51 protein-coding genes (1 of these 51 cut by a window edge) are annotated in these 57,547 nt (G+C 58.9%); 24 read left to right on the forward strand and 27 right to left on the reverse strand.

Features of this window, described 5'->3' with window-relative positions:
- Window positions 1–580: 580 nt before the first annotated feature.
- Complete coding sequence (locus RYA97_RS16645; protein ID WP_162882939.1) at window positions 581–1,948, reverse strand: inorganic triphosphatase; 1,368 nt, start codon at window positions 1,946–1,948, stop codon at window positions 581–583.
- Window positions 1,949–2,111: 163 nt separating this feature from the next.
- Between RYA97_RS16645 and argE the strand changes: the two genes are divergently transcribed.
- Window positions 2,112–3,260, forward strand: a complete 1,149-nt coding sequence (gene argE / locus RYA97_RS16650; RefSeq protein WP_117140199.1) for an acetylornithine deacetylase — start codon at window positions 2,112–2,114, stop codon at window positions 3,258–3,260.
- A 126-nt stretch (window positions 3,261–3,386) separates the two neighbouring features.
- Entirely contained in the window at window positions 3,387–4,685 is a 1,299-nt protein-coding gene (gene argA, locus RYA97_RS16655) for an amino-acid N-acetyltransferase (RefSeq protein ID WP_002555672.1), read from the forward strand.
- Window positions 4,686–4,791: 106 nt separating this feature from the next.
- Here the strand turns inward: argA and gshA are convergent, their stop codons facing one another.
- The 3 genes from gshA to RYA97_RS16670 all read right to left on the reverse strand — a co-directional run bounded on the left by gshA (window position 4,792) and on the right by RYA97_RS16670 (window position 9,331).
- Complete coding sequence (gene gshA / locus RYA97_RS16660; RefSeq protein ID WP_005744822.1) at window positions 4,792–6,384, reverse strand: glutamate--cysteine ligase; 1,593 nt, start codon at window positions 6,382–6,384, stop codon at window positions 4,792–4,794.
- A 242-nt stretch (window positions 6,385–6,626) separates the two neighbouring features.
- Window positions 6,627–7,010 (reverse strand): PaaI family thioesterase, encoded by a 384-nt coding sequence (locus RYA97_RS16665; protein WP_005731649.1) that lies wholly within the window; start codon window positions 7,008–7,010, stop codon window positions 6,627–6,629.
- Window positions 7,010–9,331: a Tex family protein gene (locus tag RYA97_RS16670; protein WP_004655263.1), complete on the reverse strand. Its 2,322-nt coding sequence runs from the start codon at window positions 9,329–9,331 to the stop codon at window positions 7,010–7,012. Before RYA97_RS16670 ends, RYA97_RS16665 begins: the two co-directional genes overlap by 1 nt.
- A gap of 299 nt (window positions 9,332–9,630) precedes the next feature.
- On the opposite strand from RYA97_RS16670, the gene ompR reads away from it, so the two are divergent.
- On the forward strand, window positions 9,631–10,371 hold the full coding sequence (gene ompR / locus RYA97_RS16675; protein ID WP_002555676.1) for a two-component system response regulator OmpR: 741 nt from the start codon (window positions 9,631–9,633) through the stop codon (window positions 10,369–10,371).
- A 163-nt stretch (window positions 10,372–10,534) separates the two neighbouring features.
- The gene (locus RYA97_RS16680) at window positions 10,535–11,845 is read left to right on the forward strand and encodes an ATP-binding protein (protein WP_004655259.1); all 1,311 of its coding nucleotides are present in this window, start codon (window positions 10,535–10,537) and stop codon (window positions 11,843–11,845) included.
- A 244-nt stretch (window positions 11,846–12,089) separates the two neighbouring features.
- On the opposite strand, the gene RYA97_RS16685 is transcribed toward RYA97_RS16680, so the two are convergent.
- The 4 genes from RYA97_RS16685 to RYA97_RS16700 form a co-directional block, all read right to left on the reverse strand.
- Complete coding sequence (locus RYA97_RS16685; protein WP_005744818.1) at window positions 12,090–12,557, reverse strand: inhibitor of vertebrate lysozyme family protein; 468 nt, start codon at window positions 12,555–12,557, stop codon at window positions 12,090–12,092.
- 2 nt (window positions 12,558–12,559) lie between these two features.
- Window positions 12,560–12,724: a DUF1328 domain-containing protein gene (locus tag RYA97_RS16690; protein ID WP_002555679.1), complete on the reverse strand. Its 165-nt coding sequence runs from the start codon at window positions 12,722–12,724 to the stop codon at window positions 12,560–12,562.
- Between the two features lie 57 nt (window positions 12,725–12,781).
- Window positions 12,782–13,069, reverse strand: coding sequence for a hypothetical protein (locus tag RYA97_RS16695; RefSeq protein WP_002555680.1), 288 nt, complete (start codon window positions 13,067–13,069; stop codon window positions 12,782–12,784).
- Between the two features lie 228 nt (window positions 13,070–13,297).
- The gene (locus RYA97_RS16700) at window positions 13,298–14,137 is read right to left on the reverse strand and encodes a BON domain-containing protein (RefSeq protein WP_005731654.1); all 840 of its coding nucleotides are present in this window, start codon (window positions 14,135–14,137) and stop codon (window positions 13,298–13,300) included.
- A gap of 197 nt (window positions 14,138–14,334) precedes the next feature.
- On the opposite strand from RYA97_RS16700, the gene algB reads away from it, so the two are divergent.
- Entirely contained in the window at window positions 14,335–15,681 is a 1,347-nt protein-coding gene (gene algB, locus RYA97_RS16705) for a sigma-54-dependent response regulator transcription factor AlgB (RefSeq protein WP_005744816.1), read from the forward strand.
- A gap of 10 nt (window positions 15,682–15,691) precedes the next feature.
- Window positions 15,692–17,479 (forward strand): KinB sensor domain-containing domain, encoded by a 1,788-nt coding sequence (locus RYA97_RS16710; protein WP_005744815.1) that lies wholly within the window; start codon window positions 15,692–15,694, stop codon window positions 17,477–17,479.
- A gap of 68 nt (window positions 17,480–17,547) precedes the next feature.
- On the opposite strand, the gene RYA97_RS16715 is transcribed toward RYA97_RS16710, so the two are convergent.
- The 4 genes from RYA97_RS16715 to RYA97_RS16730 all read right to left on the reverse strand — a co-directional run bounded on the left by RYA97_RS16715 (window position 17,548) and on the right by RYA97_RS16730 (window position 22,009).
- The gene (locus RYA97_RS16715; RefSeq protein WP_057404328.1) at window positions 17,548–18,327 is read right to left on the reverse strand and encodes an N-acetylmuramoyl-L-alanine amidase; all 780 of its coding nucleotides are present in this window, start codon (window positions 18,325–18,327) and stop codon (window positions 17,548–17,550) included.
- A 95-nt stretch (window positions 18,328–18,422) separates the two neighbouring features.
- Window positions 18,423–20,483, reverse strand: a complete 2,061-nt coding sequence (locus tag RYA97_RS16720; protein WP_117140200.1) for a GGDEF domain-containing protein — start codon at window positions 20,481–20,483, stop codon at window positions 18,423–18,425.
- Window positions 20,480–21,355: an endonuclease/exonuclease/phosphatase family protein gene (locus RYA97_RS16725; protein WP_002555686.1), complete on the reverse strand. Its 876-nt coding sequence runs from the start codon at window positions 21,353–21,355 to the stop codon at window positions 20,480–20,482. The genes RYA97_RS16720 and RYA97_RS16725 overlap by 4 nt, the downstream gene beginning before the upstream one ends.
- 9 nt (window positions 21,356–21,364) lie before the next feature.
- Window positions 21,365–22,009, reverse strand: coding sequence for a thiol:disulfide interchange protein DsbA/DsbL (locus tag RYA97_RS16730; RefSeq protein WP_002555687.1), 645 nt, complete (start codon window positions 22,007–22,009; stop codon window positions 21,365–21,367).
- A 294-nt stretch (window positions 22,010–22,303) separates the two neighbouring features.
- Here RYA97_RS16730 and yihA point away from each other — a divergent pair, with 294 nt between their 5' ends.
- Complete coding sequence (yihA, locus tag RYA97_RS16735; protein ID WP_057404330.1) at window positions 22,304–22,939, forward strand: ribosome biogenesis GTP-binding protein YihA/YsxC; 636 nt, start codon at window positions 22,304–22,306, stop codon at window positions 22,937–22,939.
- 241 nt (window positions 22,940–23,180) lie between these two features.
- Here the strand turns inward: yihA and polA are convergent, their stop codons facing one another.
- The gene (polA, locus tag RYA97_RS16740; protein ID WP_010192394.1) at window positions 23,181–25,946 is read right to left on the reverse strand and encodes a DNA polymerase I; all 2,766 of its coding nucleotides are present in this window, start codon (window positions 25,944–25,946) and stop codon (window positions 23,181–23,183) included.
- 74 nt (window positions 25,947–26,020) lie between these two features.
- Here polA and RYA97_RS16745 point away from each other — a divergent pair, with 74 nt between their 5' ends.
- Entirely contained in the window at window positions 26,021–26,308 is a 288-nt protein-coding gene (locus RYA97_RS16745; RefSeq protein WP_004655238.1) for a DUF2782 domain-containing protein, read from the forward strand.
- Between the two features lie 36 nt (window positions 26,309–26,344).
- Window positions 26,345–27,295 (forward strand): homoserine kinase, encoded by a 951-nt coding sequence (locus tag RYA97_RS16750; RefSeq protein WP_057404331.1) that lies wholly within the window; start codon window positions 26,345–26,347, stop codon window positions 27,293–27,295.
- Window positions 27,296–27,544: 249 nt separating this feature from the next.
- On the opposite strand, the gene znuA is transcribed toward RYA97_RS16750, so the two are convergent.
- A complete protein-coding gene (gene znuA / locus RYA97_RS16755) occupies window positions 27,545–28,486 on the reverse strand; it encodes a zinc ABC transporter substrate-binding protein ZnuA (RefSeq protein WP_005778537.1) in 942 nt (313 codons plus the stop codon).
- A gap of 67 nt (window positions 28,487–28,553) precedes the next feature.
- Between znuA and RYA97_RS16760 the strand changes: the two genes are divergently transcribed.
- The 4 genes from RYA97_RS16760 to RYA97_RS16775 are packed head-to-tail and all read left to right on the forward strand — an operon-like array spanning window position 28,554 to window position 31,369.
- Window positions 28,554–29,036 carry a Fur family transcriptional regulator gene (locus RYA97_RS16760; protein WP_002551451.1) on the forward strand — a complete coding sequence of 161 codons (483 nt, stop codon included), beginning with the start codon at window positions 28,554–28,556 and terminating at the stop codon, window positions 29,034–29,036.
- Entirely contained in the window at window positions 29,036–29,833 is a 798-nt protein-coding gene (gene znuC, locus RYA97_RS16765; protein ID WP_005757620.1) for a zinc ABC transporter ATP-binding protein ZnuC, read from the forward strand. Before RYA97_RS16760 ends, znuC begins: the two co-directional genes overlap by 1 nt.
- The gene (znuB, locus tag RYA97_RS16770) at window positions 29,826–30,614 is read left to right on the forward strand and encodes a zinc ABC transporter permease subunit ZnuB (RefSeq protein ID WP_005731662.1); all 789 of its coding nucleotides are present in this window, start codon (window positions 29,826–29,828) and stop codon (window positions 30,612–30,614) included. The genes znuC and znuB overlap by 8 nt, the downstream gene beginning before the upstream one ends.
- A gap of 38 nt (window positions 30,615–30,652) precedes the next feature.
- On the forward strand, window positions 30,653–31,369 hold the full coding sequence (locus RYA97_RS16775; protein ID WP_005778540.1) for a PA5502 family lipoprotein: 717 nt from the start codon (window positions 30,653–30,655) through the stop codon (window positions 31,367–31,369).
- A 152-nt stretch (window positions 31,370–31,521) separates the two neighbouring features.
- On the opposite strand, the gene katE is transcribed toward RYA97_RS16775, so the two are convergent.
- Entirely contained in the window at window positions 31,522–33,672 is a 2,151-nt protein-coding gene (gene katE / locus RYA97_RS16780; RefSeq protein ID WP_005744805.1) for a catalase HPII, read from the reverse strand.
- A gap of 306 nt (window positions 33,673–33,978) precedes the next feature.
- Here katE and RYA97_RS16785 point away from each other — a divergent pair, with 306 nt between their 5' ends.
- From RYA97_RS16785 to RYA97_RS16795, 3 genes are read left to right on the forward strand one after another with little or no spacing between them, the layout of a single operon-like run.
- Window positions 33,979–34,986 (forward strand): methionine ABC transporter ATP-binding protein, encoded by a 1,008-nt coding sequence (locus tag RYA97_RS16785; protein WP_002551540.1) that lies wholly within the window; start codon window positions 33,979–33,981, stop codon window positions 34,984–34,986.
- On the forward strand, window positions 34,986–35,660 hold the full coding sequence (locus RYA97_RS16790) for a methionine ABC transporter permease (protein ID WP_004666537.1): 675 nt from the start codon (window positions 34,986–34,988) through the stop codon (window positions 35,658–35,660). Before RYA97_RS16785 ends, RYA97_RS16790 begins: the two co-directional genes overlap by 1 nt.
- 49 nt (window positions 35,661–35,709) lie before the next feature.
- Complete coding sequence (locus tag RYA97_RS16795; protein WP_005744804.1) at window positions 35,710–36,483, forward strand: MetQ/NlpA family ABC transporter substrate-binding protein; 774 nt, start codon at window positions 35,710–35,712, stop codon at window positions 36,481–36,483.
- 154 nt (window positions 36,484–36,637) lie between these two features.
- On the opposite strand, the gene RYA97_RS16800 is transcribed toward RYA97_RS16795, so the two are convergent.
- The gene (locus RYA97_RS16800; RefSeq protein ID WP_080164849.1) at window positions 36,638–37,273 is read right to left on the reverse strand and encodes an SCO family protein; all 636 of its coding nucleotides are present in this window, start codon (window positions 37,271–37,273) and stop codon (window positions 36,638–36,640) included.
- A gap of 63 nt (window positions 37,274–37,336) precedes the next feature.
- Entirely contained in the window at window positions 37,337–37,825 is a 489-nt protein-coding gene (locus RYA97_RS16805; protein ID WP_005778543.1) for a cytochrome c oxidase assembly protein, read from the reverse strand.
- A 269-nt stretch (window positions 37,826–38,094) separates the two neighbouring features.
- Between RYA97_RS16805 and RYA97_RS16810 the strand changes: the two genes are divergently transcribed.
- On the forward strand, window positions 38,095–38,745 hold the full coding sequence (locus RYA97_RS16810) for a hypothetical protein (protein ID WP_002551545.1): 651 nt from the start codon (window positions 38,095–38,097) through the stop codon (window positions 38,743–38,745).
- 122 nt (window positions 38,746–38,867) lie between these two features.
- Here RYA97_RS16810 and RYA97_RS16815 read toward each other — a convergent pair whose 3' ends face one another.
- From RYA97_RS16815 to RYA97_RS16835, 5 genes are all read right to left on the reverse strand, one after another.
- Complete coding sequence (locus tag RYA97_RS16815) at window positions 38,868–40,400, reverse strand: SulP family inorganic anion transporter (protein ID WP_004655212.1); 1,533 nt, start codon at window positions 40,398–40,400, stop codon at window positions 38,868–38,870.
- Window positions 40,401–40,504: 104 nt separating this feature from the next.
- A complete protein-coding gene (locus RYA97_RS16820; protein WP_004655211.1) occupies window positions 40,505–41,245 on the reverse strand; it encodes a carbonic anhydrase in 741 nt (246 codons plus the stop codon).
- 205 nt (window positions 41,246–41,450) lie between these two features.
- Window positions 41,451–42,509, reverse strand: a complete 1,059-nt coding sequence (locus tag RYA97_RS16825) for a PA0069 family radical SAM protein (RefSeq protein ID WP_117140201.1) — start codon at window positions 42,507–42,509, stop codon at window positions 41,451–41,453.
- A gap of 123 nt (window positions 42,510–42,632) precedes the next feature.
- Window positions 42,633–43,301 (reverse strand): isoprenoid biosynthesis glyoxalase ElbB, encoded by a 669-nt coding sequence (gene elbB / locus RYA97_RS16830; protein ID WP_230017312.1) that lies wholly within the window; start codon window positions 43,299–43,301, stop codon window positions 42,633–42,635.
- Window positions 43,302–43,508: 207 nt separating this feature from the next.
- A complete protein-coding gene (locus tag RYA97_RS16835) occupies window positions 43,509–44,171 on the reverse strand; it encodes a DedA family protein (protein ID WP_004655204.1) in 663 nt (220 codons plus the stop codon).
- Between the two features lie 231 nt (window positions 44,172–44,402).
- Here RYA97_RS16835 and hemB point away from each other — a divergent pair, with 231 nt between their 5' ends.
- On the forward strand, window positions 44,403–45,413 hold the full coding sequence (hemB, locus tag RYA97_RS16840; protein ID WP_004655202.1) for a porphobilinogen synthase: 1,011 nt from the start codon (window positions 44,403–44,405) through the stop codon (window positions 45,411–45,413).
- Between the two features lie 16 nt (window positions 45,414–45,429).
- A complete protein-coding gene (gene ppk1, locus RYA97_RS16845) occupies window positions 45,430–47,640 on the forward strand; it encodes a polyphosphate kinase 1 (RefSeq protein ID WP_004655199.1) in 2,211 nt (736 codons plus the stop codon).
- On the opposite strand, the gene ppx is transcribed toward ppk1, so the two are convergent.
- The 5 genes from ppx to RYA97_RS16870 form a co-directional block, all read right to left on the reverse strand.
- Window positions 47,627–49,129, reverse strand: coding sequence for an exopolyphosphatase (ppx, locus tag RYA97_RS16850; RefSeq protein ID WP_005731673.1), 1,503 nt, complete (start codon window positions 49,127–49,129; stop codon window positions 47,627–47,629). The two genes, ppk1 and ppx, sit on opposite strands and share 14 nt — an antisense overlap.
- 405 nt (window positions 49,130–49,534) lie before the next feature.
- Complete coding sequence (locus RYA97_RS16855; RefSeq protein WP_003317352.1) at window positions 49,535–50,269, reverse strand: amino acid ABC transporter ATP-binding protein; 735 nt, start codon at window positions 50,267–50,269, stop codon at window positions 49,535–49,537.
- On the reverse strand, window positions 50,256–50,906 hold the full coding sequence (locus RYA97_RS16860) for an amino acid ABC transporter permease (protein WP_032074436.1): 651 nt from the start codon (window positions 50,904–50,906) through the stop codon (window positions 50,256–50,258). The genes RYA97_RS16855 and RYA97_RS16860 overlap by 14 nt, the downstream gene beginning before the upstream one ends.
- A complete protein-coding gene (locus tag RYA97_RS16865; protein WP_004666535.1) occupies window positions 50,903–51,568 on the reverse strand; it encodes an amino acid ABC transporter permease in 666 nt (221 codons plus the stop codon). The genes RYA97_RS16860 and RYA97_RS16865 overlap by 4 nt, the downstream gene beginning before the upstream one ends.
- A gap of 29 nt (window positions 51,569–51,597) precedes the next feature.
- Window positions 51,598–52,383, reverse strand: a complete 786-nt coding sequence (locus RYA97_RS16870) for a transporter substrate-binding domain-containing protein (protein ID WP_002551557.1) — start codon at window positions 52,381–52,383, stop codon at window positions 51,598–51,600.
- Window positions 52,384–52,632: 249 nt separating this feature from the next.
- On the opposite strand from RYA97_RS16870, the gene RYA97_RS16875 reads away from it, so the two are divergent.
- The 5 genes from RYA97_RS16875 to RYA97_RS16895 all read left to right on the forward strand — a co-directional run.
- Complete coding sequence (locus RYA97_RS16875; RefSeq protein ID WP_002551558.1) at window positions 52,633–53,337, forward strand: FadR/GntR family transcriptional regulator; 705 nt, start codon at window positions 52,633–52,635, stop codon at window positions 53,335–53,337.
- 121 nt (window positions 53,338–53,458) lie between these two features.
- On the forward strand, window positions 53,459–53,788 hold the full coding sequence (gene trxA / locus RYA97_RS16880; RefSeq protein WP_005744794.1) for a thioredoxin TrxA: 330 nt from the start codon (window positions 53,459–53,461) through the stop codon (window positions 53,786–53,788).
- A 231-nt stretch (window positions 53,789–54,019) separates the two neighbouring features.
- Window positions 54,020–55,279: a transcription termination factor Rho gene (gene rho, locus RYA97_RS16885; RefSeq protein WP_002551560.1), complete on the forward strand. Its 1,260-nt coding sequence runs from the start codon at window positions 54,020–54,022 to the stop codon at window positions 55,277–55,279.
- A gap of 128 nt (window positions 55,280–55,407) precedes the next feature.
- On the forward strand, window positions 55,408–56,874 hold the full coding sequence (gene ubiD, locus RYA97_RS16890; RefSeq protein ID WP_002551561.1) for a 4-hydroxy-3-polyprenylbenzoate decarboxylase: 1,467 nt from the start codon (window positions 55,408–55,410) through the stop codon (window positions 56,872–56,874).
- Window positions 56,874–57,547, forward strand: partial view of a CDP-6-deoxy-delta-3,4-glucoseen reductase gene (locus tag RYA97_RS16895; protein WP_005744793.1) — the 5' portion only. The gene runs 295 nt beyond the window's last position; 674 of the gene's 969 nt are visible here — the first part of the coding sequence; the start codon lies at window positions 56,874–56,876; its stop codon lies beyond the right edge, outside the window. The genes ubiD and RYA97_RS16895 overlap by 1 nt, the downstream gene beginning before the upstream one ends.

Below are 57,547 nucleotides of genomic sequence, written 5' to 3' on the forward strand. Positions count from 1 at the left end.
AATGCTCCGCGTTGGCATGCAGTTCGTGACGCTCTGCGTCACAAATTTGCGCCGCACCGAATACTCAAGATCGGACGCAGAGCGTCCAGAACGGCGTCCCCACGCGGAGCGTGGGAACGATAGTTAACCTACGCATCAAGATGACTATCGTGCCAATGCTCCGCGTTGGCATGCAGTTCGTGACGCTCTGCGTCACAAATTTGCGCCGCACCGAATACTCAAGATCGGACGCAGAGCGTCCAGAACGGCGTCCCCACGCGGAGCGTGGGAACGATAGTTAACCTACGCATCAAGATGACTATCGTGCCAATGCTCCGCGTTGGCATGCAGTTCGTGACGCTCTGCGTCACAAGTTTGCGCCGCACCGAATACTCAAGATCGGACGCGGAGCGTCCAGAACGGCATTCCCACGCTGGAGCGTGGAACGATAGTTAACTGACGTATCAAGATGACTATCGTGCCAATGCTCCGCGTTGGCATGCAGTTCGTGACGCTCTGCGTCACAAGTTTGCGCCGCACCACATGTTCAAGATCGGACGCGGAGCGTGGGGACGATAATCAACGCCACGAAATCCAGCCGTTACAAACGCAATAGGGTTTTCCACGCGCGGCTCTGGAATACGGTGATTGCCTGTTGCACGCGTGCATCAAGGACTTCATCGCTGATATCCAGATTGGCCAGCTCTTCCAGCTTGCGTAGTTCGCCGTACAGGCGGTCCAGCTCCGGCAGGTCCAGTGCGCCGCGTGCCCAGTGCAGCCAGGCCTGAATGCGCTCGATGCGCGGTAGTTGTTCGGCCAGGTCTTCTGGCTGCTGCTGATAGCGGCTCAGTTGCAGCGACGTCGCTTCTTCACCCAGCAGGCGTGGCAGCCAGCTGCTCAACAGCGCAGCGCCCTGACGATTGCCACGGGTGTTGCGCTCTGTGGTCCAGCTGCGCGCCAGCAACCAACGGGAAGTGTTCAACGAGAACTCGCCCCAGCGGGTGTCCTGCAACTCTTCCAGAAACTGCTCGTGGGCGGCACCGCGTACATCCGCATCTTCCTGCCCGGCCTGAACCAGCGGGCGCCAGTCTTCCAGCAAGGCGTCCAGCGAGGTACGCAGTTGCGCGGTCGAGGCCCGTGGGGCGGCCTGGCCAAGGCTGCTGGTCAGGGCACGCAACTCGGCGAGCATCTCGACCCAGTCCTGCAGCAGACGCCAGTGGCCGTTGAAACGGTATTGCTCGGCCAGACGCTGGCTGCTGCCCAGCAGGTGCCAGGCCAGCGCGGAGTAGGCTTCGTCGAGCGGCGTTTCTGCATTCAGTGCGGGTGCTGGCAGGCTCAGCGAGTAGCTGCTGGCATCAAGCAGGCGATAACCGCGCTCTGCCTTGCTGATATCGCACGGCATCAACGGCAGCGTTGCAGCCAGCTCGGCGGCCAGTTCCAGCAGCGCGGCAGGTTCGCCTTCGCGCAGTTCAAGCTCCAGCTCGCAGATTTCTTCCTTTTGCTTGCCTGCAACCACCTGGCCCAGGTCCAGCGCGGCTTCGATCACCACTTTGGTCTTGCCACGACCCCAGGCAATTTCGGCCTTTTCACGGATGAAATCGGTGGTGAACAACGGCTTGATGGTTTTCTTGTCCAGCCCGGCCAGTTGCTCGGGCCAGCAATCGCCTTCGAGCTTTTTCAGGTCGAGCTTGGCTTTGCTCAGGTCCCAGTTGTATTCATTGCGCTCGGACAGGCCGGCAACACTTTGCCCGCGCGTCTTCATGGTCTGGATGATCTGATCGCCATCGCGACGGATGCGCAGGGCGACTTTGGCCTGTGCCAGCTCGCCCTCTGGGGTATCGAAATACTGGTTCGACAGTTCTAGGCGCTCCCAGCCACTCTTGTTGCGCTTCTTGAGCAACGGGTGTTCGCGCAGTGCAGCGAGGGTCTCGCGGCTGACGCGGAGTTTGATTTCTGTTTCTTTTTGCATGGCCGGGGGAATCCAAACGCTGATACTGATAAACGGGAGCGCAGCCCATGACTGAACGGCTGCTAAGGCCGTCAGTGTACAGGACATGGCCCGAAACGGTTTATTCCTGGGTTGCTATGGCCCTATGATGGGCCGTGTTTCGTCTTGATTACAGGAAGCGCCCATGCCGTTGCCGTCCATGAAAGACCAGTTCGCCGCCTTGATCGCTGCGCCATCGGTGAGCTGCACGCAGCCTTCTCTGGACCAGACCAACCGGCCTGTCATTGATCTGCTCGCCGGATGGCTCGGGGAGCTGGGTTTTGCCTGCGACATCCAGCAGGTTTCCCCCGGCAAGTTCAATCTGTTGGCAACTTATGGCACAGGCCCGGGCGGCCTGGTGCTGGCGGGCCACAGCGACACCGTACCTTTCGACGAGGCGCTGTGGAAAACCGACCCGTTGAAGCTCACCGAAGTCGATGGCCGCTGGGTCGGGCTGGGCAGCTGCGACATGAAGGGCTTCTTTGCGCTGATCATCGAGGCGGTGCGTGGGCTTATTGATCAACCGTTCAAACAGCCGCTGCTGATCCTCGCCACCTGCGATGAAGAAAGCTCGATGGCCGGGGCTCGCGCACTGGCAGAGGCCGGACGTCCGCTGGGCCGCGCAGCAGTTATCGGAGAGCCGACCGGGCTCAAGCCGATTCGCCTGCACAAAGGCGTAATGATGGAACGCATCCACATCCTCGGGCGCAGCGGCCATTCGTCCGACCCGAGCCTGGGCCACAGCGCGCTGGAGGCCATGCACGACGCGATCAGCGAACTCAAGGGCCTGCGTACGCAATGGCAGGCGCAATACCGCAACCCGCAGTTCACTGTGCCGCAACCGACCCTGAATCTGGGCTGCATTCATGGTGGCGATAACCCGAACCGGATTTGTGGCCAGTGCTCGCTGGAATTTGACCTGCGCCCATTGCCGGGTATGGACCCTGAGGTGCTGCGGGCAGCCATTCGCCACAAGCTTGAGCCGCTGGCCGAGCTGCACCAGGTAAAGATCGACTATGCTCCGCTGTTCCCCGAGTGTGCACCCTTCGAACAGGCTGCTGACGCTGAACTTGTGCGTGTTGCTGAACGACTGACCGGTCATACGGCTGCAGCAGTAGCATTCGGCACCGAAGCGCCTTATCTTCAGCGCCTTGGCTGTGAAACGCTGGTGCTCGGCCCGGGCGATATCGCCTGCGCGCATCAGCCGGGGGAATACCTCGAAATGTCACGTCTGGACCCTGCAGTGCGTCTGTTACGTCAATTGATCGAACATTACTGCCTGACTCCCCAGTGAGCCCGGTACTACCAACGTTGAATAAAAGGAGATTGCGCGTGTTGCCAAGCCTGTTCCGACGATAACCACCACACCGTTGTGCGTGCTTTTTCTCTTCGTCCATTTTCTCTACAGGCTCTTGTTGTCATGCCCGAATACGTCAACTGGCTTCGCCACGCGTCTCCGTACATCAATGCTCACCGTGATTGCACCTTCGTCGTCATGCTGCCCGGCGACGGCGTTGCGCACCCTAACTTCGGCAATATCGTCCACGACCTGGTGCTGCTGCACAGCCTGGGCGTGCGTCTGGTGCTGGTGCACGGCTCGCGTCCACAGATCGAAAGCCGCCTGGCCCAGCGCGGCATTACGCCGCGTTACCATCGCGACATGCGCATCACCGATACCGAGACGCTGGAGTGCGTGATCGATGCTGTGGGTCAGCTACGCATCTCGATCGAGGCGCGCCTGTCGATGGACATGGCTGCTTCACCGATGCAGGGCTCGCGGCTGCGGGTGACCAGTGGCAACGTGGTAACTGCGCGGCCTATCGGCGTGCTGGAAGGTGTCGATTATCAGCACACCGGCGAAGTGCGTCGGGTTGACCGCAAGGGCATCAATCGCCTGCTGGATGAGCGTCATATCGTGCTGCTGTCGCCGCTGGGTTATTCACCGACCGGCGAGATTTTCAATCTGGCCTGTGAAGACGTTGCCACGCGTGCGGCCATTGATCTGGCTGCCGACAAACTGCTGCTGTTCGGTGCCGAAACCGGGTTGCTGGACGAGCAGGGCCGACTGGTGCGCGAGCTGCGTCCGCAACAGGTACCTGCGCACTTGCAGCGTCTGGGTGCCAACTATCAGGCTGAATTGCTCGATGCAGCGGCCGAGGCCTGCCGCGGTGGTGTGGCGCGCAGCCATATCGTCAGCTATGCCGAGAATGGCGCACTGCTGACCGAGCTGTTCACCCGCGACGGTGGCGGTACGCTGGTTGCGCAGGAGCAGTTCGAGCTGGTGCGCGAAGCGGCCATTGAGGATGTCGGCGGCTTGATGGACCTGATCACGCCGCTGGAAGAGCAGGGTATTCTGGTACGTCGTTCCCGCGAAGTGCTGGAGCGCGAGATCACTCAGTTCAGCGTGGTCGAGCGGGAAGGGCTGATCATTGCCTGCGCGGCGCTGTACCCGATTGCGGACTCGGAGTCAGGCGAATTGGCATGTCTGGCCGTCAATCCGGAATATCGCCACGGTGGGCGCGGGGACGAGTTGCTGGAGCGCATTGAAAACCGCGCCAGAGCGCTGGGTATCAAGACCCTGTTCGTCCTTACCACCCGTACCGCGCACTGGTTCCGTGAGCGTGGCTTCGAGCCCAGCAGCGTCGACCGCCTGCCAAGCGCCCGCGCGTCGCTGTACAACTACCAGCGTAATTCGAAGATCTTCGAAAAGGCGATTTAAGCCTGAGGGTGGACGCAGAGCATCCAGAACGGCATGCGGCGCGGAGCGTCGCACGATAAGTATTTTGTGGGAGTGAGCGTGCTCACTCCCACAGTAATTGCGCGTATCAATTGCTGATCGACAGAATGCTCGCCTGATACGACCCCACGAATGTGTCGAAATCTACCACTTCCTCGGTCGCTTCCAGCTCGGCCTGTTCTTCGATCGAGGTTTTGGCCTGGGCTTCGAAGTCTGCCTGTTCCCGAGCGCTCAGCGGGTGAGTGCGGAAGTATTCGGCGTGTGCCTGACTCTGGCGCAAAGAGAAAGCGGTAAAGCCCTCGTTATGCGCTTTCATGCTGGCCAGCACCTGGGCGGAAGGTGTAAGCGACGCATCGTCGATCTTTGCCTGTTGCACGGCAATCGACTTGATGTGCTCATCGATGCCCTGGGCCTGATCCAGCAGTCGGGCAATTGGTGTGATTTTTTCCAGCAGCTCGGTTGCCCAGGTCTTGAGATCAACAGGGCTGTTGTTGCGCTGCAGGCTCAGGCCCGGACGGCGACCTTCCTTGACCACTGCCAGGAAGTTCGAGCTTGCATTGGAACACTCATGGCTTGCCAGTTGCTGGCTTTCCTCAAGCGCGCAGTACAGCACGAACGCATCGATGAAGCGTGATTGCTCCAGGCTGATGCCGGTAGGCAGGAACGGGTTGATGTCCAGGCAGCGCACTTCAACGTACTGCACACCACGGGCCACAAGCGCCTGAATAGGGCGCTCGCCGCTATAGGTCACACGCTTGGGGCGAATGTTGGAGTAGTACTCGTTCTCGATCTGCAACACGTTGGTGTTCAGCTGAACCCACTCGCCGTTCTGGTCATGAGTGCCGACATCGACGTAAGGCTTATAAGGCGTGGCCACGGCCTTGCGCAGGCTGTCGGTGTAGCTGACCAAGTCGTTGTAGCAAGGGGTCAGGTCGGCCTGGGCGTCGCTTTGATAGCCCAGATCGCTCATGCGCAGGCTGGTGGCGTACGGCAGGTACAGTGTGTCGGCGTCGAAATGTTGTTCCAACTGATGTTTGCGGCCGCGCAGGAAGCCCGCATCCAGCGCTGGTGAAGCACCGAACAGGTACATCAGCAGCCAGCTGTAGCGGCGGAAGTTGCGGATCAGCGCGATGTAGGAATGCGATTGGTAGTCGCGCGCGTCGCCAGCAAAGTCTTCGGTCTGCTTGAGCAGCGCCCAGGCGTCTTCCGGCAACGAGAAATTGTAATGAATGCCAGCGATGCACTGCATGGTCTTGCCGTAACGCAGCGCCAGGCCCTTGCGGTACACGTATTTGAGCTTGCCGATGTTCGACGTGCCGTAATAGGCAATCGGTATGTGCTCTTCATCGGGCAGCGGACATGGCATCGACGGGCTCCAGAGCAACTCGTCGCCCAGCTTGCTGTAGGCGAAGCGATGGATCTTGTCCAGGCTATCGATGGTCTCGGCCGGGTTCTTCAGCGCAGGCGTGATGAACTCCAGCAGCGATTCGGAATAGTCGGTCGTGACCTGACCGTTGGTCAGTGCAGCACCCAGAGCTTGCGGGTGAGGCGTCTGTGCCAGTTCTGCGGTTGCGGTAACGCGCAGGCACTCGCGCTCGATACCGTGCAGGCACTGCTCCAGCAGAGAGAGGTTGTTGCGCTCGCCGAGCAATGCAAGACGACGGTTTAAAAGTTCGCTCAAGGTGTAATCCTTCACGCATCGGTCGCCCCGATATGGGGGTGGACTTGACGGTCTACAAGGGTGAAGAAAGGAACTGGCGTAGTCGCCTGGTTGGTCTGTAGCGCCTGTTCACAATCACTGCTCTATGTCGTACCACCCAAATGGACTCGGCACCACGCTAATGGTGCCGAAATTAACCTAAATGATGTCGATACGGCTAGGTTCTGTTCACAGTGATTGCTTTCATCAGCCTTTATTGCAGTCTAGATGACTGCGAATGTGCCCTGGGCTTTGGCGACGAGTTTGTCGCCCTGAACGACTTCAGCCTCGACCACCAGCGTGCGGCGACCCGCGTGCAGCACCTTGGCGATGCACAGGACTTCTCCCTCGGAGACGCCGCGCACATAGTTGATCTTGCACTCGATGGTGACACTGCGCTGGTCGAAACCGTGGGAGCTGGAGCAGGCCAGCCCCATGGCGATATCGACCAGACTGAAGATTGCCCCGCCGTGCATCACGTTGCCGCGATTGCGCAGATGCGCCTCCAGCGGCAACGCAACCTCCGCCACGCCCTCGTCCAGACGCCGCAGTTCGCAGCCGAGCATCTTGAAGTAGGCACTTTGGGTCAGATCTTCAGGAATATCCATCAGCGCTTCTTCAACTGCTTGGCATTGGCAAACAGCGAAGCCATTGCGTTGTTGATGGGCGCGGGTGCCGTGGTTTCCTTGCGTGGAGCGCTGTTCTGCTGGCGAGGCGAGGAACCTGGGCGTGCACCGCGTGCACCGTCGACCTTCTCGCCGGGCGTGTCGCTCATGCGCATCGACAGGCCGACGCGTTTGCGCGGAATGTCGACTTCCATGACCTTCACTTTCACCACATCACCGGCCTTGACCGCCTCACGCGGGTCCTTGATGAACTTCTCGGACAATGCCGAGATGTGTACCAGACCGTCCTGATGCACGCCGATATCGACGAACGCACCGAAATTGGTGACGTTGGTGACCACGCCTTCGAGAATCATGCCCGGTTGCAGGTCCTTGAGTTCTTCGACACCGTCCTGAAACTCTGCCGTCTTGAACTCCGGACGCGGGTCGCGACCCGGTTTTTCGAGTTCCTGCAGAATGTCGGTCACGGTCGGCAGACCAAAGGTCTCGTCGGTGAATTTCTTCGGGTCCAGGCGTTTGAGAAAGCTCGCATCGCCAATCAACGAGCGAATATCGCGGTCGGTTTCTGCCGCAATACGCTGCACCAGTGGATAGGCTTCCGGGTGAACGGCAGAAGAGTCCAGTGGGTTGTCACCGGTCATCACGCGCAGGAAGCCTGCGGCCTGTTCAAAGGTCTTTTCGCCCAGACGGCTGACTTTCTTCAGCGCTGCACGCGTCTTGAACGCGCCGTTTTCATCGCGATGCGCAACGATGTTCTGCGCCAGTGTGGTGTTAAGGCCGGAAATCCGCGCCAGCAACGCCACCGAAGCGGTGTTCACGTCCACGCCCACAGCGTTCACGCAGTCTTCAACCACCGCGTCCAGGCCGCGCGCCAGTTTGAGCTGCGAGACGTCATGCTGATACTGACCGACACCAATGGACTTGGGATCGATTTTCACCAGCTCGGCGAGCGGGTCCTGCAAGCGACGGGCAATCGAGACCGCGCCACGGATCGATACGTCGAGGTCCGGGAATTCCTTGGCGGCCAGTTCCGACGCGGAATAAACCGATGCGCCTGCTTCGGAAACCATGACCTTGGTCATTTTCAGACCTGGGTATTTTTTGATCAGGTCGGCGGCCAGCTTGTCGGTTTCGCGGCTGGCGGTGCCGTTGCCGATAGCGATCAGGTCGACCGAGTGCTTGGCACACAGGGCAGCCAGCACAGCAATGGTCTGATCCCACTGGTTCTTCGGCACATGCGGGTAAACAGTCGCGTAGTCGAGCAGCTTGCCGGTTGCGTCCACCACAGCGACCTTGCAGCCGGTGCGCAGGCCCGGGTCCAGACCCAGTGTGGCGCGCTGGCCAGCCGGGGCGGCGAGCAGCAGGTCGTGCAGGTTATGGGCGAAAACGTTGATGGCTTCGGTCTCCGCGCCGTCGCGCAGCTCGCCCAGCAGGTCGGTTTCCAGGTGGCTGTACAACTTGACCTTCCAGGTCCAGCGCACCACCTCTGCCAGCCATTTGTCTGCGGGGCGGTTCTGGTTCTGGATGCCGAAGCGTTCACCGATCATCAGTTCGCAAGGGTGCATGGCACCCGGCAGTTCTTCACCGACTTTCAGTGCGGAGCTGAGAAACCCTTCGTTGCGGCCGCGGAAAATCGCCAGTGCACGGTGCGAAGGCATGCTCTTGAGCGGCTCGTCGTGTTCGAAATAATCGCGGAACTTGGCACCTTCCTCTTCCTTGCCCGGCACCACGCGTGCGCTGATTACTGCTTCCTGTTTGAGGAAGCTGCGCAACTTGTCGAGCAACGATGCGTCTTCGGCGAAGCGCTCCATCAGGATGTACTTGGCGCCTTCCAGCGCAGCCTTGACATCGGCCACGCCTTTCTCGGCGTCGACAAAACGGGCTGCTTCGGTTTCAGGAGCGAGGCTCGGGTCGTTGAACAGGCCGTCAGCCAGCTCGCCCAGACCGGCTTCAAGGGCGATCTGGCCCTTGGTGCGACGTTTCTGCTTATAAGGCAGGTACAAATCTTCAAGGCGGGTCTTGGTGTCGGCCAGCTTGATGTCGCGAGCCAGCTCCGGGGTCAGCTTGCCTTGCTCTTCAATGCTGGCAAGAATGCTGACGCGCCGGTCATCCAGCTCACGCAGATAGCGCAGGCGTTCTTCCAGATGGCGCAATTGCGTGTCATCAAGACTGCCGGTCACTTCCTTGCGGTAGCGGGAAATGAAGGGCACGGTCGAGCCTTCATCCAGTAGTGCTACGGCCGCTGCGACCTGTTGTGGGCGTACGCCGAGTTCTTCGGCGATGCGGCTGTTGATGCTGTCCATAAAACCACCTGGAGTTGTGAGCAAAAAACTGGGCTATGTACGAATTGCCTTGCCTGAATATCGTCCGCCAGCATTTACTTTCAGCGCTGGCGAACCGCCACAAGGCCAGCGTTGCCTGACTTTGAGGGCGGCGCATTATACCCGGCGAAGGCGGATTAGGGGATCGGCCGACAAATGTGGTCTTTTTTCGGCGAAAAAGCCTGCACAAGTGCCGCCTTCAGTAAAATCTGCTAACAATGCACAAGGTGCGCATCACCGCAGCTACGCCATAATGCGCCCCGAGATCAGAGGAGCATCCGATGAGCAGCACCGCACAAAATGCTGAAGGCGAAAAAATCCTTATTGTCGATGACGATCCGGGGCTGAGCAGTCTCCTGGAACGTTTTTTCACCAGCAAGGGCTACCGGGCCCGCGCCGTGGCAAACGTGGAGCAAATGGACCGACTATTGGCCCGCGAGGTGTTCAACCTTGTGGTGCTGGACTTGATGCTGCCTGGAGAAGACGGCCTTTCAGCCTGCCGTCGTCTGCGAGCCGCGAACAATCAGGTGCCGATCATCATGCTGACCGCCAAGGGCGATGAGCTGAGCCGCATCAAGGGGCTCGAACTGGGTGCTGACGATTACCTGGCCAAGCCGTTCAACCCGGACGAGTTGATGGCGCGGGTCAAGGCTGTTCTTCGTCGTCAGGCTGCGCCTGTACCCGGCGCGCCCGGCAGTGAAGACGAGTCGGTCAGTTTCGGCGACTACGAGCTGTCCCTGGCAACCCGCGAACTCAAGCGTGGCGACGTGGTGCACATGCTGACCACGGGTGAATTCGCGGTACTCAAGGCTCTGGTCATGCACGCTCGCGAGCCGCTGACCCGTGACAAACTGATGAACCTGGCCCGCGGCCGGGAGTGGGATGCGCTGGAGCGATCCATCGACGTACAGATCTCCCGTCTGCGTCGCCTGATCGAGCCGGATCCTTCCAAGCCCCGCTATATCCAGACCGTCTGGGGCGTAGGCTATGTATTCGTTCCGGATGGTGCCGGTAATCGCTGATAAGCCGGTTGTCAGCACAGAAGTCCGTCGTTCCCGCCAGTTACGTCGATAATCTCTTTCAAGGTTATCGGCGTACTGGTTTTTTGCGTTCGTCCATCGGGTCCGGCCCGCGTTCGGCAAACCTGCGAGCCTCGCTCGCCTTGCAAAGTGTATGGCTGCAGTTATGAAGACTCCGCTCTGGTTTCCGCAAAGCTTTTTCTCTCGCACGCTCTGGCTGGTGCTCATCGTCGTGCTGTTTTCCAAGGCCCTGACGCTGGTTTATCTGCTGATGAACGAAGACGTGCTGGTCGACAGGCAGTACAGCCACGGCGTTGCGCTGACGCTGCGCGCGTATTGGGCTGCCGATGAAAACGATCGTGAAGCAATTGCCGAAGCGGCCGGTCTGATTCGGGTCGTAGGCGGTGGCGTGCCGGAAGGTGAGCAGCACTGGCCGTACAGTGAGATCTACCAGCGGCAGATGCAGGCCGAGCTGGGTGCCGATACGGAAGTGCGTCTGCGTGTGCACGCACCGCCGGCGCTCTGGGTCAGGGCACCGAGCCTTGGGGATGGCTGGCTGAAAGTACCGCTTTATCCGCACCCGTTACGCGGCCAGAAAATCTGGAGTGTGCTGGGCTGGTTCCTGGCCATCGGGTTGCTCTCCACAGCGTCGGCTTGGATTTTTGTGCGTCAATTGAATCAGCCGCTCAAGCGTCTGGTCTTTGCGGCTCGACAGCTGGGGCAGGGGCGCAGCGTACGCTTGCCGGTCAGTGACACACCCAGTGAGATGACCGAAGTCTATCGGGCCTTCAATCAGATGGCCGAAGACGTCGAGCAGGCAGGGCAGGAGCGCGAACTGATGCTGGCTGGCGTCTCCCATGACTTGCGTACACCACTGACGCGTCTGCGCCTGTCTCTGGAGCTCATGAACGACAATGAGTTCTCCGAAGGCATGGTGCGGGATATCGAGGACATGGATGCCATTCTTGACCAGTTCCTGGCGTTCATTCGCGATGGGCGTGACGAAGAGATTGAAGAAGTCGATCTGGGGCATCTGGTGCGCGACGTGGTTGCACCCTTCAATAACGATGAAGATAGCATCCGTCTGTGTCTGGAACCGATCCCGCCCTTCCCGCTGAGGCGCGTATCGATGAAGCGCCTGCTGACCAACCTTATCGGCAACGCCAGGCATCATGCCGGTAACGGTATCGAAGTGGCCGCTTATGTATCCGGTGACAGAAATGCGCCGTACGTAGTGTTGAGCGTACTGGACAGAGGCGCAGGTATCGATCCATCCGAGCTTGATACCATCTTCAACCCTTTCATTCGCGGTGATCGCGCACGCAGTGGCAAGGGGACCGGCCTGGGGTTGGCTATCGTCAAGCGCATCGCTGCCATGCACGGCGGCAACGTCGAGTTGAGAAATCGTTCGGGAGGTGGCCTGGAGGCGCGAGTGCGTCTGCCTTTAGGGCTGATGCTGCCGAGGGATGCTATCTAGAAAGAATCGTAAAGGTAATAAAGCGCCGTGCGGGTCATGGAGGATGTTCGACAGGTCGACGCATTCTTGAGGACTTGCACGGCAGCTTGCCTGACCCGGCCCTTGGCGGAGGTACTCCCTGTACCCCTAGGTCACGCCGATCCATTCGATCAACGCATCCCGGCCCCTTGGTCATGCGCGCACCTTCCTCAGGCCGCACAAACAAGAGAAGTATCGGCTTCTGAAGCCGATACCTTCTTCTGAATCAATACCAGTTCGGGTCTTTGCGCAGCTCTTCATTCAAGAGCTTTTGCATGCCCTCGTCAGGCTTACCCAGGTAGCGGTAAGTCGCGTGACGAGTTGGTGATTTATCTGCAGGCAAGCCCGCAGGTACTTCAACCAACATGGCGTAAGCATCTTCCATGTCGAGGCTGAAAGCCACGATCAGGCGTTTGCTTTTGCACGTATCGGCAGTTTCGCAAAGCGGCCCGACGAGATACTTGTCACCGTCTTCGGTGGCCGCTGTCATCTGCTGCTCGGAAGCCCCGGACAGGTTAATCACCCAATCCGGCAACCGCTCTTCCTTCTTGACGACCTTCGCCCAGGTTGTGCGGTACTCGGGAGCGGAGCTTAAAAGTTCGTTGACCCGAGACTGTCCATCATTGGCTGCCATGACCATGGCGCTGCCGCCCATCAACAGGGCGGCGGCCAGTGTGCGAAATGACGTGTGCATTATCAGCCTCGACCGCGACGACCGAAGAAGAACGACACAACGAACATCACCAGGAAGACGACGAACAGGATCTTGGCGATACCGGTAGCCGTGCCCGCGATACCACCGAAGCCCAGTACTGCAGCGACAATGGCGATGATCAGAAACGTGATTGCCCAACTCAACATAGTGATACTCCTTTTTGGTGCCGTTTTAATGTGAATACTGCGATTTTTCAGGTCGGGTCAGAAAACCCATTTTTGCTGCGGTGCGACTTCATCTACAGACACCAGGCCATCGACAGGGCGAAGGCTCGAGGAGGCATCCTTGACCGCTGGGGCGCTTACGCCGCGATAAGAAATGCTGCTGGTCTGGATGAATTGCTGTCTGGCTTGAGTTGCTTCGTTGGCTTGATTCCAACGCTGGAACTGCTGAATGGCGATCAGAGTGACAAGCAGTGCAAGGAGTAGAAAAAGACCTTGCTGAATGTGCAGGGGGGAGATACGCAATTGTGCAATACGCTGGCTGTTCATCTGCAAACTCCCCTGGCCTGAGTGGGCATTCAATCTGATGGGTCGTTGTATATCGACCTTGTTGAATGGGTTATTGCAGACTGCATGCCAGTTTGTTGGTGTAATTTAAGTCCTTTAAAATCAATGTCTTGCGTAGTTTTGCAAAGACGTCCTACCAGCAAGCTGCACGATTACACCTTTGTAATCGTGCGTTCTGCACGAAGCGTTCAGCGTTGTGCGCCTGTGCGATCAGCCTGCGCTACGCGCCATGACCTTCAGAGCGTCGCCATTCACTCCCTTGACGCCACGAATGTTGCGCGCGATTTCCACAGCCAGTTCCTTCTCTGCAAAGTTGGCAACCACGCCGTTCAGGCTTACCACACCGGCTTTGGTATCCACTTTGATGTTGAGTCCGTCCAGCGTCCGGCTGTAAATCAGGCTCGCCTTCACCTTGCTGGTAATCCAGGCGTCGCTCATTTCCTCGGTTGGGGTCAATGTCTGGGGCTGGGTCTTGGCAGCGATCGAGTCGGCTGCGCTCAGGCTGATCAGGTTGTTGACGCTGATCACCCCGTCAGTATTGCTTGCCAGGCTGCCCGCCAGCTCTTTGGCCTCGGGGCTTTGCGCGCGGCCTTTGAGGGTGACCACGCCATCTTTGCTATCAACATCGATGGTCAGCGCTTCAGTCACGCTGCTCCACAACAATTTGGATTTCACCGTCGCGACCAGCGTGGCATCTTCGAAACGCTGGGCCATGTTGGTTCGCGTACCAGGCTCGCTGGCAACGGCAGGGTCTACCTCCAGCTGGTTGTCGACCTTTTCGATGCCTTTGGTATCCAGCGCAATGCGTTCGGCCAGCTCACGATCAACCTCGTTTTCAACCTTGCCCTTCAGAGTCGCAGTGCCCTGGTCGACGTTTACATCGATCTTGAACGGGCTCAGATGTTTGTTCAGCGCGAAAGCTGTCCAGATCGAACCTTCCTGACGCGCCTCGGCGAGTTGGGTGGGCAAATCAGGTTGGGCGAGTACCGGGCCGCTGCCAAGCAGCGCAGCGGCGGCGGTGATCAGAGCAATCTTTTTCAGTGAAAACATATGAGCGTTCCTTTTGAGATGGGATTTCGTCTCCGAGTGGACGGCTTTAACGACATAAACGCGGATTAATCAGGCTGTTCGCCATTGGGCGTTCAGAAAGCTACCATGCATGCCGAAGAATCAATCAGAATTGACCATGCAACTTGCCCGATGATTCCGAGACTAACTGAGACAATTCATTAAGGAGCGTAGGAAAAATGGAAGCAGCCACTGAGAATCAGGGCCGTATTCTGCTTGTGGACGATGAGTCCGCCATCCTCCGCACTTTCCGGTACTGTCTGGAAGACGAAGGTTACAGTGTCGCCACTGCCAACAGCGCAGCCCAGGCTGACACGCTCATGCAGCGCCAGGTTTTCGACCTGTGCTTTCTCGATTTGCGTCTGGGTGAAGATAACGGCCTGGATGTACTGGCGCAGATGCGTATTCAGGCACCGTGGATGCGTGTGGTCATCGTGACTGCACACTCTGCGGTCGATACGGCTGTTGATGCCATTCAGGCGGGCGCAGCCGACTATCTGGTAAAGCCGTGCAGCCCCGATCAGCTGCGTCTTGCTACCGCCAAACAGCTTGAAGTGCGCCAACTGTCTGCTCGCCTTGAGGCACTGGAAGGCGAGGTTCGCAAGCCCAAAGACGGACTGGATTCCCACAGTCCTTCGATGATGGCCATTCTGGAAACTGCCCGCCAGGTTGCTGTGACCGATGCCAACATCCTGATTCTGGGTGAATCGGGGACCGGTAAAGGCGAGCTGGCACGGGCGATTCACGGCTGGAGCAAGCGGGCAAAGAAGTCCTGCGTCACGATCAACTGCCCATCGCTCACCGCAGAACTGATGGAAAGCGAACTGTTCGGCCACAGTCGCGGGGCCTTCACGGGTGCCAGTGAGAGCACGCTGGGCCGTGTGAATCAAGCGGACGGCGGCACACTGTTCCTCGACGAGATCGGCGATTTCCCGCTGACGCTGCAACCCAAGCTGCTGCGCTTCATTCAGGACAAGGAATACGAGCGTGTGGGTGACCCGGTTACCCGACGTGCCGATGTACGTATCCTGGCCGCCACCAACCTGAATCTGGAAGACATGGTGCGCAGCGGGCGCTTCCGTGAGGATTTGCTGTACCGCCTGAACGTGATCACTCTGCATCTGCCAGCCCTGCGTGAGCGCAGCGAAGACATTCTGACCCTGGCGGACCGGTTTCTGGCGCGCTTCGTCAAAGAATACGCTCGCCCGGCTCGAGGATTCAGTGAAGAGGCCCGTGCAGCGCTGCTCAACTACCGCTGGCCTGGCAACATTCGTGAACTGCGCAACGTCATCGAGCGTGCCAGCATCATTTGTCCGCAGGAGCGTGTGGAGATCAGCCACTTGGGTATGGCCGAGCAACCGGCGAACAATGCGCCGCGTGTCGGCGCCGCCTTGAGCCTGGACGAGCTTGAAAAAGCACACATCGGAGCCGTGCTGGCGACCAGCGAAACACTTGACCAGGCCGCCAAGACGCTGGGTATCGATGCGTCGACGCTTTACCGCAAACGTAAACAGTACAACCTGTGAAAGGCCTCAAATGAAGCTGGCCATGAAACTGCGCACCCGCCTCTTTCTGAGTATCTCGGCACTGATCACCGTTGCTTTGCTCGGACTGCTGCTGGGGCTCGTCAGCGTCATGCAAATGGCCCGGACCCAGGAATCACTGATCCAGCATAACTTCGCCATTCTGGATCTGGGCTTGAAGCTGCGCCAGAACCTGGGTGATCAACTGGTGTTGATGACAGGTGCCAAGCGCGATCAGGCTGAGCTGGAAAGAATCCAGAGTCAGTTTGAAGAGCTGCTGGAGGAGGGCTCGGTACAGGATACCCAGCAAAACGTACGCAATGGTTTCGAAAAGACCAAGGGCGATTACCGGCAATTCATCGATACCTGGAAGCAATACGGCAACGATGCGCGAGGCATACGCGGCGTACCGCAGCTGAGTGACAGCTTCGACAACCTGCGTAACGGCTTGCTGGCTGTACATCGCAAGGCGCTGGAGAACATCAGCAGCGCCGAAATCAACTCCCGTGATCGTGCACTATGGATCGCGGGCTTGCTGGGGCTGGTCGGGCTGGCGGTGCTGTGTATCGGCTTTGTGACTGCGCACGGTATCGCCCGGCGTTTCGGTGCGCCGATCGAGGCGCTGGCCAAGGCTGCCGATCGCATCGGAGAAGGGGACTACGAAGTCACGCTGCCCATTTCGTCGGCCGCCGAGATGAACCTGTTGACCCGGCGATTCGGCATCATGGCCGAAGCCCTGCGTCAGCATCAGGCGACCAATATTGATGAGTTACTGGCTGGCCAGCAGCGTCTGCAAGCGGTTCTCGACAGTATCGACGATGGCCTGCTGATGATTGACCGCCAAGGGCATCTGGAGCACTTGAACCCTGTGGCTCAGCGTCAGCTCGGCTGGGACGAGAGTCGCCTCGGGCAGAGCCTTGGAGATGCGTTGGGCCGACCTGAGCTGGATGAGCAATTGCATCTGGTACTGCGTGGCGGGACGCTGGAGCGTGCTCCGGAAGACCTGGCCATCGAAATCGACGGTGAATCGCGCCTGCTGACCTACAGCATGACGCCGGTCAGTCATACCAAAGGCCATATCCTCGGCGCGGTGATGGTGCTGCATGACGTCACCGAACAGCGTGCTTTCGAGAGGGTGCGCAGTGAGTTCGTCCTGCGCGCGTCGCATGAGCTGCGTACGCCTGTCACGGGTATGCATATGGCATTCGGTCTTCTCCAGGAGCGCCTGCATTTCGCCCCCGAAACCCGTGAGGCCGATCTGCTCAATACGGTCACCGAAGAAATGCAGCGCCTTATGCAGCTCATCAATGACCTGCTGAATTTCTCGCGTTACCAGAACGGTCTGCAGAAACTCAAACTGGCACCGTGCTCCATCGAAACCTTGCTCGAAGAAGCCAGAGCGCGATTCGAGGACAAGGCCCTTGAACAGGACATCGTACTGATGCTGGATATGCAGGAACCCATGCCGCGCCTGCATGCTGATCAGTCCCAGCTGGAGCGGGTGCTGGACAACCTGCTGGACAATGCGCTGCGGCACACGCCACAGAACGGTCTGATTCGCCTGCAGGCCAGGCGCCATGGCGAGCGGGCGATCATCAGCGTTGAAGACAACGGTGAGGGCATTGCCTACGGGCAGCAGGGACGAATCTTCGAACCCTTCGTGCAGGTCGGTCGCAAAAAAGGCGGTGCCGGACTCGGGCTGGCGCTGTGCAAGGAGATCGTCCAGCTGCACGGCGGGCGCATGGGGGTCTATTCAAGGCCGGGGCAGGGCACGCAGTTCTATATGGCGTTGCCGCTTTGACGGCACGGCCTTGAAAGTGCTGCCTGTATACCCTTCATAAGAGCATCAAATATCAGGTTGTGCCCTGATTAATTGACGCGGTTAAGCACCTGCAGGATGGCTGCGCTTTGTGCATCGGGTTCGCCGTCGAAGCGCGCGGGGCGGTAGTGCATCTGGAATGCCGCCAGCACCTGACGCGTTGCGGTGTCGAGCTCTCCGGTCTGCGGGGTGCTGTAACCCAGGCGTGCCAGTTGTTGCTGGAACCAGCTAATACTTGGCAGGTTGGTTGCCAGCAATGCCTGATGCTGGGCAACGAGACGTTCGTCAGGCCAGATTCCGAGCCCTTCGGCAGCAAGGCGCTTCCAGGGGAACAGCGGGCCAGGGTCCTGTTTGCGCGTCGGCGCTATGTCGCTGTGGCCGATGATGTGTTTTGGATCGATTTTGTTGCGTTTGACAATGTCTTTGAGCAGTACTGTGATCGACTGGATCTGTGCTTCGGTGTAGGGGTACCACAACCGGCCTGCCGGTGTGTCCTTGAAGCCGGGGTTGACGATCTCGATGCCGATCGAGCTGGAATTAAGCCAGGTACGGCCTTCCCATTCGCTTTCGCCAGCATGCCAGGCGCGGGCGCTTTCATCGACCAGCTTGTAGATAGTGGCGTTGCTGTCATCGCCAATCAGATAGTGGCTGCTGACCTCTCCATGGGTCAGAAGCTGGAGGGATTTTTCCATCGAGGTCGAGGTGTAATGCATGACCACGTACTGAACCCGGCCATCGAAATTCACCGATGGATGGCTGGTGTCCAGCCTGGGACCACTGGCGCAGGCAGTGAGGATGAGCAGCAGAAAGGCAGAGAAATACAGTTTCATGGGATCGGCAGCGTCAGCGGGAAATGCAATATCATAACAACATGCGTGCAAATAGCTTCGGCATTGACGTGCTCGTTCAGGTCAAAATGTTTCAGTCAGCCTTGTTCGACCCTGTTTCGGCCATTTTCCTTGGCCTTGTACAGCGCCTGATCGGCGCGCTTGATCGCAGTGTCACTGCGTTCAGCCGTTCGAAAAGCCGTCACTCCAATGGACACGGTAATCGTCACGCGTTCGCCCTTGAAGTGAAACGGACATGACTCCACCGCCGCGCGCAGTTCGTCGAGCAGTGTCAGACCGGTGCCGGGAGGTGTAGCAGGCAACAGCATGACAAATTCCTCGCCGCCAAACCGGGCGAGGAAATCGTCGCTGCGCAGGCGTTTCCTGAAAACGTTGGCGACGATCTTCAGCACTTTATCGCCTGCCAGGTGGCCATATCCGTCATTGATGCGCTTGAAGTGGTCCAGGTCCAGAATGCACACCAGCAGGCTGTTTTTCTCGTGTTGCCACTTGCTCATCTCCTGTTCGAGGCGCTCGCCCCAGGCTGCGCGATTGGGCAGGCCGGTGAGCGGGTCGATCAAGGCCTTTTGGCGCTGTTCTTCCAGGTGAGTCCTGAAACCCAGCGCTTCCTGCTCCATGCTCGCAACGCGGGCCGAAAGGCCTTGCAGCCGCGAGGCAACTTCCCGCTCGCGTGCGTCACGCTTGAGCTGGTAGTGGTCCATGGTGCTGAGCAAGCCTTCAAAGCGGTTGTCGAGCACCTGCTTGAGACTGGTCAGGTCGGAAGCGTCCTGAACGCTGATTTGCAGGCCGCCCACCTGTTCGCGTAACTGTTCGTTCAGGTCACGGGCTGTGGACTGATCCTCGGCATGATCTTCACTGGCAGCCTGCAAGTGGCTCTGAAACGATTCGAGCCGCTCATTGAGTTGTTTGAGGTAGGTGCTGAATTCCTGTTGGCCGCCGTTGTTGATTGCCAGCATCAGAACTGCCAGATCGTCGAGGATCGGTAGCAGTTCGTACCAGTTGAGCCCATGTTTCAAGCGTAACTGCATGTCCTCGACCTGCGGGCGGAAGTGCTCCGACAAGGTCAGGTCATCGAGCAGGCCCAGCAGGGTTTCCTCGATGTGTGCCGCCACCGAGCTGTAGCTGGGTTCTGGCGAGGAGGGCAGCGAATAACCCTCTTCGCCTTCCACCGTTTCGGTTTCTGATTCGGCATCCTCTTGCGGCTGTTCCAGTGCCTGGATTATTGGCACAGGCCGTTGCTGGTAGGGCACTGAAGGAACGGGGCCCAGCAGGTCGGTGTAATCGATCGGCTCGACAGGGACAACCGCAGGTTCTGTGACTGTTTCGGCCAGGGCTGGAGCAAGGGCTGCTGCGGCTGGCGATGGCACAGGTGTTTCAGGTGCCGTAACGATAGCGGTTTCGGCTTCTGAAACCTGTGGCGGCAGTGTGTGTGCGTCCTTTGTCTTCTGGTTGACGATGTCGGGGGCAATGGCAGCTTCTACTTCCGCTGCGGCAACGTCTATCGGCGCTTGAGCGTTCGCGGCCTCAGGTTGCACGTGCGTCTCATGCGTTTCCTGAGCAGAAGGGGCGTTTTCGGGGTGGGCAGCCTCGGGAGGGCGCTCATTGCCATGTTCGTCCCGCGAACCGAACAAACGCTGCAGAAGCCCTTGGCGTGGGCCCTCTTCGTGCTTTTCGAGCAGGGTCAGGGCCTGGCCCTGCAAACCACTCAACTCGCTGAGCAGCAAAGGCAGCTCGCGCGCCTGCGATGCACGTTCTTCAAGGTCCTTGGCAAAGCGCTTGAGTGGCTTGCGTACCTCTCGTGGCAACGGTAGCGCTTGCAGTTGTGCAACCAGTGCGGTCAGTGCCGAGCCAATTTGCCCGACCCGTACTTCACGGCGATGCTCGGAGTCCAGTACGGCTTTTTCGAGGCGCGGAATCAAGGCTGCCAGACCGGCGTCCATATCGTCCTTGCGGACAATTTCGCGCATTTCCTTCATGCATTCATCGACGGCGCGGTCAGAGCCTTCTGCTGCCAGGCTGCTGCGCACCAGACCGCGGCGCAGCAAGTCGAGCCGCGCATCCCAGCGCTTTTCGAGCTTGTCCTGTTGCTCGATTCCCTTGAGGTACTTCTCTTTCCAACGCTCCGCGTCGTCGCTCATGCAAGGCTTCCACCGGAGGGCACAGGCAGTGAGTCCCCACGCAGTGAGTCTGGCAGGCGAATCTCGACAGCAACCGGCAGGTGATCGGAAATGGGCTGCGCCAGTACCTGTACGCGTTCAAGCGTGAGGGTCGGGCTGAGCAGAATGTGGTCAAGGCAGCGTTGTGGTCGCCAGCTTGGAAAGGTCGCTTCGATTTGCGGTGCCAAAAGGCCCAGATCGCGTAGCGGCGAGTGCTCCAGCAGGTCATTGGCGTGCGTATTCATGTCGCCCATCAGCACCTGATGGCGATAACCGCCAATCAGGTCGCGAATGTAAGCCAGTTGCCGGGTTCTGGTACGAGTGCCCAGAGCCAGGTGCATCATGACCACCACCAGCGCATCCTCGCCTTCGCCGAAGCGGACAAGAATTGCCCCGCGCCCGGCCGGACCCGGCAGCGGATGATCCTCGATCTTGGTCGGGCGCAAGCGACTCAGCACACCATTGCTGTGCTGGGCGAGGCGACCGAGATTACGATTGAGCTGTTGATACCAGTACGGAAAGCCACCCAGTTGAGCAAGGTGCTCGACCTGATTGACGAAGCCGGAGCGCATGCTGCCGCCATCGACTTCCTGCAACGCCACCAGATCGAAATCGTTGATCAGATCGCCGATTTTCTGCAGGTTGCCTGCCCTGCCGCCATGTGGCAGCAGATGCTGCCAGCTGCGCGTCAGGTAGTGGTGGTAGCGTTGGGTACTGATACCCACCTGGATATTGAAACTGAGCAAACGCAGCCTGCCGTCTTCCGGCAGGCCGTTTTGCGTCAGATGATGTTCGTTGACCTGCGGATCATGCAGGCCAACGATACGGGTGCTGCCCTTGCCCCAGCGGCGCATGGCGGGCGCTTACTTGGCGGCTGTAGCAGCCGCTCGCTCTTTGGCAATCAATTGATCGGCAACTTCCAGAGTCTTTTCCGGACCGCCGGCAGAACCCAGGTCAAAGCGGTACTTGCCATTGACGATCATGGTCGGAACGCCAGTCACCTCATACTTCTTGGCCAGTTCCTTGTACTGGGCGATCTTGCCCTTGACTGCGAAAGAGTCGAACGTTTTCAGGAAGTCTTCCTTGTTCACGCCCTGTGTGGCGACGAAGTCAGCCATGTCATTCTTGTCGGTCAGACGCTTGCCGCCTTTCTGGATGGCTTCGAATACGGCCGCGTGAACCTTGTGCTCGACGCCCATGGTGTCGAGGGTGATGAACAGCTGGCCGTGTGCATCCCACGGGCCGCCGAACATGGCAGGGATGCGTACGAACTTGACGTCGGACGGCAGTTTTTCAATCCACGGATTGATCGTTGGCTCGAACGCGTAGCAGTGCGGGCAGCCATACCAGAACAGCTCGACGACTTCGATCTTGCCTGGCTCGGCAACAGGCACAGCGCTCGCCAGCTCGACGTATTGCTTGCCTGCCTCGATGGGCGTGGCAGCCTGGGCGGACATACCGAACAGACTGGCGGCAACCAGAGCGGCGCTGATGATCAGATTACGCATGCTTTACTCCTGAGCAGATTGAATCGCCTTCAAGCGACGGTGGTTTCGACCGAACGCGAAAGCCTGAGTTCGTTAGTGTAACGCTGAGGTTGTAAAAATGGGCGACCACGGACGGCCTTTTTGCATAAGGAGTGAAGCAGGTCATGTCTGAATGTTCCAGCCGCCAGCCAGAGCGGCCCGATACAGTGCCAGTGTGGGCCGGGGGGCAGGTGTGTCATTATATGCCTACGCATCCAAACGAAACCGACACCTCTTGCCGCTCCCTTGGCAGGCAGGGCCTTCACCGGAAATCACATGCAACTCAAAAACCCCATCCTCGGTCTGTGCCAACAGGCCACGTTCATGCTCAGCGCCGCCAAGGTCGACCAATGCCCCGACGACGAAGGGTTTGAAGTCGCTTTTGCCGGTCGTTCCAATGCAGGCAAATCGAGCGCGCTGAACACGCTGACCCATGCCAGCCTGGCGCGCACCTCCAAGACGCCGGGGCGCACTCAACTGCTGAACTTCTTCGGGCTGGATGAAGATCGACGTCTGGTCGACTTGCCGGGCTACGGCTACGCCAAAGTGCCTATCCCGCTCAAACTGCACTGGCAGCGCCACCTTGAAGCCTATCTGGGCAGCCGCGAAAGCCTGAAGGGTCTGATCCTGATGATGGATATCCGTCATCCAATGACCGATTTCGACCTGTTGATGCTGGACTGGGCCATCGCCAGCAACATGCCGATGCACATTCTGCTGACCAAGACCGACAAGCTGACCTATGGCGCTGCGAAGAACACGCTGCTCAAGGTTCAGGCCGAAATTCGCAAAGGCTGGGGCGATGCAGTGAGCATCCAGTTGTTCTCGGCTCCCAAGCGCATGGGGCTAGAGGAGGCTTACACCGTGCTGGCCGACTGGATGGAACTGGAAGACAAGGCGCCTGCGGAGTAAATCGCAGGCAAAAAAGACCCCGGACTTCGCATGGGGAGGGGGAAGTTCCGGGGCTTAAGGTCCAGACCTTAGGGTGGGATCTGGATAACTGCCAACACTTAACACAACTAGGAGCACGATCGATTTTTCAACCAATCGAGACCTCTGACTCCTGTCCAAACGGTTAAGTTCCAGCAATGAAGAAAAGTTCACATTTCCTACAATGTTTGACGAACCTGCTGACAGGTTCGCCCTTTCAGAATCAGTGCGCCTCGTCCCAGTTGTTGCCGACCCCGACTTCCACCAGCAGTGGCACTGCCAATTCTGCTGCGCCACTCATGTGTGGGCGGATCTGTTCACTGATCTGATCGACCAGGTCTTCGCGCACCTCCAGCACCAGTTCGTCATGCACCTGCAGAATGACCCGCGCATCCAGACCGGATTCTTCCAGCCAGCCATTCACGGCCACCATGGCTTTCTTGATGATGTCCGCCGCAGTGCCTTGCATCGGCGCGTTGATCGCCATGCGTTCCGCACCTTTGCGCAGGGATTGGTTCTTGGCGTTGATGTCGGGCAAGTACAGGCGACGGCCGAAAATGGTCTCGACAAAACCCTGCTCGGCGGCCTGCGCACGTGTGCGCTCCATGTAATCCAGCACGCCAGGGTAGCGGGCGAAGTAACGGTCGACATAAGCCTGTGACTGCTTGCGGTCCACGCCAATCTGTTTGGCCAGGCCAAACGCGCTCATGCCGTAGATCAGGCCGAAGTTGATCGCTTTGGCGCTGCGGCGCATGTCCGTGGTGACGTTTTCCAGCTCGACGCCGAAGACTTCCGCTGCCGTCGCGCGGTGAACGTCCAGGTCGTTGCGGAAGGCATGCAGCAAGCCTTCGTCCTGTGCCAGATGCGCCATGATGCGCAGTTCAATCTGCGAATAGTCTGCCGCCAGCAGCTTGTAGCCCTTGGGGGCCACGAACGCCTGACGGATGCGTCGGCCTTCAGCAGTACGGATCGGGATGTTCTGCAGGTTCGGATCGCTGGATGACAAGCGCCCGGTCACCGCCACTGCCTGGTGATAGGAGGTGTGAATGCGTCCGGTGCGCGGGTTGATCTGCTCCGGCAGGCGGTCGGTGTAAGTGCTCTTGAGCTTGCTCATCGAGCGGTATTGCATCAGTACCTTGGGCAGCGGGAAGTCCTGCTCGGCGAGTTCGGCCAGCACGGCCTCGGCAGTCGATGCCTGGCCGGTGGCGGTCTTGCTGAGGATCGGCATACCGAGCTTTTCGTAGAGAATCACGCCGAGCTGCTTGGGCGAGCCCAGGTTGAACTCTTCACCGGCAATGGCAAAGGCTTCGCGCTCCAGCGCGGTCATCTTGTCGCCCAGCTCGACGCTCTGGATGCCCAGCAGGTTGGCATCAACCAGTGCGCCCTGGCGTTCGATACCTGCCAGGACGGGCACCAGCGGCATCTCGATGTCGTTCAAGACCGGCTGCAGGGTTGGAATTGCGGCCAGACGCGCTTCGAAGACTTCATGCAGGCGCAGGGTCAGGTCGGCTTCTTCGGCAGCATAATCACCAGCCTGTTCGATGGCGATCTGGTCGAAGGTCAGCTGCTTGGCACCTTTGCCGGCGATCTCCTGGAAGTTGATCGGCGTGTGCGTCAGGTACTTGGCCACCAGGCTGTCACGGTCGTGGCGGGTGGCAGTGGAATCCAGAACGTAGGATTCCAGAATGGTGTCGAACCTGACGCCTTGCAGGTCGATGCCTTGGGTCTGATCGCCGTCGAGCGCGCAGTTGGCAAGCAGGTTGATAGCGAACTTGGCGTGTTGACCGACCTTGGTTTTATCCGGGTCTTCAAGCAGCGGCTTGAGCGCCTTGAGTACTGTGTCGCGGTCCAGTTGCTGCGGCACCCCCATGTAGGAGTGGGTCAGCGGAATGTAGGCGGCTTCATGGGTTTGAGTGGCAAAAGACAAACCTACCAGTTGCGCGCGCTGGGCGTCGGTGCCGTTGCTCTGGGTCACGAAGGCGAACAGCGGCGCGGCGTTGAGCTTCTTCAGCCACGCGTCGAACTGGCTCTGCTCGAGAATGACTTCATAGGCGGCTTCTTTTGCCTCGACGGTTGGCTCTTCGACGGCCAGCTCCTGCCCGGCGCGTTTGGCATCACGTTGCAGGTCTTCGATCCAGCTTTTGAATTCCAGCTCGGCGTACAGCTCCATCAATTTGTCGCGGTCCGGCTCGCCGCAATGCAGCTGGTCCAGTTCGATGTCCAGTGGCACGTCGATCTTGATAGTTGCCAGTTCATAGGACAGGAAGGCCATCGCACGATGCTCTTCAAGCTTGGCCGCCAGGGTCTTGGCCCCACGAATAGGCAGGGTCGCGACCGTTTCGAGGCGTTCGTAAAGCTCCTTGATTCCGCCGCCCACGCCAACCAGCAAGCCGACGGCAGTCTTTTCGCCGACGCCGGGGACGCCAGGTATGTTGTCGACCTTGTCGCCCATCAGTGCGAGGTAGTCGATGATGTGCTCCGGGCCGACGCCGAACTTCTCTTTCACGCCAGCCACGTCCAGCACGCTGCCGGTCATGGTGTTGACCAGGGTGATGTGTCCGTCGACCAGTTGCGCCATGTCCTTGTCACCGGTGGAGATGATCACCGGACGGTCCGCCGCTGCGCTGCTGCGCGCCAGGGTGCCGATCACGTCGTCTGCTTCAACGCCTTCCACGCATAGCAGCGGATAGCCCATGCCCTTGACGCAAGCATGCAGCAGATCAACCTGCACGCGCAGGTCATCCGGCATGCTGGGCCGATTGGCTTTGTAATCGGTATACAGCGCGTCGCGGAAAGTCCCGCCCTTGGCATCGAAGACCACCGCAAACGGGCTGTCCGGGTACTGGCGACGCAGGCTTTTGAGCATGTTGAGCACGCCTTTGACGGCGCCCGTCGGCAATCCTTTGGACGTGGTCAGTGGTGGCAGTGCGTGGAAGGCGCGATAGAGGTAAGAGGAACCGTCTATCAGGACGAGCGGCGCTTGGGTCATGAGCAGAATCAACCTTTTCGGCGGGGCCGGCGCTAGAATGCGCGGACCATTGACGACAAAGGGACAAGGTTATCATGTGCAAGGTAAATCGACTGATATTGACCGGCCTGTTGGCATTTTGTCCTTTGCTCGCAGTTTCAGCAGAGGACCCACCTTCGGCTGCACCGGACGTTACTATCCGCACCGACGGGGACAAAACCATTCAGGAATACCGCCAGAACGGCTTTCTGTATGCTGTAAAGATTACCCCCAAACACGGCAAGCCCTATTTTCTGGTGCGATCCGATGGTACAAGTCCCAATTTTATCCGTTCGGACCAACCGGACATGCTGATCCCGGAGTGGAAAATATTCGAATGGTAGCCACCTACATTCACTTTAATTGCTGGCAGTTCTGACATGTCCGTTTTTACCCCGTTGGCCCGGCCCGAGCTGGAAGCATTTCTCGCCCCTTATGGGCTCGGCCGTTTGCTTGACTATCAGGGCATTGCCGCCGGTAGCGAAAACACCAACTACTTCATCAGTCTGGAGCAGGGCGAATTCGTTCTGACGCTGGTCGAACGCGGCCCGGTGCAGGAGATGCCATTCTTCATCGAGCTGCTCGACGTGCTGCACGATGCCGATTTGCCGGTGCCGTACGCATTGCGCACCACCGACGGTGAGGCCCTGCGGCAATTGGCGGACAAACCGGCGCTTCTGCAGCCACGTTTGCCAGGCAAGCACATCAGCGAGCCCAATACCCAGCACTGCGTGCAGATTGGCGAGCTATTGGCCAACCTGCATCTGGCGACCCGTGAGCAGGTGCTGGAGCGCAAGACCGATCGAGGTCTGGACTGGATGCTGAGTGAGGGGCGCAATTTTCTGTCGCATCTGGGCGAAACCCAGCGAGCCTTGCTGGAAAAGAGCCTTCAAGAGATCGAAGACCTCAAGCCACAGATCATGGCGTTGCCGCGCGCCAACCTGCACGCCGACCTGTTTCGTGACAACGTGTTGTTTGAAGGCACGCACCTGACCGGGCTGATCGACTTCTATAACGCCTGTTCCGGGCCGATGCTCTACGACCTGGCGATTGCCCTCAATGACTGGTGCTCGCGTGAAAACGGCCAGCTCGATGCCGTCCGTGCTCGTGCGCTGCTGGGGGCTTATGCAGGTTTGCGACCATTCACAGCGGCGGAGTCGAAGCTCTGGACGACCATGTTGCGCATCGCCTGCGTGCGTTTCTGGCTGTCACGCCTGATCGCTGCCGAAACCTTCGCCGGTCAGGACGTGCTGATTCATGATCCCGCGGAGTTCGAGCGCCGTCTGGCTGAGCGCCAGGAAGCGCACATTGCGTTGCCGTTTGCGCTCTGAGACCAGACCTGTCTCCGCGCGTCTGAGCCAGTCGGACGGTTGACTCTCGTTCTCATGCTCCGCGTGGGAATGCAGTGCGTGACGCTCCGCGTCGCAAGAGGACGCGAAGCGTCCAGGCCGGCATGCCCACGCGGAGCATGGGCACGATAGTGTTATACCTGACGACTATCGTTCCTCACGCTCCAGCGTGGGAATGCAGTTCGTGACGCTCAGCGTCACACAGCAGTGCTGCGATGTGGGCGGTGGCAGTCAGAGACTGCTCAGGCAACCTGCCAGGTCATCAGCCAGCTTCTGCAATACCTGCTCGTAACCCTGCGCGGTGGCCGGGGTGTAGCCGCCCAGTCCATCCAGCTCCGCCAGCTTGACCGGCAGGCCTGCGCTCAAGGTTTCAGCCAGGCGCGGGCGTAGTGGCGGTTCACTGAATACGCAGGTCTTGCCCGCAGCCTTCAGGCGTTCACGCATGGCGGCGACATGCTGTGCACCGGGCTGGATCTCGGCGGCGATGGCGAATACCCCGGCGTGTTTGAGCCCATAGGCCTCTTCGAAATAATCGAAGGCCTCGTGGAAGACGAAGTAAGGCTTGCCTGCCACTGCACTGACCCGACCCTTGATACGAGCATCCAGCGCGTCAAGGCGTTTGCTGAATGCGGCAGCGTTACTCGCATAACGAGCTGCATTGGCAGGGTCGGCAGCGCTCAGGTCTGTGGCCATTTTCGCGGCAATCACCCGAGCATTGACGGTCGACAGCCACAGGTGTGAATCCAGGCTGCCGGGCCGGTGATCATGATCATGTTCGTCTGAATCGTTGTCGTGATCATGTTCGTGGTCATCATGCGAGGCATTGTCCTGGCCGAAGTGGCGCAAGTGCATGCCGGGCAGCGACTGCACGGCAACCGCAGGCAGTTTGCGGCCCTGAAGGACGCGCGGCAGGAAGGTTTCCATGTCCGGGCCGATCCAGTAGAGCAACTCGACTTCCTGTACACGCCGTACGTCGGATGGGCGCAGCGCGTAGTTATGCGGTGAGGCACCCGGTGGCAGAAGCACTTCCGGTGTACCAACGCCATCCTGCACAGCCGCTGCAATCAGCTGCAATGGCTTGATACTGGTCAGCACCCGGACCTCGGCCTGAACAGGGGAAATGACCAGCAGACTGACCCACAAAACAGCAACAAGATTTAAAAGACGGCGCACTCGAATCACTCATATAAGCCAGGAACAGGTAACATAATAACGTCTCTAGCCAATATCGTCGCTGCTCATGCCCAATACTCCCCTGGCCAGTCGCCCCCATGACCACTCTCACTGCGTGCATTCGGCCCTCGCTGAAGCCGATGCGCTGTGCGCCAAACAGGGTCTGCGCCTGACCACCTTGCGCCGTCGCGTGCTGGAACTGGTCTGGCAAAGCCACAAGCCGCTGGGTGCCTACGACATCCTCGCGGTGCTGAGTGATGAAGACGGTCGTCGCGCTGCGCCGCCAACCGTTTATCGTGCACTGGATTTCCTGCTGGAAAACGGTCTGGTGCACCGCATAGCCTCACTCAACGCGTTCACCGGCTGCAATCACCCCACTCATGCGCATCAGGGGCAGTTTCTGATTTGCCGCCTGTGTCACGCGGCGATCGAGCTGCAGCACCCGGCCATCAGCAATGCCGTTATCGATGCCGCTGCAGGCGTTGGCTTCGCGGTCGAAGGCCAGACGGTCGAGATCGTGGGTGTATGCGCCGGCTGCAAGGCGGCTTGATGACTGATGCCTTAATACGTCTGGAGCAGGTCGCTGTAACGCTGTCCGGGCAAAGCGTTCTGGACAACATCCAGTTGAGCGTCAAGCCCGGCGAAATCGTTACGCTGATCGGCCCTAACGGCGCTGGCAAGACCACGCTGGTGCGTGCAGTGCTGGGGCTGCTCAAGCCCGACTCCGGAACCGTCTGGCGCAAGCCGAAGCTGCGTGTCGGTTACATGCCGCAAAAATTGCATGTGGATCAGACGCTGCCGCTGTCGGTGCTGCGCTTTTTGCGTCTGGTGCCCGGTGTGGACCGCATGGCTGCAGAGTCTGCCCTGGAAGAAGTCGGGGCCGAGAAGGTCATCGATAGCCCGATTCAAGGTATTTCCGGTGGCGAGATGCAGCGCGTTTTGCTGGCCCGAGCCTTGTTGCGCAAGCCTGAATTGCTGGTGCTCGATGAGCCGGTGCAAGGTGTCGACGTGGCAGGTCAGGCCGAGCTGTACGGCCTTATTACCCGGTTGCGCGACCGCCACCAGTGCGGCGTGCTGATGGTGTCTCACGATTTGCATCTGGTCATGAGCACGACCGATCAGGTGGTCTGTCTGAACCGCCATGTTTGCTGCTCCGGGCATCCCGAGCAGGTCAGCCATGATCCGGCGTTTGTCGAGCTGTTCGGCAAAAACGCGCAAAGCCTGGCGATCTATCACCACCATCACGACCACGCCCACGATCTGCATGGCGCTGTGGTGAATGATGCCCCGGCGACTTCCTCACATACTCACACTCATGTTCACGGAGACCACTGCAAGCATGGCTGATTTTTTATTGTATGCCTTGCTCGCAGGCGTTGCTCTGGCTGTCGTCGCAGGCCCGCTGGGGTCGTTCGTGGTCTGGCGGCGCATGGCGTACTTCGGCGATACGCTTTCCCACGCAGCATTGCTCGGTGTGGCGCTTGGCTTCCTGCTGGATATCAGCCCGACCATTGCAGTGACGGTCGGCTGCCTTCTGCTGGCGGTGCTGCTGGTCACGCTGCAACAGCGCCAGCCGCTGGCCTCGGACACGCTGCTGGGGATCCTCGCACCGAGCACGCTGTCGCTCGGCCTGGTGGTGCTCAGCTTCATGCATGAAGTGCGTATCGACCTGATGGCTTATCTGTTTGGCGACCTGCTTGCCATCAGCCCGGCTGATCTGACCTGGATCCTGGGCGGCAGCGCGCTGGTGCTGGTATTGATTGTTGCGCTGTGGCGCCCGCTGCTGGCAATCACCGTGCATGAAGAGCTGGCGCGGGTCGAAGGCCTGCCCGTCGCGGCATTGCGCATGGCGCTGATGCTGCTGATCGCCGTGGTGATCGCTGTGGCGATGAAGATCGTCGGCGTTCTGCTGATCACGTCGCTGCTGATCATTCCCGCCGCTGCGGCGCAGCGTCACGCCCGCTCGCCGGAGCAGATGGCGCTGGGTGCAAGCCTGTTAGGCGTGATAGCCGTGTGTGTCGGGCTATCATTGTCATGGTTCAAGGACACCCCGGCAGGACCGTCTATAGTGGTATCCGCTGCAGCGTTGTTTTTGCTCAGCTTTGTTCTACCCAGGCGAGCGGTGTAGACTTGCTCGTTTTTTGCGCAAACTAGAGAATCGCAGGAATGAAGCCGTTCGCCCCACGCTATCTGCTGCTTGTCGCATTTTCCATCCTGCTGGGTGCCTGCCAGAGTGCGCCCACTGCCGAGACGCCTGCCTCCGACGTTCAGCCTGACGCGTTCGCTCAGCTTGAGCAGAACATCGTCAGCAATGAGCTGGCGACGGCCGAGGATCAACTGGCCGCGTTGCAGGCCGCCAATCCTGCCGATATCCGCCTCGAGCCTTTTCAGCGTCGTCTGGCCGAAGCCTATCTGAGTCGCAGCCAGATCAGCCTGCAAAAGGGTGATATGAATGCGGCGGCCAACGCACTCACTCGTGCGCGCGCGCTGATGCCCAAGGCACCGGCACTGACCAGTGGCGTCAACGGCGCTATCGCTCATGCGCGCAAGGCCGAGCTGGAGAAAGCCGAAGCTGATTTGAAGGCGGCCGAAGCCAGAAGGGTTGCCAAGCTCATCGATCCGTCGGCAGAAAGCACGACAATTGAACTCAAGATCGGCGATATGCGTGCATTGCGTCGTCAACTGGACGATATCGCAGCGGATACCGTAGCGTTCAACTGTGAAGTGCTGCTGGTGGTGCCGCGCACCGAAGACTATCCGTGGCTGGCCACGTTGCTGACCAAACGGGTGGTCAAGGCCAATCCGGATTTCGAGCTGCAATTGCGTCGCCAGATCGAGCGCAATGAAAAAGCGCAGATCATCCTGACGCCAGCGAAGTCCTGAGTCGATCCTTCAAAGCGGACGCAGAGCGTCCAGAACTGCATTCCCACGCGGAACGTGAGGAACGAGAAGTGTTGGGGAGTCTATGTGGGGGGGCGAGAAGGTTCAGAAAGGCGCTCCCACGCCGGAGCGCGGGAGCGATCTAGCACGTCAGATCAAGCCGGAACGGCCTTGGCTTTCACTTCACGATCCCATACACGGTGCTGAGCAATCGCGTTGAAGAACGCTTTGAACGATTTGCTATCGGATACCTCCAGCAGGCCCGCATCTTCTTCCAGGCGTAGCAGGCTCAACAGCTCCTTGGCCTCCCCGGCAAAGGAGATAGCCTTGAGGTGCTTGTAGGCTTCCAGGATGAAGTGCAGTGCCACGCCGTCGCCTTTCAGCGCTTCGATCGAAGCCTTGCCACCCGGCACGAAGACTGCGTCGAACGCTACCGAAGGCAGGCCTTCAGCCGATGCGTCCACTGGCAGGCTCTGGCCGTCAGCGGTCTTGACCGGTGCGGAGGTCGGGCCCAATACCTTGGCGTGTGCACCTTCGGCAGTCAGTGCAGCTTTCATGGCTTCGACCGCTTTGCCGTCCACGCCGTCTGCCACAAGAATGGCAACCTTGCGTGAAACGATATCGCCAGAAAGCAGGTTGACCTGGCTCAGCGCCGGCGACTCTTTTACCGAAGTCTGGCGCACTGGCACGGTCCCGGCAGTCGGTGCTGGCAAGCCCAGATTGGCGGCTACGCGGCTGGCCAGTTCCAGGTCGATATTGGCCAGAATCTCGTCGACCTGACGGGCACGAATGTACTCGCGCTCGACCTTGCCCAACTCGAAGCTATAGGCCGCGATGATGTGCTCTTTCTCGTGATGGCTCATGCTCTGGAAGAACAGGGTGGCCTGCGAGAAGTGGTCGCCAAACGATTCGCTGCGCTCACGAACCTTGTGCGCTTCAACGCGCTCAGGGTAGGTCTCGAAGCCGCCATCTACCGGGCCGGCAGGGGTTTCTTTCGGCCAGCCGCCATCGATCGAGTTCGGCTCGTAAGAAGCGCGGCCCTTGTCGATGGTGGTGCGGTGCTGCGCATCGCGCTGACCGTTATGGTTAGGCGCAATCGGACGGTTGATCGGGATTTCGTGGAAGTTCGGCCCACCAAGGCGGCTGATCTGCGTGTCGGTGTAGGAGAACAGGCGACCTTGCAGCAGCGGGTCATTGGAGAAGTCGATACCTGGCACGATGTGGCCCGGGCAGAAGGCAACCTGCTCGGTCTCGGCGAAATAATTGTCCGGGTTACGGTTCAAGACCATCTTGCCCAGCGGAGTGACCGGTACCAGTTCTTCGGGAATGATCTTGGTCGGATCGAGCAGGTCGAAGTCGAACTTGTGCTCGTCTTCCTCGGCAACGATCTGCACGCCCAGTTCCCATTCCGGGTAGTCGCCCATCTCGATGGATTCCCACAGGTCGCGGCGGTGGAAATCGGTGTCCTTGCCAGCGAGCTTCTGCGCTTCGTCCCAGACCAGCGAGCACACGCCGAACTTGGGCTTCCAGTGAAACTTCACGAAGCTCGACTTACCTTCGGTGTTGATAAAGCGGAAGGTGTGGATACCAAAGCCCTGCATGGTGCGCAGGCTTTTCGGAATGGCACGGTCGGACATGGTCCACAGCACCATGTGTGCAGATTCCGGCACCAGCGAAACGAAGTCCCAGAAGGTGTCGTGAGCCGAGCCCCCGGTCGGGATTTCGTTATGCGGCTCTGGTTTTACCGCGTGCACGAAGTCAGGAAACTTGATGGCGTCCTGAATGAAAAAGATCGGCATGTTGTTGCCGACCAGATCGAAGTTGCCTTCTTCGGTGTAGAGCTTGACCGCAAAGCCACGCACGTCGCGCACGGTATCGCCCGAGCCGCGCGGGCCCTGAACGGTAGAGAAGCGCACGAACACCGGGGTCTTCTTGCCCGGATCACGCAGGAAGCCTGCTTTACTCAGCGCGCCATGGTCTTCATAGGTCTGGAAATAACCATGTGCCGCGGTGCCGCGGGCGTGAACGATACGCTCCGGAATACGCTCATGGTCAAAGTGCGTGATCTTTTCACGCATGATGAAGTCTTCGAGCAGCGATGGGCCGCGGCTGCCGACTTTCAGTGTGTTCTGGTTATCGGAAATCTTGACACCGTGATTGGTGCGCAGTGCCTGCTGGGTCGCGTCCGAGCGGAACTGCTCAAGGCTTTCCAGCTTGTCGTTGGTATTGCCACGGTCCAGGGTGTCGGTACCTGCCAATTCGCTCTTGGGCGTTGCGGTTACAGGTGGTGCGTTCTTGCTAGCCATCAGAGACTCCTTATCTCGCCCCAATCATTGAGTTGGGTTCGCTGAATACGACTTCCCTGGCGTAAGCGGGAAATCACGGTATCCAAGAAGTGACCGAGGCCTAAAACAGCCGTTCCCTTTATTTGTCGCACATCTTTACCAACGGTCGCGTTATGCCCGTTGCGCAGGGCAGCCTGCAAATAAATGCTAAGCACAGCGGGCCGGACAGGCTAAAATGCGCGCCCGGCTTTACCCGGCCGAGGTAACGAAGCAGGTGGCGTCCTGCCACTGCGCTGATTTTTTAACGCGCCCCACAAGGTTCGCTCCGTGATCGAGTTTCATAACGTCCACAAAACCTATCGGGTGGCAGGCAAGGAAATACCGGCCCTGCACCCTACCAGCCTGCGCGTCGACGGCGGCCAGGTGTTCGGCATCATCGGCCATTCCGGCGCTGGCAAAAGTACCTTGCTGCGCCTGATCAACCGTCTGGAGACCCCGAGCGGTGGACAGATCGTGGTTGACGGTGAAGACGTCACGGCGCTTGATGCCAATGGCCTGCGCCGCTTCCGCCAACAAGTCGGGATGATCTTCCAGCACTTCAATCTGCTGGCCTCCAAAACCGTGGCCGACAATGTTGCGATGCCGCTGACGCTGGCGGGTGACATGCCCCGCAAGCAGATCGACCAGCGCGTGGCTGAGCTGTTGGAGCGGGTTGGATTGTCCGATCATGCGAAAAAATACCCGGCGCAATTGTCCGGCGGCCAAAAGCAGCGCGTCGGCATCGCCCGCGCCCTGGCCACCAAGCCGAAAATCCTGCTGTGCGATGAAGCCACCAGCGCGCTGGACCCGCAGACCACTGCGTCGGTTTTGCAATTGTTGGCCGAGATCAATCGCGAACTGAAGCTGACCATCGTGCTCATCACCCATGAAATGGACGTGATTCGTCGCGTCTGTGACCAGGTGGCGGTCATGGACGCTGGCGTGATTGTCGAGCAAGGCAAGGTTGCCGATGTGTTTCTGCATCCGCAGCACCCGACGACCAAGCGTTTTGTGCAGGAAGATGACCAGATCGATGAAAATGAACAGCGTGACGATTTCGCTCATGTTCAAGGCCGTATCGTGCGCCTGACCTTTCAGGGCGATGCGACGTATGCGCCTCTGCTGGGCACCGTGGCCCGCGAAACCGGCGTCGACTACAGCATCCTTGCCGGACGCATCGACCGCATCAAGGACACCCCTTACGGGCAGTTGACGCTGGCCATCACCGGCGGCGATATGGACGCTGCTTTTGCGCGCTTCACCGCCGCCGACGTTCATATGGAGGTGCTGCGCTGATGGACGCTTTTCTGAACCTGTTTTCCAATGTCGACTGGTACGAGATCTGGGTCGCCACCGGCGACACGTTGATCATGCTCGGTGTTTCGCTGGGCTTCACCATCCTGCTTGGCCTGCCGCTGGGTGTGCTGATGTTCCTCACTTCGCCGCGGCAGTTGCTGGAACACAAGCAGCTGTACGCCACGGTCGGGTTGATTGTGAACATGCTGCGTGCGTTGCCGTTCATCATCCTGCTGATCGTGATGATGCCGCTCACCGAAATCATTACCGGCACGTCACTGGGCATTCTCGGCACGTTGCCGCCGCTGATCGCTGGCGCCACGCCGTTCTTTGCGCGTCTGGTAGAGACAGCATTGCGCGAAGTGGATCGCGGCATCATCGAAGCCACGCAGGCCATGGGCGCGACGACTCGGCAGATCATCGTCAAGGCGCTGCTGCCTGAAGCGCGCCCCGGCATTCTGGCTGCAATCACTGTTACCGCCATTGCGCTGGTGTCGTTCACCGCCATGGCCGGTGCCGTGGGTGCTGGCGGGCTGGGCGATCTGGCCATCCGATATGGTTATCAACGCTTCCAGAACGATGTGATGTTCGTGACGGTCGTATTGTTGCTGGTGCTGGTGCAGATTCTGCAAACCATCGGCGACAGACTGGTCGCGCATTTCACACATCGTTGATCGAACCGTTGGTATCGGCCCGCCTGTGCGGGCCCAAAGGAGTTGTTGCATGAAAAAACTATTGGCCATATTCGCCGCTGTTACTGCCTTGTCCGCGCAGGCCAACGAAACCCTGACCGTCGCGGCCTCTGCCGTGCCGCACGCCGAGATTCTCGAGTTCGTCAAACCGACGCTGGCCAAAGAAGGCGTGGACTTGAACATCAAGGTGTTCAACGACTACATCCAGCCGAACGTACAGGTGTCGCAGAACCGTATGGACGCGAACTTCTTCCAGCACCAGCCGTATCTGGATGAGTTCAACAAGGGCAAGGGCACAGATCTGGTCGCAGTGGCCAAGGTTCACGTAGAGCCGTTCGGCGCGTACTCGGACAAGTTCAAGACGATGGAAGAACTGCCCAACGGTGCCAACGTCGCCCTGCCAAACGACGCCACCAATGAAGGCCGTGCCTTGCTGCTGCTGGCCAAGGCAGGTCTGATTACCTTGAAGGATCCGACCAATATCCTGTCCAAGCCTTCGGATGTCGTGAATAACCCGAAAGACCTCAAGTTCCGTGAGCTGGAAGCAGCTACGTTGCCGCGCGTACTGACTCAGGTCGATCTGGCGCTGATCAATACCAATTATGCCTTGAGCGCCAAGCTTGAGCCGACCAAGGACGCACTGATCATCGAAGGTGCCGATTCGCCATACGCGAACATTCTGGTTGCCCGCCCGGACAACAAGGATTCAGACGCGATGAAAAAGCTGGTAGCGGCCCTGCAGAGTCCTGAAGTGAAAACCTTCCTGGCCGAGAAATACAAAGGCGCTGTGGTTCCGGCGTTCTGATCTGATCGCACCTTGTGGTTCTCGAGCCTATGCTCTGTGTCCCTTGCGACGCAGAGCATTGGGGGCTGCATTCCCGCGCCAGACACAACCCTACCGCGTGGTAGCGCCCTTCAGGACGCTCCGCGTCCTCGGCGACTTCGTGTCAGTGCACTGACTAATCCCTCTCCAGCAACCCAGGCAATTGCTTCACCAGCTTCTGGTTGTTCAGCGGCGCGCGGATAAAGCCTCGCTGGGTGCCGTCCGGCCCGATCAAAGCCAGGTTGCCGCTGTGGTCGACAAAGTAGTTCGGTTTTCTGGTATCGGCCGGAATGAACGGGATGCTCACTGCGTTGGCCAGCTTCTGGATATCAGCGACAGGTGCCGTGAGGCCGATGTACTGCTTGTCGAAATAACCCAGGTATTGCTTGAGCTGCTGCGGCGTGTCGCGGTCAGGGTCGACGCTGACTAGCACCACACGCATGCGCTCGACCACCTTTTCAGGCAGCTCGGTCCTGATCTGCTTTATCTGCGCCAGGGTAGTGGGGCAGATGTCCGGGCAGAAGGTGTAGCCGAAAAACATCAGCGTCCATTTGCCTTTCAAGCCATCAAGGGCCACCGCTGCGCCGTTCTGGTCCGACATGCTCAAGGCTGGCAACGGGCGACTTTTCGGTAGCAGCACAATACCTGCATCGTTAAGTGCCGCCTGATCCTCTGACCCGCTGCCCGGCAGCAACTGGCTGAGGATCACGCCCAGAACGAGGGCAACAATGGCGGCAGCGATAAAAACTGTTTTCTGGGTACGGGTGGTCATGGCATCAACGCGAGTAGTGATCGGCATGCGGCCAGGGATGATGGCCTATATGGCTTCGAGCGCCTAGGGCGCAGTGACATCGAACAGCGTATAGGCCAGCGTCAGGCGTTTCACCTCTGCGGGCAGGTCGCGATCAACGATGAAGCGCACGGGCATCTCGATACGCTCACCCGGCTGTAAGGTCTGTTGGGTGAAGCAGAAACATTCGGTCTTGTGAAACCACTCTGCCGCCTTCCCCGGCGAAATGCCCGGTACAGCCTGGGCTTTCATCGGTTTGTCAGTAGGGTTCTGCGCCACGAAAATCATCTCGTTGACCGCACCAGGGTTGATTTGCATCTGGCTGGCGCGCGGGTAGAACGCCCAGACCATCCCGGCAGAGTTTGTCGCGGTGAACTGCACCTCGATCTGCCGCGAAGCGTCCTGGTCGCGGTTTCTGTCATACCCGGTCAGCAAAGCATAGAGCGACGGCAATGCAAATCCGCAGATGAACATGATCACCAGCAAACAGATCAAACGCAGAGCAAGCCGCTTGGATAAAAGAGGCTGAGTCATGCCGGGCTCACTTTTTATGTCAGACAGCGTGTCGAAAGGGCTGCGGGCGGCTTCAGAGTAGCCTGCTTACATCAGCGTAAGGTGCCGTATTTATGCGCCAATGTAGGCAAATGGTCAGAAACTGAGCAAAAAGCGCTTTGATATAGCCAATGCATATAAATGCGTTTCGGTTATAGCAAAAATGTCTTAGGCATTTAGTTAACCGAGCTAACGTATGACTTTCCATAACCGAACCACGGGGTTTAATGCCCTCAGGAGTCCCCACTGCCATGAACACCGCCGCATTGCGCGAGCAGATACAACTAGCCCATCAACATGAAGCCGAGACCGGCCACTTGCTGCAACAGTTGGAACAAAAGCTCCCACATCTTCATCCCGCCATTCACCTCCCGGATGTCGACGCGAAGGACGTGTTGACGCGTTTCGTCACTGCTTACATCGACTTGGTCCCCGACCTGCTGGACGCTGCTCACGAGGTCGCCGTAGAAGCCGGTATCGAAGGGCAGATTAAACCGGTACTGAAAATCGCAGAGCATTTTTTCGCAGCACCCCCTTCCATCATGGACGGACATGAAGGGCTGGAAAGCCTGCTGGACGAGGCCTATCTGGCACACAGACTGGTCGAGGAGGTGAACGATCTGTACATCAAGCATTTTGGTCAGCCGCTGATACCGTCAAATACCACGGTTGCCAGCGTGATTGCCCACCAGTTGATCGGCGAGCAATTTGCCAACCAGCTGGACGAGGCGGTTCACCATGCCGTCGACAAGCTGCTTGATGATGAAAGTTTCGCGCTGGACTCTGTCGAGGCCTACCGCGAAAAACTGACCAGTCCTGATACAGGTGCAGCGTGGAAGCGCTGGCCAAGCCTGTCACGACAATTGGGTATCGGCCTGGAGCTGGAACGCTCCGTCATCTGATTCAGAGGCCCGAATCAATGTCTTCGCCCGCAATGGAAGGAGCCGGATATCGCTCCGCTGCTACGCGAAGACCCATCCGGCTCCTATCGTCATTCCAGGCTTCAGCCCCAACGCTTTGACTATCAGGCGGCGCCCGAGCCTATACCCGTTGTTGTGTAGATCCGCCCTTCAAGACGACGCTTCAACCCATGCGGCTCAATGAGCAGTCGGGTGCCATGAGCGGCATTGGAACGTCCCCACTCTTCCAGCAGTTCCAGGCACGAGTGGTCTATGTAGGACAGATTGCCCAGCGGCACATGCACGGTACTGCCCTGCGGGATGGTGCCCAGAGCCTGAGTCAGCGCAGGCACCTTGAGGAACGTCGCGGCACCGACCAGACGCAGCTCGAATTCCTTCTCGCCCGCCAGTTCGACCACGTTGATCTTCAGGCGCGAAGCCTTGAACGCCAGCTTCACCAGGGTCAGACCGAACCCGACCAGTACACCGGTCAGCAGGTCGGTGAAGATGATCGCCACGGCAGTCGCCGCATACGTGAACATCGGCATCCGGCCATAGCGGCCCAGACCACGAAATGCCTTCAGATCGACCAGCTTCAGGCCGGTGTAGACCAGCACACCAGCCAGACTCGCGACCGGAATGCTCTGCAGTACGCTCGACAGCAGCAACACGAACGCCAGCAGCCACAGACCGTGGAAGATCGTCGAGAAGCGCGTGGTGGCACCGGCCTGGACATTGGCCGAGCTGCGCACGATAACGCCAGTCATCGGCAATGCACCGAGCACGCCGCAGAGCATATTGCCCACGCCTTGCGCGCTGAGTTCCTTGTCGAAGTCCGAACGCTGGCCACTGTGCATGCGGTCAACCGCCGAGGCGGAAAGCAGGGTTTCGGCACTGGCAATGAATGCTACGACGATAGCGGCAACCAGAATGGCCGGGTCGGCCAGATTCATCAGGTCGGTCGGACGCAGCCAGTCGATGGCGTCGGCCAGGTTGTCAGGCACTTCGACACGCTTGACCTGCAAGGCCATGAACAGGCTGATGCCGGTTGCGATACCCACGCCCAGCAGCGCGCCGGGTACGAAGCGCAAAGACTGCGGACGAAGTTTTTCCCAGCCCCACATGATCAGCATGGTGCCCAGGCCGAGCATACCGGCCTGCATGCCGGTGCCTGGTCCGAAGGCCTGGATCAGTGTGGAAGGGAAGGCGATCAGATTGTCCAGCCCGGAAGGTTTGGGACCGCTGTCGAACATCACGTGTGCCTGTGACAGTACGATCAACACGCCGATACCGGCGAGCATGCCATAGACCACCGCAGGTGCCGTGACCCGGAACCAGCAGCCAAGCTTGAATCGACCTGCCAGCAGCTGAAGCAACCCGGCGAGTACCAGAATAGGACCCAGCATGGCCATGCCGTGCTCGCGTACCACTTCAAAAACCAGTACTGCCAGACCGGCTGCGGGACCGCTGACCTGCAACGGCGAACCGGCTATCCAGCCGACTATCAGCCCGCCCACGATGCCGGTGATCAGACCTTTGGCCGGAGGCATGCCGGATGCAATGGCGATCCCCATGCACAGCGGCAGGGCGACCAGAAACACGACCACGGAAGCGAGCAGCTCCCGTGGTAAAGCGGTTTTCAATGCTGTAATACCCATGACGCTTCTCCGGGATTCTTCAGACGAGGCAAGACGGGCGACGCGCATCCTGCGCAGCCGCCATCAGCTGATATAGAAGGGCTTGCCGTCAGTCGGACTGGTGATCAGTCGGCTGAAAAGCGTGCTTTCGGTGAAGCCATCGGCGTCGGTCCCGAACCGTCGAGCGGTATGAAACGATCGAGCTCGGCGTCATAAGCCAGGATTTCGCTGGTTTCGATGCTGTAGACCCAGCCATGGATGAACAATTGGCCGCTGGCCATTTTCGCTGCGACCGAAGGGTGGGTACGCAGGTGATGCAACTGGGAAATCACGTTTTCCTGAGTCAGGACCTGCATGGTTTCCAGCTCGCCGCTGCAACTGCAGTTCTGCTCGACCACTGTGCGGGCGACCTCGGCATGCCGCAACCAGGCCTTTACCGTAGGCATCTTGTCCAGGCTGTCAGGGTTGAGCACTGCACGCATGGCGCCGCAGTCGGAATGTCCGCAGACAATGATGTGTTGCACGCCCAGCGCGACAACTGCGTACTCCAGAGCTGTGGACACACCACCGTTCATCTGGCCATACGGAGGCACAACGTTACCGACGTTACGCGTCACGAACAGGTCGCCTGGCGAGCTTTGGGTAATCAGTTCAGGCACGATGCGCGAGTCGGCGCAGGTGATGAACATGGCCCGTGGCGACTGGGCGGTCGCCAGCTTCTTGAACAGTTCTTCCTGCTGGGGGAAGACCTCGTTACGAAAATGTACAAAGCCATCGACAATATGTTTCAACGCTACGTCGGCGCTGTCTGAATGGCTTGATGTGCTGGACGACGTAGCCGAATGCTGTTTACCGATGTCTGTCATGTCTTCATCCTCTCTGACGGATTGATGTGGATTCTTCATGCCTGTTTGACCAGAGCCGGATGTGATCCCTGTAAATGGCATCACGAACAAATCCCTTGAGCGCTATCGCTGGTGACACTCCGAGTTACAGACTAATCGCCCAAGCTTAAGCGAAACTGAATGCGATGGCTCTGGGACGAGGGTTTGCACGATAGTACCAAGTTCGTCACAGCAGTGACATTTGTCCTCCTGGCGGACAAAAAGCATCGCAATCGAGTGCGAAACCGCCACGTTTGTTCAATCCAAGCCGTTTGATTGCCAAGGCATAGCGTTGAGCCAGTAGATCGGCAAACGGTCCTTCACCGCGCATCCTTGAGCCAAACTGACTGTCGTACAGCGCTCCGCCGCGGCTTTGACGAATCAGGCTCATCACATGTTCGGCGCGTTGCGGGTAGTGCGTCTTCAGCCATTCGTCGAACAGCGGCGCGACCTCCAGCGGCAGGCGCAGCATCACGTAACTTGCGCTTAGCGCGCCTGCCGCTTTCGCCTCGCTCAGCAGCGCCTCCAGTTCGCTGTCATTGATCATCGGAATCATGGGTGCGCACAGCACCCCGACGGGAACGCCCGCCTGACGCAACACCCGAATGGCCCGCAAGCGAGCCTTGGGCGCTGCCGCCCTGGGTTCGAGGATGCATTTGAGCTCGTCATCCAGTGTAGTCAGGCTGATGAATACTGACACCAGCCGACGTCTGGCCATCTCTGCGAGCAGGTCCAGGTCGCGCAGGATCAGCGAGCCCTTGGTAATGATGCTGACCGGGTGCCGATAGCGCAACAACACCTCAAGCGTGGCGCGAGTAATGCGGTATTCACGTTCGATAGGCTGATACGGGTCGGTATTGGCCCCTAACGTAATGGGCGCACAGCGGTAGCCTGGTTTGGAGAGCTGTTGCTCCAACAGCGCCGCTGCGTTGGTCTTGGCGATCAGCTTTGTTTCGAAATCAAGCCCCGGCGACATGTCCCAGTAGGCATGGCTGGGCCTGGCGAAACAATAGATGCAGCCATGTTCGCAGCCCCGGTAAGGGTTGATCGAGCGATCAAAGGGAATATCCGGCGAGCTGTTGCGGGTAATGATGCTTTTGGCGGTCTCGCTGGTAACCTGAGTGCCTTGGGTCAGTGGCACTTCCTGATACCAGCCGTCGTCCTCGGCCACGGACTGGCTGGGCGCGAAGCGATTATGCGGGTTGCTGGCAGTACCGCGGCCACGAACCGGATAGGGGCTGGACATCTGGCAATACTCAAATACTGTTTATGCATACAGTAAATCATAAGGCCGTGATCTATCACTATGGCTGGCTTGTAAAACACCGTTCGTCTGACGGGCGGTGCATTGGATTTGTCCCGCGGCAGGTCAGGCATTGCCCTCGTGCGTCAGCTCCAGCACGCGGTCAACCAGCTTGTTAATGCCCGATGCAGCCTCACTGATGCTTTTGGCAACCATGTAGGCGGGCGTGCAGACCAGTTTTCGTGCTTCGTCTTCGACGATGTCATCGACAGCGCATGGCGCGTGGCTGCCGCCCATCTTGGTAATGGCCGCAGCGGTATCAGGGTCGTTGCCGATGGTGCAGGTAACGCCGGGACCGTAGATCTTCGCTGCAAGTGCCGGGGTGATGCAGATCAGCCCGACCGGTTTGCCTGCTTCTGCGAACGCCTCTGCGAGTTCCAGCAGCCCGGCTTCCACTTGGCAGGCAGGGCCTTGCAGGGCAAGGTCGGAAAGGTTCTTCGCCGAGCCGAAACCGCCCGGGATGATCAGTGCGTCAAAGTCTTCTGCGTTTGCATCGCGGATGTCCTTCACGTCACCCCGTGCAATGCGCGCAGATTCGATCAGCACATTGCGCGACTCGGGCATTTCCTCGCCAGTCAGGTGGTTGATGACGTGATGCTGGGCGATGTTCGGCGCAAAGCACTGGACCTGCGCACCACGTTGATCCAGACGAAGCAGGGTGAGGACGCTTTCATGGATTTCGGCACCGTCATAGACGCCACAACCGGACAGGATTACAGCCACTTTTTTCTGCATCGATTCGGCTCCTTGTACTTGAGCAATCTAAGGCTTCTTTTAATTCGTCCATTAATTGATCGCTTTATGGGCCGAGTGTTCAGTTGACGCGTTACAGACTACGCAAAAATGCGTGGGGAAGGGTGATGCTCGCAAGGTCAGGCAGCGGCGGCGCACTGCCGCCGAGTGAGGCCTGTCAGCCTGCACTCGGGGAAGGAAACGGAGAAATTACTCGTCTGATTTTTTCGTCAGGTCGACGGGCACGGGGACAGGTGTATCCAGATCGGACGCCGCTGCAGATGCACAGAAGCGGCTCTTTTCTTCACGCTCTTCACGGGCAATACGCGCGTTCTTGATGCGTCGGCGCAGCCACAGACCAAGGCCGAGCAATATCAGCGCACCCAGCACCCAGAGTTCGTATTTCTTGACGTTGCCCAGCAAGCCCTCGAGAACCGCGCCGAAATGGTAGGCCGCCGAACCCAGTGCAGCCGCCCAGACAGCCGCGCCGATACCGTTGAGTAGCAGGTAACGCCCCGGTGGGTAGCCTGACAGGCCGATGGCCACCGGCATGACCGTTCGCAGGCCATACACGAAGCGGAAGCTCAATACCCATATATCCGGGTGCTTGCGCACCAGCCGCAGGGCCTTGTCGCCCATGAGTTGCCAGCGGGGCTTGCGCGCCAGGAGCTTGCGGCCGTGTTTGCGCCCCATGAAATACCACAACTGGTCACCCGCATAGCTGCCGCAGAAGGCAACGAGGATGACGATATTGAGGTCCATGTATCCGCGAAACGCCAGAAAGCCGGCGAGAACCAGAATGGTCTCGCCTTCAAAAAAGGTGCCGAGGAACAGGGCAAAGTAGCCGAATTCGTTCAAGAAATTCTGGAGCATTGTCTGGATGCTGGCGAAATGAACGCGCAGCCTAACGCGCCCAAGACAATGATGAAAGTGTCGATATGTGTCTCGACGTTAAAGATTCTTACAACCACAATGGTTGGATCCTCATAAGGGCCATGACCGCGACGTGCAGTCGCAGGTCGAACCATGACTGTCACACATTGGTCATAATGGCGGCTTATAACTGTCGCGCTTGCCCGCGTAAGCGGGCTCAGGAGTCTCGCCGTGAGCTTTACCCCCGCAAACCGCCTGTTTCCTCTCACTCGTCTGCGCCGTAATCGCCGCGACGACTTTTCCCGTAGGCTGGTGCGTGAAAACGTTGTCACCGTTGATGATCTGATTCTCCCCGTATTCGTCCTCGATGGTGAAAACCGTCGTGAATCCATTGCCTCAATGCCTGGCGTCGAGCGTCTCAGTGTCGATCTGTTGCTTGAGGAAGCCGAGCACTGGGTCGCACTGGGCATTCCAGCGCTGGCCTTGTTCCCGGTAACGCCGGCCGAGAAAAAATCTCTGGACGGCGCTGAAGCCTGGAACCCGGATGGCATTGCGCAACGCGCCACCCGCGCGTTGCGTGACCGTTTCCCGGAGCTGGGCGTCATCACTGATGTGGCGCTGGACCCGTTTACCACCCACGGTCAGGACGGCATCCTTGACGAAGAGGGCTATGTGCAGAACGACATCACTGTCGATGCACTGGTGAAGCAGGCCTTGTCGCACGCCGATGCAGGCGCTCAGGTGATCGCGCCTTCGGACATGATGGACGGTCGCATCCAGGCCATCCGTGAGTCGCTGGAGCTGGCCGGGCACGTCAATGTGCGGATCATGGCCTACTCGGCCAAATACGCCAGTGCCTATTACGGCCCGTTCCGTGATGCAGTGGGTTCTTCGCTGAATCTGGGCAAGGCCAACAAGGCGTCCTATCAGATGGACCCGGCCAACAGCAACGAGGCACTGCACGAAGTCGCAGCTGACCTGGCTGAAGGTGCCGACATGGTGATGGTCAAGCCGGGCATGCCTTATCTGGACATCCTGCACAGGGTCAAGGATGAGTTCAAAGTGCCGACCTTTGTCTATCAGGTCAGTGGTGAATACGCGATGCACATGGCAGCAATCCAGAATGGTTGGCTGAGTGAAGGGGTTATTCTCGAGTCCCTCACGGCCTTCAAACGCGCCGGTGCCGACGGCATCCTTACCTACTTCGCTGTTCGCGCCGCTCAACTGTTGAAGGGGCAATAGCCTCACAGGATCATTCATGAATACCGAAGCACTCATCGAAGCCGCTGTTGAAGTCGATGTTCCGCAGGCGACGCCCGCGGTTGAACCTGACATCGAAGTAATCCCGGCCATTGAGGCACCTGCCGCTACAGTGCCCGCTATCGTCGCTCCGAACCTGGACGACAGCAGCCTGTATATCCACCGTGAACTGTCGCAATTGCAGTTCAACATCCGGGTACTGGAACAGGCGCTCGATGAGTCCTACCCGTTGCTGGAGCGGCTGAAGTTTCTGCTGATCTTCTCCAGCAACCTCGATGAGTTCTTCGAGATTCGTGTCGCAGGTCTGAAGAAACAGATCACCTTTGCCCGTGAACAGGCCGGGGCCGACGGTTTGCAGCCGCATCAGGCGCTGGCCAGAATCAGCGAGCTGGTGCATGGTCATGTTGATCGCCAGTACGCGATCCTCAACGACATTCTGCTCCCGGAGCTGGAAAAGCATCAGGTCCGCTTCATTCGTCGTCGTCACTGGACGGCCAAGCTCAAGGCCTGGGTACGTCGCTACTTCCGTGACGAGATCGCGCCGATCATCACCCCGATCGGTCTGGACCCGACCCACCCGTTCCCGTTGCTGGTCAACAAGAGCCTGAACTTCATTGTCGAGCTTGAAGGTATCGACGCCTTCGGTCGCGACTCGGGCCTTGCGATCATTCCGGCACCGCGTTTGCTGCCGCGTGTCATCAAGGTGCCGGAAGAGGTCTGTGGCCCTGGCGACAACTTCGTTTTCCTGTCGTCGATGATCCACGCTCACGCTGACGATCTGTTTCAGGGCATGAAGGTCAAGGGCTGCTACCAGTTCCGTCTGACCCGAAACGCCGATCTGGCGCTGGACTCGGAAGACGTGGAAGACCTGGCACGTGCCCTTCGCGGTGAGCTGTTCTCGCGTCGCTACGGCGATGCGGTACGTCTGGAGGTAGCGGATACCTGCCCCAAACACCTGTCGGACTACCTGCTCAAACAGTTCAACCTGAACGAGTCCGAGCTGTATCAGGTCAACGGGCCGGTCAACCTGACGCGCCTGTTCAGTATTACTGGCCTGGACAGCCACCCTGAATTGCAATACCCGCCGTTCACGCCAGCGATCCCCAAACTGCTGCAGAACAGCGAAAACATTTTCAGCGTGATCAGCAAGCAGGACATTCTGCTGCTGCACCCTTTCGAGTCGTTCACCCCGGTTGTCGACCTGCTGCGTCAGGCGGCAAAGGATCCACACGTTCTGGCTGTGCGCCAGACGCTGTACCGCAGCGGTGCGAACTCGGAAATCGTCGATGCGCTGGTTGATGCGGCGCGTAACGGCAAAGAGGTCACCGCGGTGATCGAACTGCGCGCCCGTTTTGACGAAGAGTCCAACCTGCAACTGGCCAGCCGTCTTCAGGCTGCCGGTGCGGTGGTGATCTACGGTGTGGTTGGCTTCAAGACCCACGCCAAGATGATGCTGATCCTGCGTCGCGAAGCTGGCGAGATCGTGCGTTACGCCCACCTCGGGACCGGTAACTATCACGCCGGTAACGCGCGTCTTTACACCGACTACAGCCTGCTGACATCTGACGACGCATTGTGCGAAGACGTCGGCAAACTGTTCAGTCAGCTGATCGGCATGGGCAAAACGCTGCGCATGAAGAAACTGCTGCATGCGCCGTTCACGCTCAAGAAAGGCATGCTCGACATGATTGCCCGTGAGACGCAATTTGCGCTCGACGGCAAGCCAGCCCACATCATCGCCAAGTTCAACTCGCTGACCGATCCGAAGATCATTCGCGCGTTGTACAAGGCCAGTCAGTCCGGTGTGCGCATCGATCTGGTGGTGCGCGGCATGTGCTGTTTGCGTCCGGGCATCGCCGGGGTTTCGCACAACATCCATGTGCGCTCGATCATCGGCCGATTCCTGGAGCACACGCGGGTGTTCTACTTCCTCAACGGCGGCGACGAGCAAATGTTCCTGTCGAGTGCCGACTGGATGGAGCGCAACCTCGACAAGCGTGTCGAGACCTGCTTCCCGGTGGAAGGCAAGAAATTGATTCTGCGTGTGAAGAAAGAGCTGGAAAGCTACCTGACCGACAACACCCACAGCTGGCTGTTGCAGCCAGACGGGCGTTACGTGCGTAGCATGCCGACCGGCAATCAGAACGCCCGAAGCGCCCAGGCGACCCTGCTGGAGCGCCTGAGCAACCCGGTTCTCAGCGTACGCTGAAGACGATGCCGACTCGGGTCAGCCACTCCGCTTCCAGCGCGAAGTCGGCCTGAGTCAGCTGGTTGTTTTCCAGCCAGCCTGTGGGGAACTCGGCGTCCAGATTCGGGCCGTCGGCACGCAGGATCACACGCGGCATCTCCTGGGTGCCACGAATGTGGTGAAACAGAATCGCAAAGCGCAACAACACGCACAGGCGAATCAGCTTGATGCCTTCTGCGCCGAAATCGGCGAACTTGTCCTTGGGAATATTACGGCGATGACCGCGCACCAGCAGAGCGAGCATTTGCTGGTCTTCGCGGGAGAAACCGGCAAGGTCAGAGTGCTCGATCAGGTACGCGCCGTGCTTATGGTAGTGATAGTGAGCAATGTCCAGGCCGATCTCATGCACCTTGGCGGCCCAGCTCAGCAGTTCGGCGTAGCTCTCGTGTTGCAATTCCCAGCTTTCGGCAACCTGCTCCAGCGCATGCAGCGCCTTGGCTTCGACGCGTGCGGCCTGTTCCAGATCAACATGGTAGCGCTCCATCAGCGAGCTGAGCGTGCGCTCACGCACGTCTTCGTGATGGTGGCGGCCCATCAGGTCGTACAGCACGCCTTCACGCAGGGCACCTTCGCAGTGATCCATGCGCTTGAGCTCAAGCGCATCGAAGATCGCTTCAAGAATCGCCAGGCCTGCGGGGAAAATCGCGCGGCGGTCGGGCTTGATGCCGTCGAAGTCGATCTTTTCGACGTCACCCAGCTTGAACAGCTTGCGTTTGAGCCAGGCCAGCCCTTCGGCATTGACCTCGCCAGCGCCGTAACCGTTGGCTTTGAGTGCAAGTCCGATAGCGCGAATGGTGCCTGACGAACCGATGGCTTCATCCCACTTCAGGCGATGCAGCGCATGTTCGATGCTCATGATTTCCAGGCGGGCAGCGGTGTAGGCCTGTGCGTAACGCGCGGGTGTCACCTTGCCGTCGCGGAAGTAGCGCTGAGTAAAACTCACGCAGCCCATCTGCAGGCTTTCACGCAGCAGCGGCTCAAAGCGCTGGCCGATGATGAATTCGGTACTGCCGCCGCCGATGTCGGCGACCAGTCGCTTGCCGGGAGTGTCGGCCAGCGTGTGCGAAACGCCCAGATAAATGAGGCGCGCTTCTTCGCGGCCGGAGATCACTTCCACCGGATGGCCGAGAATCTCTTCGGCGCGATGAATGAAGTCGTTGCGGTTGCGGGCTTCGCGCAGCGCGTTGGTCCCCACGATGCGTACGGCACCGGGCGGCAGACCATTGATCAGCTGGGCAAAACGTTTCAGGCAGTCGAGACCGCGCTGCATGGATTCTTCAGTCAACTGGCGTTCTTCGTCGATGCCAGCGGCCAACTGCACCTTCTCGCCCAGGCGCTCAAGAATGCGAATTTCGCCCTGATTGGCTTTCGCCACAACCATATGAAAACTGTTGGAGCCCAGGTCGATGGCGGCGATCAGTGAAAAATTCTTGGGTGTTGAGTGCGGCATGGTCAGGAAATCCAGTTCGATAACCGGACCATCGTGCCACGATCCATGCCCGCCGCCAACGCGAAGCTGTCCAGGCAGCGGAAATACCCGGTATTACTCTTGTGAGATGGCGGATGGCTAGCTAATCAATGTGATAGTTATGTCATTGTCGTGCCGATGCTTTGCGTTCCCTCGTTGGAGTGCTCGGCGTTATACACAGTCCGGACAATTGAGCTTACAGGCTTCTGGCCGAAGGCCGTGGGAGCGAACTTGTTCGCGAAGGCGGTGTGCCAGGCGACGCATCTTCGGTGGATGTACCGGCCCTTTCGCGAACAAGTTCGCTCCCACAGGGGCGTCCACTACTGCGTTCCTACACTGGAGGAACGATGACCCCACCTATCGTGCGACGCTCTGCGTCGGCTCTTGTCAGGCGTGCTCCACGGTGCCGATGAAGTTCGCCAGTTCCGGGGTTTTCGGGTTGGCGAAGAGTACTTTCGGGTCGCCCACTTCATGCACCTTGCCCTGGTGCATGAACACCAGCTTGTCGCCCACTTCACGGGCGAAGCGCATTTCGTGGGTCACCATGATCAGGGTCATGCCGTCGGCAGCCAGCTGGCGCACCACGCTGAGCACTTCGTTGACCAGCTCCGGGTCCAGCGCCGAGGTGATTTCGTCGCACAGCAACACCTTGGGCGACATCGCCAGTGCGCGGGCAATCGCCACGCGTTGCTGCTGACCACCGGACAGGCGATCCGGGAAGGCGTCGAACTTCTCGCCCAGCCCGACGCGCTCCAGCATCTTTCTCGCCAGCTTCGCGGCTTCGGCCTTGGGCACCTTCTGCACGACCTGCGGCGCGAGCATCACGTTCTCGCCCACGCTCAGATGCGGGAACAGGTTGAACTGCTGAAACACCATGCCGACCTTCTGACGCAGGGTGCGCAGATCGGCGCGTGCGGCGTCCAGATATTCGCCATCGACCTCGATCACACCATCGTTGATCGACTCCAGGCCGTTGAGCGTGCGCAACAGGGTACTTTTGCCCGAGCCGCTGCGACCAATGATTGCCACGACCTGGCCCTCTTCGACCGACAGATCGATGCCTTTGAGTACGTGATGATCGCCATAGTATTTATGCAGGGCGGAAATTCTAAGCAGAGGCATGCAGTCTCCTTTCCAGATGGCGCGCGCACAGCGACAAGGGGTAGCACAGGATGAAGTAGCCCAGAGCAACGAAGCCATAGACCATGAAAGGTTCGAACGTAGCGTTGGCCAGCATACTGCCGGTCTTGGTCAATTCGGTGAAGCCGATGATCGACGTCACCGCGGTGCCTTTGACCACCTGCACGGAAAAGCCGACCGTTGGCGCAACTGCGATACGCAGCGCCTGAGGCAATATCACGTAGCGCATCTGCTCGAACGGGGTCATCGCCAGGCTGGCAGACGCTTCCCACTGGCCCTTGGAGATCGACTCCACGCAGCCGCGCCAGATCTCGGCGAGGTAGGCGCTGGTAAACAGCGTCAAGGCCAGCGCTGCCGCTGCCCAGGGCGAAATGTTCATGCCCATCAGGGCAACACCGAAGAACACCAGAAACAGTTGCATCAGCAATGGTGTGCCTTGAAACAATTCTATATAGAGCTTGGCGGTCACACGCGGGCCGGTTTTTTCCGAGGTACGCATGCCCATCACCAGCAAGCCGATCAAGCCACCGCCAATGAAGGCCACCAGCGACAGGGCAACGGTCCATTGCAGGCCGATCAGCAGATTGCGCAGGATGTCCCAGAGGGTGAAATCCATCAGCTGTTCCTCGATATGTAGCGACGCCCGATCCAGGCCAGCAGTTGCCTGATCAGCAGCGCCATGGCCAGGTAAATCAGCGTGGTCACAATGTAGGTTTCGAACGAGCGGAAGTTGCGCGACTGAATGAAGTTGGCAAAGAAGCTCAGTTCTTCAGTGGCAATCTGCGAGCAGACCGCCGAGCCCAGCATCACAATGATGATCTGGCTGCTCAGTGCCGGCCAGACCTTGCCCAGCGCCGGAACCAGCACCACGTAGCGAAACGCTTCATAACGATTCATCGCCAGCGCTGCCGACGCTTCAAGCTGTCCCTTGGGAATCGCCTGGATGCCTGCCCGAATGATTTCTGTCGAGTAGGCGCCCAGGTTGATTACCATCGCCAGCACCGCTGCCTGCCATTCCGAGATCTGCACGCCCAGCGACGGCAGGCCGAAGAAAATGAAGAACAGCTGGACCAGAAACGGTGTGTTGCGGATCAGCTCGACATAGATCGCAAAGATCGTCGCAAAGGGCTGGATCTTCCAGGCCCTCACGACGGCACCGACAATGCCGAGGCTGACGCCCAGCAGGGTGCCAATGGCCGTCAGTTCCAGCGTGAACAAAGCCCCGCGCAACAGCACATCAATGTTCTGCAGGACCGGTGTAAAGTCGAAATGATAAGCCATTGGTGAATCCTGTTACCGGAAAGCAGTGATCAGAGATCGGCAGGCAGCGGTTGCTTCAGCCATTTCTGCGACGCTTTTTCCAGCGCGCCGTCAGCCTTGGCGGCGTTGAGGATCTCGTCGACCTTGCCCAGCAGTTCCGGCTGGCCTTTGTTTACGCCGACATAAACAGGCGAATCCTTGAGTTTCACTTTCAGCGCTGGAATGCGCTTGGGGTTGCGCTCGCTGATAGCGACCATCACCACGTTGCCGCTGGCGATCAGGTCGGTCTGGCCAGCCAGGTAGGCGGCGATGGTCGAGTTGTTATCTTCAAAGCGCTTGATGGTTGCGCCTTCCGGTGCAACTTTCGACAGCTCGATGTCTTCGATCGCGCCACGGGTAACACTGATGGTCTTGCCTTTCAGGTCAGCGATGTCCTTGACCGGAGAATCAGGTGGGCCGAATACCGCCAGGTAGAACGGCGCGTACGCGCGGGAGAAATCGATGACTTTCTCGCGATCCGGGTTCTTGCCCAGGCTGGAGATCACCAGATCAACCTTGCCGGTGGTCAGGAACGGGATGCGGTTGGTGCTGTTGACCGGCGTCAGTTCCAGCTTGACCTTCAATTGGTCGGCCAGCAGTTGCGCGGTGTCGATGTCCAGGCCGCGAGGCTTCATGTCCGGACCGACCGAACCGAATGGCGGGAAGTCCTGCGGAACGGCCACCTTCAAGGTGCCACGCGCTACAACGTCGTCCAGGCCGTTGGCGTGGGCGGGTGTCTGGCTCAGCATCAGGCTGGCAAACAGTGCAGCAAGCAGGGCGCTGTAACGCTTGGTCATAGAAATCTCCGGGCGAAACGTAGGATGTTGGTCCGTCTCCAGTGCACAGCGCATGCCATCAGGCGATGACGTGCCATAACTCAAGCTTTTCAGCGTGTTTATGGTCTTACTGGTCTGACCAGTAAAGGTGTGGCTCGCCCTGCTTTGGCGCGTTGAAAAGTGCTGCCGCCCCAGCACTGGGCGTCGCTTGCCGAATCTTCGGGATGGCGATAAAAGGGATTTTTACTGGACTGACTGGCCTGAACAGTGATGCCCCACACCTCACTCGCAGTACCCGAATCAGCCCTCCGGGCCATTCGCAAGTTGATTGCCGAGCAAGGCTACAAGCCCGGCGAAAGCCTGCCATCGCAGCGCGATCTGGCTGTTTTGCTGGGAGTCAGTCGTGCTTCATTGCGTGAGGCCTTGTCATCGCTCAGCGCATTGGGAGTGGTCAGCGTCCAGCCGGGTAAAGGCGTGTTCGTGCAGTCCATTTCTGAACCAGAACAGCGCACGAGTGGTTTTTCCTGGCCTTTTGAGGCACAGGTTTCTCCGGCCGACACGTTTCAACTGCGTTACGCGCTGGAAGGCTTCGCCGCGGGCCTGGCAGCCGTCACCCTCACCGCTGATGAACGAGACGTGCTTGAAGACAATGTCGAGGCCATGCGTCTGGAATTGCGTGCCGGCGACTTCGAGGCCGCAGCCCGGCTGGACTTCGAGTTTCACCGGCATATTCTGGTCGCCAGTGGCAATCAGGCCATGCTGGGGATCGTGACCGCAGGTGCCGACATCTTCCTTGAGAGCCAGAAAATGCCGTTCATACGTGCGGCAAGGGTCATGGAAACCTGGCAGGAGCACCGCAAGATCCTTCGCGCGCTGGCCCGGCATGCGTCGGGGCCCGCGCAAAAGGCCATGCAGGATCACATCCGTGGCGCAGCGCTTCGTACTGGCATTGTGTTCGTTTCGCCTTCCAGCTGAGCCTCTGCCATAACTCCAGTCATGCACTACCATAGCCAGACTCAATGAACCTTCGCTTCCTGAATGACTTGCGGCCCGCTATGATGAGCGTCGTTTTTCGCCTATGACCTCGGAGACTTCCATGAGCAACGAAAAGATCAAACACGTCACCGACGCTAACTTCGAAGCCGAAGTACTCAAGGCTGAGGGTGCTGTGCTTGTAGATTACTGGGCTGAGTGGTGCGGTCCGTGCAAGATGATTGCCCCGGTGCTGGACGAAATCGCCGACACCTATGCCGGCAAGCTGACAATTGCCAAGCTGAATATTGACGAGAATCAGGAAACCCCTGCCAAGCATGGCGTGCGCGGTATCCCGACGTTGATGCTGTTCAAGGATGGCAACGTAGAAGCTACCAAAGTGGGCGCTCTGTCGAAGTCGCAGTTGGCCGCGTTTCTCGACGCCAACATCTGAAGCACTTCAAAGCCCCGCAAATAGCGGGGTTTTTTTCGGGTGTCGTACTAGACGCCTGGAAAATCAGGTGGTACATTCGGCCCCGCAACGGCTTCTCCGTTGCCCCCTGCTAGCCGTCGCCGACGCTCTCCTTTCGATTTAGTACGCGATCCTGTCGCCTTTTCTGCGGCGCGGCCTCATTAAGCCAAAAGCTTAATTTCCCCCTCCATACATGATTACGTCATTCCCCATATGAACCTGACTGAACTCAAGCAAAAGCCGATTACCGAATTGCTCGAAATGGCCGAACAGGCTGGCATAGAAAATATGGCCCGTTCGCGCAAGCAGGACGTCATTTTTTCCCTGCTCAAACGGCACGCCAAAAGTGGCGAGGAAATATCCGGTGATGGCGTGCTGGAGATTCTCCAGGACGGCTTCGGTTTCCTGCGCTCTGCAGACGCTTCCTACCTGGCCGGCCCGGATGACATCTATGTCTCCCCTAGCCAGATCCGCCGCTTCAACCTGCGTACCGGCGACACCATCGTTGGCAAGATCCGTCCACCAAAGGAAGGTGAGCGTTATTTCGCTCTGCTCAAGGTCGACACGATCAACTACGACCGTCCGGAAAACGCCAAGAACAAGATTCTGTTCGAAAACCTGACGCCGTTGTTCCCGACTATTCGCATGAAGATGGAAGCCGGTAACGGTTCCACCGAAGACCTGACCGGTCGTGTGATCGATCTGTGCGCACCGATCGGTAAAGGTCAGCGTGGTCTGATCGTTGCTCCGCCGAAAGCGGGCAAGACCATCATGCTGCAGAACATCGCGTCGAACATCACGCGTAACAACCCGGAAGTGCACCTGATCGTTCTGCTGATCGATGAGCGTCCGGAAGAAGTAACCGAAATGCAGCGCACCGTGCGCGGCGAAGTGGTTGCCTCGACATTCGACGAACCGCCAACCCGTCACGTACAGGTTGCCGAAATGGTGATCGAGAAGGCCAAGCGCCTGGTCGAGCACAAGAAAGACGTCGTTATCCTGCTTGACTCCATCACCCGCCTGGCTCGCGCCTACAACACCGTCATCCCGAGCTCCGGCAAGGTACTGACCGGTGGTGTCGATGCTCATGCGCTCGAGAAGCCAAAGCGTTTCTTCGGTGCTGCGCGAAACATCGAAGAAGGCGGCTCGTTGACTATCATCGCCACCGCACTGGTTGAAACCGGTTCGAAGATGGATGAAGTCATCTACGAAGAGTTCAAGGGTACTGGCAACATGGAGCTGCCTCTGGATCGCAAGATCGCAGAGAAGCGTGTGTTCCCGGCCATCAACATCAACCGCTCCGGCACACGCCGTGAAGAGCTGTTGACCGCTGATGACGAGTTGCAGCGCATGTGGATCCTGCGCAAGCTGCTGCACCCGATGGACGAAGTCGCGGCTATCGAGTTCCTGATCGACAAGCTCAAGCAGACCAAGACCAACGATGAGTTCTTCCTGTCCATGAAACGCAAGTAACTGGCAGGCTGAAACAAAGAATGGTGTCCTTCGGGGCACCATTTTTTTTGCCCGCGCGCCGCCGATTAGCTGCCTTGAAGGGCTGGAGCAGGTACGATGTGCGTCTATTTGGATAAATGGCCGGGTTAATGAAATTCAAAGATCTTAGGGATTTCGTGCAGCAGCTTGAGCAGCGCGGAGAGTTGAAACGCATCCAGATGCCGATCTCGCCTGTGCTGGAAATGACTGAAATCTGTGACCGTACCTTGCGTGCCAAGGGCCCGGCCCTGCTGTTCGAAAAACCGGTCGGTTTTGATATCCCGGTGCTGGGCAACCTGTTCGGCACGCCAGAGCGCGTAGCCATGGGCATGGGCGCCGAAGCGGTCAGTGAGCTGCGTGAAATCGGCAAGCTGCTGGCGTTTCTGAAAGAACCCGAGCCGCCCAAGGGCCTGAAAGATGCCTGGTCCAAGCTGCCCATCTTCCGCAAAGTCATCGCCATGGCCCCCAAGGTGGTCAAGGATGCACCCTGCCAGGAGATTGTCATCGAAGGCGATGACGTCGATCTCGGCATGCTGCCCGTGCAAACCTGCTGGCCGGGCGACGTCGCACCGCTGATTACCTGGGGCCTGACGGTCACCAAGGGCCCGAACAAGGAGCGGCAGAACCTCGGCATTTACCGTCAGCAGGTCATTGGCCGCAACAAGATCATCATGCGTTGGCTCAGCCATCGTGGCGGCGCGCTGGATTTTCGCGACTGGTGCGCCAAGCATCCCGGCGAACCTTATCCGGTTGCCGTCGCGCTGGGCGCTGACCCGGCGACCATTCTCGGTGCCGTGACGCCAGTACCGGACAGCCTGTCCGAATATGCCTTCGCCGGGCTGTTGCGTGGCTCGCGCACCGAGCTGATCAAGTGCCGTGGCAGCAATCTGCAAGTCCCGGCCAGCGCCGAGATCGTGCTCGAAGGCGTAATTCATCCGGGCGAGATGGCCGACGAAGGGCCTTATGGCGACCACACCGGCTATTACAACGAAGTCGACAGCTTTCCGGTGTTGACCGTCGAGCGCATCACGCACCGTATCAAGCCGATCTACCACAGCACCTACACCGGCCGTCCACCGGATGAGCCCGCCATTCTGGGCGTCGCGCTGAACGAAGTGTTCGTGCCGATTCTGCAAAAGCAGTTTCCGGAGATCGTCGATTTTTACCTGCCGCCCGAAGGTTGCTCGTATCGCATGGCGGTGGTGACCATCAAGAAACAGTACCCCGGTCATGCCAAGCGCGTGATGCTGGGGGTCTGGTCGTTCCTGCGCCAGTTCATGTACACCAAGTTCGTGATCGTCACCGACGACGACATCAATGCTCGTGACTGGAATGACGTGATCTGGGCCATCACCACCCGCATGGACCCCAAGCGCGACACGGTCATGATCGATAACACGCCTATCGATTACCTCGATTTTGCCTCTCCGGTGTCCGGGTTGGGATCGAAAATGGGCCTGGACGCCACTAACAAATGGCCAGGCGAGACCACGCGTGAATGGGGCAGGGCTATCGTCAAGGACGAAGCCACCACACGCCGCGTGGACGAGATCTGGACTCAGTTGGGAATAGACTGATGCGCGTAACCTTGCAGCCGTCAGGTGCGGTGCTGGACACCCTGCCGGGCGAGCGGATTCTCGATGCTGCGCAGCGTCTGGGCTATGAATGCCCGCAGAGCTGTCGTAACGGTAACTGTCATATCTGCTCGGCCTTGCTGGTCGAGGGGCGGGTGATGCAGTCGGGTCAGGAGCTTGATCACGGCGAGATTCATACGTGTGTAGCAGAGCCGCTTGAAGATTGTGTTGTGCTCTGGGATGGCGTGCTGGCCAAGGGTGAACTGCCGGTGCGCAGCTTTGCCTGCCAGTTGAGCGAGTGTGTCGAAATCGGTGGCGATGTCTGGCGGGTAGGCTTGCGCGCCGCGGCAGGCAAACCACCGCGTTATCACGCTGGACAGTACCTGATGATCGAGCGGGAGAATGGCGAGAAGTCGGCATTCTCCATCGCATCGGCACCGCACAGTGGCCGTGATCTGGAGCTGCATGTACTGGCTCGTGAAGACAGTGCGCGCAGCCTGATCGAGCAACTGCAACGCAACAAAATGGCGCGGGTCGAGCTGCCGTTTGGCGATACCCACCTTGCCGAGCTGCCGGACGGGCCGTTGGTACTGATCGCTGCCGGTACAGGTATGGCGCAAATGAACAGTTTGCTTGAGCACTGTCGCTCAGCAGGCTTCAGTCATCCGGTGCATTT

It is taken from the genome of Pseudomonas syringae group sp. 26L6, from assembly GCF_032587815.1.
GTDB lineage: Bacteria > Pseudomonadota > Gammaproteobacteria > Pseudomonadales > Pseudomonadaceae > Aquipseudomonas > Aquipseudomonas amygdali.

Coding starts and splice junctions, on each gene's coding strand:
- RYA97_RS16815 (WP_004655212.1), bottom strand. CDS start 40,400: ATGGGTATTACAGCATTGAAAACCGCTTTACCACGGGAGCTGCTCGCT.
- RYA97_RS16875 (WP_002551558.1), top strand. CDS start 52,633: ATGCCCCACACCTCACTCGCAGTACCCGAATCAGCCCTCCGGGCCATT.
- RYA97_RS16810 (WP_002551545.1), top strand. CDS start 38,095: ATGAACACCGCCGCATTGCGCGAGCAGATACAACTAGCCCATCAACAT.
- RYA97_RS16790 (WP_004666537.1), top strand. CDS start 34,986: ATGGACGCTTTTCTGAACCTGTTTTCCAATGTCGACTGGTACGAGATC.
- RYA97_RS16750 (WP_057404331.1), top strand. CDS start 26,345: ATGTCCGTTTTTACCCCGTTGGCCCGGCCCGAGCTGGAAGCATTTCTC.
- RYA97_RS16870 (WP_002551557.1), bottom strand. CDS start 52,383: ATGACCAAGCGTTACAGCGCCCTGCTTGCTGCACTGTTTGCCAGCCTG.
- RYA97_RS16795 (WP_005744804.1), top strand. CDS start 35,710: ATGAAAAAACTATTGGCCATATTCGCCGCTGTTACTGCCTTGTCCGCG.
- RYA97_RS16700 (WP_005731654.1), bottom strand. CDS start 14,137: ATGTTTTCACTGAAAAAGATTGCTCTGATCACCGCCGCCGCTGCGCTG.
- RYA97_RS16745 (WP_004655238.1), top strand. CDS start 26,021: ATGTGCAAGGTAAATCGACTGATATTGACCGGCCTGTTGGCATTTTGT.
- RYA97_RS16835 (WP_004655204.1), bottom strand. CDS start 44,171: ATGCTCCAGAATTTCTTGAACGAATTCGGCTACTTTGCCCTGTTCCTC.
- argE (WP_117140199.1), top strand. CDS start 2,112: ATGCCGTTGCCGTCCATGAAAGACCAGTTCGCCGCCTTGATCGCTGCG.
- RYA97_RS16685 (WP_005744818.1), bottom strand. CDS start 12,557: ATGCACACGTCATTTCGCACACTGGCCGCCGCCCTGTTGATGGGCGGC.
- znuB (WP_005731662.1), top strand. CDS start 29,826: ATGGCTGATTTTTTATTGTATGCCTTGCTCGCAGGCGTTGCTCTGGCT.
- RYA97_RS16760 (WP_002551451.1), top strand. CDS start 28,554: ATGCCCAATACTCCCCTGGCCAGTCGCCCCCATGACCACTCTCACTGC.
- RYA97_RS16680 (WP_004655259.1), top strand. CDS start 10,535: ATGAAGACTCCGCTCTGGTTTCCGCAAAGCTTTTTCTCTCGCACGCTC.
- RYA97_RS16715 (WP_057404328.1), bottom strand. CDS start 18,327: ATGAAACTGTATTTCTCTGCCTTTCTGCTGCTCATCCTCACTGCCTGC.
- ompR (WP_002555676.1), top strand. CDS start 9,631: ATGAGCAGCACCGCACAAAATGCTGAAGGCGAAAAAATCCTTATTGTC.
- argA (WP_002555672.1), top strand. CDS start 3,387: ATGCCCGAATACGTCAACTGGCTTCGCCACGCGTCTCCGTACATCAAT.
- RYA97_RS16695 (WP_002555680.1), bottom strand. CDS start 13,069: ATGAACAGCCAGCGTATTGCACAATTGCGTATCTCCCCCCTGCACATT.
- RYA97_RS16725 (WP_002555686.1), bottom strand. CDS start 21,355: ATGCGCCGCTGGGGCAAGGGCAGCACCCGTATCGTTGGCCTGCATGAT.
- RYA97_RS16805 (WP_005778543.1), bottom strand. CDS start 37,825: ATGACTCAGCCTCTTTTATCCAAGCGGCTTGCTCTGCGTTTGATCTGT.
- algB (WP_005744816.1), top strand. CDS start 14,335: ATGGAAGCAGCCACTGAGAATCAGGGCCGTATTCTGCTTGTGGACGAT.
- ppk1 (WP_004655199.1), top strand. CDS start 45,430: ATGAATACCGAAGCACTCATCGAAGCCGCTGTTGAAGTCGATGTTCCG.
- RYA97_RS16855 (WP_003317352.1), bottom strand. CDS start 50,269: ATGCCTCTGCTTAGAATTTCCGCCCTGCATAAATACTATGGCGATCAT.
- rho (WP_002551560.1), top strand. CDS start 54,020: ATGAACCTGACTGAACTCAAGCAAAAGCCGATTACCGAATTGCTCGAA.
- RYA97_RS16730 (WP_002555687.1), bottom strand. CDS start 22,009: ATGCGTAATCTGATCATCAGCGCCGCTCTGGTTGCCGCCAGTCTGTTC.
- RYA97_RS16775 (WP_005778540.1), top strand. CDS start 30,653: ATGAAGCCGTTCGCCCCACGCTATCTGCTGCTTGTCGCATTTTCCATC.
- RYA97_RS16690 (WP_002555679.1), bottom strand. CDS start 12,724: ATGTTGAGTTGGGCAATCACGTTTCTGATCATCGCCATTGTCGCTGCA.
- RYA97_RS16670 (WP_004655263.1), bottom strand. CDS start 9,331: ATGGACAGCATCAACAGCCGCATCGCCGAAGAACTCGGCGTACGCCCA.
- RYA97_RS16800 (WP_080164849.1), bottom strand. CDS start 37,273: ATGACCACCCGTACCCAGAAAACAGTTTTTATCGCTGCCGCCATTGTT.
- znuC (WP_005757620.1), top strand. CDS start 29,036: ATGACTGATGCCTTAATACGTCTGGAGCAGGTCGCTGTAACGCTGTCC.
- ppx (WP_005731673.1), bottom strand. CDS start 49,129: ATGCCGCACTCAACACCCAAGAATTTTTCACTGATCGCCGCCATCGAC.
- RYA97_RS16825 (WP_117140201.1), bottom strand. CDS start 42,509: ATGTCCAGCCCCTATCCGGTTCGTGGCCGCGGTACTGCCAGCAACCCG.
- RYA97_RS16820 (WP_004655211.1), bottom strand. CDS start 41,245: ATGACAGACATCGGTAAACAGCATTCGGCTACGTCGTCCAGCACATCA.
- RYA97_RS16865 (WP_004666535.1), bottom strand. CDS start 51,568: ATGGCTTATCATTTCGACTTTACACCGGTCCTGCAGAACATTGATGTG.
- elbB (WP_230017312.1), bottom strand. CDS start 43,301: ATGCAGAAAAAAGTGGCTGTAATCCTGTCCGGTTGTGGCGTCTATGAC.
- RYA97_RS16720 (WP_117140200.1), bottom strand. CDS start 20,483: ATGAGCGACGACGCGGAGCGTTGGAAAGAGAAGTACCTCAAGGGAATC.
- trxA (WP_005744794.1), top strand. CDS start 53,459: ATGAGCAACGAAAAGATCAAACACGTCACCGACGCTAACTTCGAAGCC.
- RYA97_RS16645 (WP_162882939.1), bottom strand. CDS start 1,948: ATGCAAAAAGAAACAGAAATCAAACTCCGCGTCAGCCGCGAGACCCTC.
- RYA97_RS16710 (WP_005744815.1), top strand. CDS start 15,692: ATGAAGCTGGCCATGAAACTGCGCACCCGCCTCTTTCTGAGTATCTCG.
- yihA (WP_057404330.1), top strand. CDS start 22,304: ATGCAACTCAAAAACCCCATCCTCGGTCTGTGCCAACAGGCCACGTTC.
- RYA97_RS16665 (WP_005731649.1), bottom strand. CDS start 7,010: ATGGATATTCCTGAAGATCTGACCCAAAGTGCCTACTTCAAGATGCTC.
- polA (WP_010192394.1), bottom strand. CDS start 25,946: ATGACCCAAGCGCCGCTCGTCCTGATAGACGGTTCCTCTTACCTCTAT.
- ubiD (WP_002551561.1), top strand. CDS start 55,408: ATGAAATTCAAAGATCTTAGGGATTTCGTGCAGCAGCTTGAGCAGCGC.
- katE (WP_005744805.1), bottom strand. CDS start 33,672: ATGGCTAGCAAGAACGCACCACCTGTAACCGCAACGCCCAAGAGCGAA.